General features: G+C 72.0%; 38 protein-coding genes, 1 tRNA gene and 1 pseudogene. 28 read left to right on the top strand and 12 right to left on the bottom strand.

The genetic code is table 11. The features are described 5' to 3' along the window. The first annotated feature begins 43 nt into the window (after positions 1 to 43). A complete protein-coding gene (gene metX, locus ACPOLA_RS16930; RefSeq protein WP_435771677.1) occupies positions 44 to 1078 on the top strand; it encodes a homoserine O-acetyltransferase MetX in 1035 nt (344 codons plus the stop codon). A 32-nt stretch (positions 1079 to 1110) separates the two neighbouring features. Here the strand turns inward: metX and ACPOLA_RS16925 are convergent, their stop codons facing one another. Further along, positions 1111 to 1974: a serine protein kinase RIO gene (locus tag ACPOLA_RS16925; protein ID WP_435771674.1), complete on the bottom strand. Its 864-nt coding sequence runs from the start codon at positions 1972 to 1974 to the stop codon at positions 1111 to 1113. Between the two features lie 166 nt (positions 1975 to 2140). On the opposite strand from ACPOLA_RS16925, the gene ACPOLA_RS16920 reads away from it, so the two are divergent. The 5 genes from ACPOLA_RS16920 (at position 2141) to ACPOLA_RS16900 (ending at position 6150) form a co-directional block, all read left to right on the top strand. Beyond that, positions 2141 to 3556 carry a M1 family metallopeptidase gene (locus ACPOLA_RS16920; protein WP_435771673.1) on the top strand — a complete coding sequence of 472 codons (1416 nt, stop codon included), beginning with the start codon at positions 2141 to 2143 and terminating at the stop codon, positions 3554 to 3556. Positions 3557 to 3671: 115 nt separating this feature from the next. Next, positions 3672 to 3842, top strand: a complete 171-nt coding sequence (locus tag ACPOLA_RS16915; protein WP_435771672.1) for a hypothetical protein — start codon at positions 3672 to 3674, stop codon at positions 3840 to 3842. A 22-nt stretch (positions 3843 to 3864) separates the two neighbouring features. Beyond that, a complete protein-coding gene (locus ACPOLA_RS16910) occupies positions 3865 to 4383 on the top strand; it encodes a PH domain-containing protein (protein ID WP_435771676.1) in 519 nt (172 codons plus the stop codon). Between the two features lie 46 nt (positions 4384 to 4429). Further along, positions 4430 to 5398, top strand: a complete 969-nt coding sequence (locus ACPOLA_RS16905) for a co-chaperone YbbN (RefSeq protein ID WP_435771671.1) — start codon at positions 4430 to 4432, stop codon at positions 5396 to 5398. 2 nt (positions 5399 to 5400) lie between these two features. Next, the gene (locus ACPOLA_RS16900) at positions 5401 to 6150 is read left to right on the top strand and encodes an EI24 domain-containing protein (RefSeq protein WP_435771670.1); all 750 of its coding nucleotides are present in this window, start codon (positions 5401 to 5403) and stop codon (positions 6148 to 6150) included. A 12-nt stretch (positions 6151 to 6162) separates the two neighbouring features. Here the strand turns inward: ACPOLA_RS16900 and ACPOLA_RS16895 are convergent, their stop codons facing one another. After that, positions 6163 to 7062 carry a LysR family transcriptional regulator gene (locus tag ACPOLA_RS16895; RefSeq protein WP_435771669.1) on the bottom strand — a complete coding sequence of 300 codons (900 nt, stop codon included), beginning with the start codon at positions 7060 to 7062 and terminating at the stop codon, positions 6163 to 6165. Between the two features lie 73 nt (positions 7063 to 7135). Between ACPOLA_RS16895 and ACPOLA_RS16890 the strand changes: the two genes are divergently transcribed. Then, the gene (locus ACPOLA_RS16890) at positions 7136 to 8071 is read left to right on the top strand and encodes an EamA family transporter (RefSeq protein ID WP_435771668.1); all 936 of its coding nucleotides are present in this window, start codon (positions 7136 to 7138) and stop codon (positions 8069 to 8071) included. On the opposite strand, the gene ACPOLA_RS16885 is transcribed toward ACPOLA_RS16890, so the two are convergent. Together ACPOLA_RS16885 and glgB are read right to left on the bottom strand one after the other, a co-directional pair. Further along, on the bottom strand, positions 7995 to 8771 hold the full coding sequence (locus ACPOLA_RS16885; RefSeq protein ID WP_435771667.1) for an NUDIX domain-containing protein: 777 nt from the start codon (positions 8769 to 8771) through the stop codon (positions 7995 to 7997). The two genes, ACPOLA_RS16890 and ACPOLA_RS16885, sit on opposite strands and share 77 nt — an antisense overlap. A 55-nt stretch (positions 8772 to 8826) precedes the next feature. After that, a complete protein-coding gene (gene glgB / locus ACPOLA_RS16880; protein WP_435771666.1) occupies positions 8827 to 10788 on the bottom strand; it encodes a 1,4-alpha-glucan branching protein GlgB in 1962 nt (653 codons plus the stop codon). Positions 10789 to 10917: 129 nt separating this feature from the next. On the opposite strand from glgB, the gene ACPOLA_RS16875 reads away from it, so the two are divergent. Beyond that, positions 10918 to 12285 (top strand): GntP family permease, encoded by a 1368-nt coding sequence (locus ACPOLA_RS16875; RefSeq protein WP_435771665.1) that lies wholly within the window; start codon positions 10918 to 10920, stop codon positions 12283 to 12285. Between the two features lie 22 nt (positions 12286 to 12307). On the opposite strand, the gene ACPOLA_RS16870 is transcribed toward ACPOLA_RS16875, so the two are convergent. The 5 genes from ACPOLA_RS16870 to ACPOLA_RS16850 all read right to left on the bottom strand — a co-directional run bounded on the left by ACPOLA_RS16870 (position 12308) and on the right by ACPOLA_RS16850 (position 19161). Beyond that, positions 12308 to 12676, bottom strand: a complete 369-nt coding sequence (locus ACPOLA_RS16870) for a hypothetical protein (protein ID WP_435771664.1) — start codon at positions 12674 to 12676, stop codon at positions 12308 to 12310. A 63-nt stretch (positions 12677 to 12739) separates the two neighbouring features. Beyond that, positions 12740 to 14125, bottom strand: a complete 1386-nt coding sequence (locus tag ACPOLA_RS16865; protein ID WP_435771663.1) for a maltokinase N-terminal cap-like domain-containing protein — start codon at positions 14123 to 14125, stop codon at positions 12740 to 12742. After that, positions 14125 to 15855 (bottom strand): maltose alpha-D-glucosyltransferase, encoded by a 1731-nt coding sequence (gene treS / locus ACPOLA_RS16860; RefSeq protein WP_435771662.1) that lies wholly within the window; start codon positions 15853 to 15855, stop codon positions 14125 to 14127. Before treS ends, ACPOLA_RS16865 begins: the two co-directional genes overlap by 1 nt. Beyond that, positions 15852 to 17873 (bottom strand): alpha-1,4-glucan--maltose-1-phosphate maltosyltransferase, encoded by a 2022-nt coding sequence (locus ACPOLA_RS16855; RefSeq protein WP_435771661.1) that lies wholly within the window; start codon positions 17871 to 17873, stop codon positions 15852 to 15854. The genes treS and ACPOLA_RS16855 overlap by 4 nt, the downstream gene beginning before the upstream one ends. Positions 17874 to 17934: 61 nt before the next feature. Further along, positions 17935 to 19161 (bottom strand): molybdopterin molybdotransferase MoeA, encoded by a 1227-nt coding sequence (locus ACPOLA_RS16850; protein WP_435771660.1) that lies wholly within the window; start codon positions 19159 to 19161, stop codon positions 17935 to 17937. Between the two features lie 154 nt (positions 19162 to 19315). On the opposite strand from ACPOLA_RS16850, the gene glgP reads away from it, so the two are divergent. Then, a complete protein-coding gene (glgP, locus tag ACPOLA_RS16845; protein ID WP_435771659.1) occupies positions 19316 to 21907 on the top strand; it encodes an alpha-glucan family phosphorylase in 2592 nt (863 codons plus the stop codon). 29 nt (positions 21908 to 21936) lie between these two features. Here glgP and glgX read toward each other — a convergent pair whose 3' ends face one another. Beyond that, complete coding sequence (gene glgX / locus ACPOLA_RS16840; RefSeq protein ID WP_435771658.1) at positions 21937 to 24117, bottom strand: glycogen debranching protein GlgX; 2181 nt, start codon at positions 24115 to 24117, stop codon at positions 21937 to 21939. 102 nt (positions 24118 to 24219) lie between these two features. On the opposite strand from glgX, the gene ACPOLA_RS16835 reads away from it, so the two are divergent. From ACPOLA_RS16835 to ACPOLA_RS16765, 15 genes and pseudogenes are all read left to right on the top strand, one after another. Continuing rightward, a complete protein-coding gene (locus ACPOLA_RS16835; RefSeq protein WP_435771657.1) occupies positions 24220 to 25002 on the top strand; it encodes an enoyl-CoA hydratase/isomerase family protein in 783 nt (260 codons plus the stop codon). Between the two features lie 5 nt (positions 25003 to 25007). Then, positions 25008 to 25355, top strand: a complete 348-nt coding sequence (locus ACPOLA_RS16830; RefSeq protein WP_435771656.1) for a hypothetical protein — start codon at positions 25008 to 25010, stop codon at positions 25353 to 25355. A 202-nt stretch (positions 25356 to 25557) separates the two neighbouring features. After that, positions 25558 to 26331, top strand: coding sequence for an electron transfer flavoprotein subunit beta/FixA family protein (locus tag ACPOLA_RS16825; protein ID WP_435771655.1), 774 nt, complete (start codon positions 25558 to 25560; stop codon positions 26329 to 26331). A 28-nt stretch (positions 26332 to 26359) separates the two neighbouring features. Beyond that, on the top strand, positions 26360 to 27322 hold the full coding sequence (locus ACPOLA_RS16820) for an electron transfer flavoprotein subunit alpha/FixB family protein (RefSeq protein ID WP_435771654.1): 963 nt from the start codon (positions 26360 to 26362) through the stop codon (positions 27320 to 27322). A gap of 79 nt (positions 27323 to 27401) precedes the next feature. Next, the gene (locus tag ACPOLA_RS16815; RefSeq protein WP_435771653.1) at positions 27402 to 28652 is read left to right on the top strand and encodes a glutamate-5-semialdehyde dehydrogenase; all 1251 of its coding nucleotides are present in this window, start codon (positions 27402 to 27404) and stop codon (positions 28650 to 28652) included. 45 nt (positions 28653 to 28697) lie between these two features. Beyond that, the gene (locus tag ACPOLA_RS16810) at positions 28698 to 29372 is read left to right on the top strand and encodes a CDP-alcohol phosphatidyltransferase family protein (protein WP_435771652.1); all 675 of its coding nucleotides are present in this window, start codon (positions 28698 to 28700) and stop codon (positions 29370 to 29372) included. Then, complete coding sequence (locus ACPOLA_RS16805; RefSeq protein WP_435771651.1) at positions 29369 to 29830, top strand: hypothetical protein; 462 nt, start codon at positions 29369 to 29371, stop codon at positions 29828 to 29830. Before ACPOLA_RS16810 ends, ACPOLA_RS16805 begins: the two co-directional genes overlap by 4 nt. A gap of 85 nt (positions 29831 to 29915) precedes the next feature. Beyond that, the gene (locus ACPOLA_RS16800) at positions 29916 to 30080 is read left to right on the top strand and encodes a hypothetical protein (protein WP_435771650.1); all 165 of its coding nucleotides are present in this window, start codon (positions 29916 to 29918) and stop codon (positions 30078 to 30080) included. A gap of 7 nt (positions 30081 to 30087) precedes the next feature. Continuing rightward, positions 30088 to 30717 (top strand): nicotinate-nucleotide adenylyltransferase, encoded by a 630-nt coding sequence (gene nadD / locus ACPOLA_RS16795; protein WP_435771649.1) that lies wholly within the window; start codon positions 30088 to 30090, stop codon positions 30715 to 30717. Positions 30718 to 30728: 11 nt separating this feature from the next. Next, positions 30729 to 31115 carry a ribosome silencing factor gene (gene rsfS, locus ACPOLA_RS16790; RefSeq protein ID WP_435771648.1) on the top strand — a complete coding sequence of 129 codons (387 nt, stop codon included), beginning with the start codon at positions 30729 to 30731 and terminating at the stop codon, positions 31113 to 31115. After that, the gene (locus tag ACPOLA_RS16785) at positions 31108 to 31734 is read left to right on the top strand and encodes a histidine phosphatase family protein (RefSeq protein ID WP_435771647.1); all 627 of its coding nucleotides are present in this window, start codon (positions 31108 to 31110) and stop codon (positions 31732 to 31734) included. Before rsfS ends, ACPOLA_RS16785 begins: the two co-directional genes overlap by 8 nt. An 82-nt stretch (positions 31735 to 31816) precedes the next feature. Next, positions 31817 to 31889 (top strand) — tRNA-Ala (locus tag ACPOLA_RS16780). A 129-nt stretch (positions 31890 to 32018) separates the two neighbouring features. After that, on the top strand, positions 32019 to 32420 hold the full coding sequence (locus ACPOLA_RS16775; RefSeq protein ID WP_435771675.1) for a Fur family transcriptional regulator: 402 nt from the start codon (positions 32019 to 32021) through the stop codon (positions 32418 to 32420). 27 nt (positions 32421 to 32447) lie between these two features. Beyond that, positions 32448 to 34748, top strand: coding sequence for a catalase/peroxidase HPI (gene katG / locus ACPOLA_RS16770; RefSeq protein WP_435771646.1), 2301 nt, complete (start codon positions 32448 to 32450; stop codon positions 34746 to 34748). 85 nt (positions 34749 to 34833) lie between these two features. Then, positions 34834 to 35145, top strand: a pseudogene (locus ACPOLA_RS16765) (GNAT family N-acetyltransferase); the annotation flags it as partial. Between the two features lie 6 nt (positions 35146 to 35151). On the opposite strand, the gene chrA reads toward ACPOLA_RS16765, so the two are convergent. Further along, positions 35152 to 36303, bottom strand: coding sequence for a chromate efflux transporter (chrA, locus tag ACPOLA_RS16760; RefSeq protein ID WP_435771645.1), 1152 nt, complete (start codon positions 36301 to 36303; stop codon positions 35152 to 35154). A gap of 135 nt (positions 36304 to 36438) precedes the next feature. Between chrA and ACPOLA_RS16755 the strand changes: the two genes are divergently transcribed. After that, a complete protein-coding gene (locus ACPOLA_RS16755; RefSeq protein ID WP_435771644.1) occupies positions 36439 to 38520 on the top strand; it encodes a PhoX family protein in 2082 nt (693 codons plus the stop codon). A 6-nt stretch (positions 38521 to 38526) separates the two neighbouring features. Here ACPOLA_RS16755 and ACPOLA_RS16750 read toward each other — a convergent pair whose 3' ends face one another. After that, entirely contained in the window at positions 38527 to 39297 is a 771-nt protein-coding gene (locus tag ACPOLA_RS16750) for an SDR family NAD(P)-dependent oxidoreductase (protein ID WP_435771643.1), read from the bottom strand. A gap of 177 nt (positions 39298 to 39474) precedes the next feature. Between ACPOLA_RS16750 and leuS the strand changes: the two genes are divergently transcribed. The 3 genes from leuS to ACPOLA_RS16735 form a co-directional block, all read left to right on the top strand. Next, the gene (gene leuS, locus ACPOLA_RS16745) at positions 39475 to 41961 is read left to right on the top strand and encodes a leucine--tRNA ligase (RefSeq protein WP_435771642.1); all 2487 of its coding nucleotides are present in this window, start codon (positions 39475 to 39477) and stop codon (positions 41959 to 41961) included. A 7-nt stretch (positions 41962 to 41968) separates the two neighbouring features. Then, the gene (locus ACPOLA_RS16740; protein ID WP_435771641.1) at positions 41969 to 42826 is read left to right on the top strand and encodes a DegV family protein; all 858 of its coding nucleotides are present in this window, start codon (positions 41969 to 41971) and stop codon (positions 42824 to 42826) included. Positions 42827 to 42955: 129 nt separating this feature from the next. Continuing rightward, positions 42956 to 43290 (top strand): hypothetical protein (locus ACPOLA_RS16735; protein ID WP_435771640.1); only part of this gene is annotated, 335 nt, incomplete at its 3' end.

Raw genomic sequence — 43290 nt, 5'->3', positions numbered from 1 at the left:
CCCCCCCCGCGGGGCCGCGCCCGCCCCCCCCCCCCCCCCGCTGGTGCTGCGGAGCGGTGCGACCCTGCCCGGCGTGGAGATCGCCTACGAGACCTACGGCGAGCTCAACGACCGTCGCAACAACGCGGTGCTCGTCTGCCACGCGCTGACCGGCGACGCCCACGCCGCCGGGATGCACCTCGGCGCGAAGAGGCGCGGCTGGTGGGACAACCTGATCGGCCCCGGCAAGCCGCTCGACACCGACCGCTTCCACGTCGTCTGCGCCAACCTCCTCGGCGGGTGCTCCGGCACGACCGGTCCGCTCTCGGTCGACCCCCGGACCGGGCGCCGCTACGGCCTCGACTTCCCGGTGCTGACGATCGCCGACCTGGTGGCGACCCATCGGCTGCTCCTCGACCACCTGGGCATCGACCGGCTGCACGCCGCCGTGGGCGGGTCGCTCGGGGGCATGCAGGTGCTGCAGTGGGCCCTCGAGGAGCCGGAGCGGATCGAGCGCGCGGTGCTGGTCGCGGCGAGCTCCCGGTTGACCACGGAGAACATCGCCTTCTCGGCCGTCGCCCGGGCGGCGATCCTCGAGGACCCCGACTTCCGCGGCGGCCGCTACTTCGACCACGGGGTGGCGCCCCGGCACGGGCTGAAGGTGGCGCGGATGATGGCGCACATCACCTACGTCTCCGAGACGTCGCTCGTGGGCAAGTTCGGCCACCGCCGGCGGGAGCCGGACGGGGCACCGCGGCTGGACGCAGACTTCGAGGTCGAGCACTACCTGCAGCACCAGGGGCGGAGCTTCCTGGAGCGCTTCGACGCGCTGTCCTACCTCTACCTCACCCGGTCGATGGACTACTTCGACCCGTTCGGCGACCATCCGGACGCGGCGCCCGCGACCCGCTTCCGCCTGGTCTCCTTCGACACCGACTGGCGCTTCCCCACGGCCCACTCGGTGCGGATCCGCGACCGGCTCGCCGAGCGCGGTGTGCCGGTCGACCACACCGAGGTCGCCTCACCGTGGGGGCACGACTCCTTCCTGCTCGAGCCCCCCGGCTACCACGAGCTGGTCGCGGAGTTCCTGGCCGACTGACCGGCGGTCACCGGGCCTGGTCACCGGGCCGGTCACAGGGCCTGCGCCACCAGCTCCGCGAACAGGTCCTGGGGGTCCACGTCCAGGCCGCGCCGCTGGAACCAGCTGCAGACGTTGGTGCAGTCGCGGAGGAGGAAGTCGAAGCCCTGCGCGTTGCCGACCAGGTCGACCAGCTGGGGCAGGTCGATGACCACGAGCCGCGGGCCCGCGGCGAGGATGTTGTAGGGCGACAGGTCCCCGTGGACCAGCCCCGCCTGCGCGAGGCCCAGCATCGCCTCCCGCAGCTGGTCGAAGTACGACGCCAGCACCTGCGCGTCCGGACGGGTCTGCGCCAGGCGGGGCGCGGTCTCCCCGTCGACGGTGATCCACTCCATCAGGAGCTCGGTGCCGTCGATCTGCACGGGATAGGGGACCGGCAGCCCGAGCCGCCAGCACCGGTTGAGCGCCGTCCACTCCGACACCGCCCACTCCGCCGCGGCGACCTCGCGGCCGAAGATGCTCTTGCGCTTCAGCGCCCGCTCGTCGCGGGACCTGCGGGTGCTCCGGCCCTCGGTGTAGGTCGCCGAGCGGTGGAACGTGCGGTGCTCCGTGGAGCGGTAGCGCTTCGCGGCCATCACGACGGACTGCGCCGGATCGTGCGGGTCGGTGCGGTCGAGCAGGAAGACGTCGGCCTCCTTGCCGGTCTTCAGGATGCCCAGGTCGGTGTCGACCGCGCCCTGGGAGGTGACCACCCAGTCCGGGCGCGGCTCGGGACCGCGGGAGAGCGGCTCGACGTCGAGCCAGGTGGACCAGCGCTGACCCTCGGCGAGGTCGTCGTAGGCCGTGAAGTCGAAGACGAACCGGGGATCGAGGTCGTCAGCGGATGGTGCGGGGGCGGAGAGGTCCTCCGGGAACAATGCGGGTGCTCCTGTGGGTCGAGAGGGATCGGTCTGCGGGCAGGCCGGTGACAGCGATCGACATGTCACGCTCCTCTCGACGGCCCCGCGCCGGCGCGGGGGTTGGCGGTGCCAGCGTCGTCGCGTTCTCCGCACCGCGCAACCGATTTGCGGGTTAGGGTGGCTCGTGCGTCGATGGACCCTGCTCGTGGTGCTGTTGCTGCTGCTCGCGCCTGGGCTCGCCGGCGCGACGGCGGCAGATCCGGCCGCCGGCTCGACCAGGGGGCCCGACGGCTACTGGCCGCTCGACGGCAACGGGGGCACCGAGGCGCGCCACTACGACGTCCGGGTCGCCTACGACTTCGAGGACAAGGTGCTGAGCGGTCGCACGAAGGTCCGGCTGAAGGCGACGGCCGAGCTGCGCAGCTTCTCCCTCGACCTGCTGCTCCCGGTGCGCGCGGTCAGCGTCGACGGTCGCCGCGCCCGGTTCAGCAAGCCCAACCGCCACGAGCTGCGCGTCGTCCCGGGCCGGGCCATCCCCGAGGGCGAGCTGTTCACCGTCGTGGTGCGCTACCGCGGGCGGCCCGCGCCGATCAGCTATGCCGGCGAGCGCAGCTGGCTGGCGGACCGCCACGAGGTGGTCACCATGAACCAGCCGCACATGGCGCCGTGGTGGTTCCCCTCCAACGACCACCCGAGCGACAAGGCCCGCTTCGACATCCGGGTCAACGTGCCGCGCGGCAAGCAGGTCGTCAGCAACGGCCGCCTGGTCTCGCGCAAGGTCGGGCCGCGCCGCCAGACGACCCACTGGCGGATGTCGGACCCGATGACGACGTACCTGGCGTTCTTCGCCGCGGGCGACTTCGTCGTGGAGACCGGTCGCAGCGCCGCCGGACACCGCTACTACAACGCGGTGTCGAAGCGGCTCCCCGCCGGCGAGCGCTCCCGAGCGGTGCGCATGCTGCGCCGTACGGCCGGGATCACCGACTGGCTGCAGCGCCAGTTCGGGGAGTACCCGTTCGACTCCACCGGCGGCGTGGTGACCTCGTTGCCGGTGGGCTTCGCCCTGGAGAACCAGACGCGGCCCACCTACGGCTCCTGGATCTATCCGGGCGTGATCGTGCACGAGGTCGCGCACCAGTGGTTCGGCGACAGCGTCTCGGTCGAGCGGTGGCGCGACATCTGGATCAACGAGGGCTTCGCGACCTACGCCGAGGCGCTCTACGCCGCCAGCCACGGCGGCCCGTCCGTGGAGCGCTGGCTGCGCGGGATGTACGGCGCGTGGTGCACCGCGCCCGACGCTGGGTTCTGGCGGGTCGACCTCACCGACCCCGGCGCGTCCCGGATCTTCCACACCGCGGTCTACGACCGTGGCGCGATGGTGCTGGCGGCGCTCCGCAACCGGATCGGAGCGGTGCCGATGAGACAGCTGCTGCGGACCTGGGCCCGCGACAACCACGACGGCAACGCGGGCGTCGCGGACTTCCGGGCGCTCGCCGAGGACGTCTCCGGCCAGGACCTGGACTCGTTCTTCGCCGCCTGGCTCGACGGGGGGCGGCCGCCGGAGGCGACCGACGCGAACGGGCTCGACCGCGACTGCTGACCTGTTCCGGTCGGCCGGACCCGCGCGCCTCCACCGGGACCGGTGGGACGTTTGGTACCAAAGTGCTGACCTGTGCCCTCGGGGGCACGCCCGGACCAGGATGGAGACCACCCGCATGGACGCCCAGAAGCTCATCGGTGTCGTGGCGATCGTTTTCCTCGGCTTCTGGATGTTCACCGACCCCAACGGACTCGCGTCGACGACGAAGACCGTCGCCACCGAGGGCTGGGACCTCACGACGCAGGCCTTCGGCGGGATCATCGACTTCGTCGGCGCCCTGGACTGACGGCGCGGAGCGAGTCGTGGGGATGCTGAGCCGGCTCGGCGACCCCGGCGTGGCCAAGCACCTGCTCCGTGAGGAGGGGGAGGTGATCGTCGACGAGGTGAAGCACCACTGGTTCGTCTACCTCCGCCCCGCCGTCACGACGGTGCTCGGCGTCGCGAAGCTGGTGCTCAGCACCATGGTCAGCGTGCAGATCGCCTGGCTGTTCCTCGTCGCCGGCTTCGCCCTGCTGCTCCACGCCGCCTGGTGCACCCTGCGCGAGCAGCGCGACCGCTTCGTGATCACCAACATGCGGGTCTTCCGCGTCCACGGCGTGCTGTCGCAGCACCTGGCCACCATGCCGCTGAGCCGGATCCTCGACATCTCGGTCAGGAAGCCGCTGCACGGCCGGCTGCTGGGTTTCGGGCACTTCTGCTTCGAGTCCGCCGCCCAGGAGCAGGGCCTGCGCGACATCCGCTACGTCGGCCGGGCCGACGAGCGCGACCTGGCGATCCAGCGCGTGGTCCAGCGCTCCGGGCTGCGCGGCCCGCGCGTGCCGAACTGAGCGGGCAGCCGCCGGTCAGCGGTCTGGCGTTCGTAGGATTGGCCGCATGACGCAGCAGCCGTTCTCCCGTCCCGGTGCGATCGACCTCTCCGCGCTCAAGCGCCCGGCACCGCAGCAGCCGGCGGGGCGCCCCGGGGGTGCCGCTCCGTCGGGGGGCGCGCCGTTCGGAGGTGGCGGGTCGGCGTACTCCGTCGCGGTCGACGAGGCGAACTTCCAGACGGTGCTCGAGGCGTCGATGACCGCACCGGTCGTCCTCGTCTTCCACTCGCCGTCGCGCTCGCCCGAGAGCGACCAGCTCGCCCGCGACGTGGCCCAGGTCGCCGACGAGTACGACGGCCGGTTCCTCGCCGCGACCGTCGACGTCGACGCCGTGCCGCAGATCGCCCAGGCGATGCAGATCCCGCAGGTGCCGCTGATGCTCGTCATCCTCGACGGCCGGCCCGCGACGCAGCCCATCCCCGGCGCGGCCCCGATCGACGACCTCCGCGCCCTGTTCAACCAGCTGGCCCAGCAGCTCACCGCCCAGGGGATCGCCGGGCGGCACCAGCCGAACGCGTTCGGTGGGGCCGCTGCCGCCGAGGGCGAGGGCGCCGAGGACGAGGTCGACCCGCGCTACGCGCCGGCGCAGGACGCGCTGGCCGCAGGCGACATCGATGGCGCCGTCGGGGAGTACCAGAAGCTCGTCGACGCCAACCCCGCCGACCACGAGGCCGCCGCCGGACTGGCCATGGCGAAGGTCCTCCAGCGCACCCAGGGGGTCGACCTCAACGCCGCCCGTGCCGAAGCGGCCGCCAACCCCGACGACGTCGACGCCCAGACGCTCGTCGCCGACCTCGACATGCTCGGCGGCCACGTCGAGGACGCGTTCGCCCGGCTGGTGGAGCTGGTCCGTCGCTCGTCGGGGAAGGACCGCGACCGGGCACGCGAGCACCTCGTCGGGCTGTTCGCCGCCGTCGGCAACGAGGACCCGCGCGTGCTCAAGGGCCGGCAGGCCCTCGCCTCGGCCCTCTTCTAGCGGTGGACGCCGTCGGGCGGATGGGCTTCGGGCGCGGCGCGGGCTTCCTCCTCCGCGGGCTCCGGCTGTGGCGCGAGCGGCCACGCCTCATGCTGCTCGGCATCGTGCCTGCGGCGATCGTCGCCCTGCTCGTGGTGGCGCTGCTGGTCGTCCTGCTCGTCTTCGCCGACGACGTGATCGCCTGGGCCACGCCGTTCGCCGACGACTGGAGCGACACGGTCCGGTCGGTGTTCCGGATCGCGCTGCTGCTGGTCGTGCTGGCCGGCGCCGTGATGCTGGCGATCGTCACCTTCACCGGCCTCACCCTCGCCGTCGGCGACCCGTTCTACGAGCGGATCTGGAAAGAGGTCGAGCTCTCACTCGGAGGCGAGGTGCCCGACAAGGGCGTCGGCTGGCTCCGCGGCGCGCTCGACGGACTGGCGCTGGTGGGGCTCGGCATCGCCATGGCGGTGGTGGTGTTCGTGCTGGGCCTGCTGCCCCTGGTCGGCACGATCCTGGGCGCCACGCTGGGCCTGGTCGTCTCGGGCCGGCTCCTCGCCGGCGAGCTCGTCTCCCGACCGCTCGAGGCCCGGGGCATGGACCGCGCCGCCCGCGCCGCCCTGATGCGCCGGCACCGCGGCGCGCTGCTGGGCTTCGGCGTCTGCGTCCAGGCCTGCTTCCTGGTGCCCCTCGGCGGGATCCTGGTGATGCCCGCCGCAGTGGCCGGGGCGACCTACCTGGCGCGCGAGGCGCTCGAGGGCGCGGCGGCCTAGCCGCCCAGCGGCCTACCCCATCTCGACCCGGCGGAAGGCGTCGAGCACCACCCGCACGGCGGGGGAGTCGGTCATCGTCCGGCGGTGCAGCGCGTCGACCAGCCGCACCGGCTCCGGCTCCCGCACCGGTACGGCGACCAGGTCGTCGCCGAGCGGCGCGCGTCCCATGCGCGGGATGAGCGCGACGCCCAGCCCGGCGGCGACGAGGGCGAGGTGCGACTCGAACTCACCGGACACGTGCGCCACCCGGGGCGGCCGGCCCGTGCCGTCGTACATCCGCGACAGCCACTGGCGGCAGATCGTGTCCTCGGGGGTGGCGATCCACTCGACGTCGAGGAGGTCGTGCGGGGTCACCGTGCTGCGCGCGGCGAGCGGGTCCGTCCGGTGCACGATCAGGTCGGCCACGTCGCCGCCGAGCGGCGTGCTGACCACGTGGTCCGGCACGGCCAGTGGCACGCCGCCCCAGCGGTGCACGATGCCGATCTCGACCTGCCCGGTGGACACCAGGTCGACGACGTCCCACGGCTCGCGCTCCTGCAGCACCAGGGTGAGGTCGGGATGGGCGTCACGCAGCGCGCGGGCGACGGGCGCCACGACACCGCGCAGGGCGGTGGAGAAGACGGCGAGCCGGAGCCGCCCGCCGACCACGCCCGCGCGGGCCTGGAGCCCGGTCTCGAGCTCCTCGAGACGGGCGAGCACCTGCTCGCCGGCGTCCACCAGGTGTCGGCCGTGGCTGGTGAGCATCACGCCGCGGCCCACCCGCTCCAGCAGCGGCACGCCGGTCTGGCGCTCCAGGCGCTTGACCTGCTGGGAGACGGCGCTCGGCGTGAACCCGGTCGCCGCCGCGGCGGCGACCACCGACCCGTGGGTGGGGACCGCCCCGACGCCGGCGAGCGCGTCAAGATCGATCATGAAGCGACACTACATCGAGACGTGCACGTCTATTCGCTGGTGCTTCACGGTGGCCGAGCCCGATGCTGGTCCGGTGAGTCGTCGTGACCAGGCCCTGGCCGCCCTCGTCGCCGCCGTCTGGGGCTTCAACTTCGTCGTCATCGACTGGGGCATGGGTGACGTGCCGCCCCTGCTCTTCCTCGCCGCCCGGTTCCTCGCGGTGCTGGTGCCCGCGGTGTTCCTGCTGCCGCGGCCGCCCATCGCGTGGCGGACCATCCTGCTGGTCGGTGCCTTCATGTCGCTGGGGCAGTTCGCCTTCCTGTACGTCGCCATGGACGCCGGGATGCCGCCCGGGCTGGCGGGGCTCGTGCTCCAGGCCCAGGTCGTGCTGACCATCGTGATCGCGTCCGTCGCGCTGCGCGAGCGCCCCACCCGTGCCCAGGCGGTGGGCGTCGTGCTCGGCGTCGCCGGGCTGGCGGTGGTGGCGGTGGGGCGCGGCGGCCACGTCCCGTTGGTCGCGCTGCTGCTCTGCCTGACCGCGGCGCTGATGTGGGCGGTCGGCAACGTGCTCTCGCGGTCCTCCGGCGCGACCGGCGGGCTCTCCCTCACGGTGTGGTCGGCCCTCGTCGTGCCGGTGCCGCTGGTCGTCCTCTCGGTCGTGCTGGACGGCCCGGGGGTGCTGGCCGCCGGGATCGAGGCGTTCGGGTGGAAGGCGGCGGTCTCCACGCTCTACACCGCGGTGCTGGCCTCCCTCGTGGGCTACGGCACCTTCAACGCGCTGCTGTCGCGCAACCCCTCCGCCGCGGTGGTGCCGTGGATCCTGCTGGTGCCGCCGGTCGCGATCGGCTCCGCGTGGGCGCTGCTGGGCGAGACGCCGACGGCCGGCGAGCTGGTCGGCGGGTCGGTGCTGGTGCTCGGTGTCCTGGTCGCCCAGCGCCCGGGCCGAGCCGCGGTCAGCGTCCCGACTCCGTATACGCCGGGCCGTCGCCGGCCAGGCTCGCCAGCGCAGCCCGAACCCGCCGCGCGGTGAAGTCGGCGGCGCGCTCGGCCACCTGCGCCAGGGTGAGGAACTCCGCGGTCCGGATCTCCCGTGCCTGCGGCACCACCTGGTCGGCGATCGAGGGGGGGTGCACCCCGCCGTCGAAGACGAGGCAGAGCGCGTCGTCCCAGCCGCCCCACGGGGGCAGCCAGTCGGTGAGCACCAGCCGGCCGGCGTCGATCTGCAGGCCCAGCTCCTCCTCCACCTCTCGGGAGACGGCGACCCGCGGCGACTCGCCGACCTCCACCACCCCGCCGGGGAGGTCCCAGTCGGTCTTGTAGGTCAGCTGGCACATCAGCACCCGGGCGTCGGCGCCGTCGGCGTCGCGGACCAGCATCTGGCTGATCCCGCGCTTGCGGGGCAGGAAGGAGTTGAGCAGCGCGCGGAACCCGCCCGGCTCGTGCACCGGCACGTCGTCGACGAGCCGGGCGTAGACCACCACGTCGCCGGCCCGGCCGCGCTGCACCCCCTCGCGGCGCAGGCCCGACCAGGTCGCGATCCGCTGGGCGTCGGGGTCGTCCGCAGGGACCTTGACCTCCACCCGCTCGTGGTCGGTCAGCGCCTCGGCGACCTCGCGTCGTACGACGTCGACGGCGGCCTGCCATCCGCGGGCGGTGAGCTCGGGGCCCCACGCGACCCGCACGGTCCCGTCGTCGACCGTGGTGCGGCTGATCTGCGGCTGCTCGGGCACGTGGCAACCCTAGCGAGCGGTGCTGCCGCTCCTCGGTGTCGTCGCGGCCGGCACGTCAGTCGGTGCCTGGAGCGGTGACCGGCGCACGCAGCCAGATCGTCGCCAGCGGCGGCACGACCACCTCGGCGTAGGCGGGGCTGCCGCCGGGGGCGTTGGCCTCGAGCGGTCCGGCGGCGGCGGCCCGGACCGTGCCGAGGTTGCCGACGCCGCTGCCGCCGTAGCCGGTGGCGTCGGTGTTGAGCACCTCGCTCCAGTTGCCTGCGGCCGGAAGGCCGAGGCGGTAGCCGTCGTGGGGGACCGCGGCGAAGTTCGTCACGCAGACCAGGTCGGGCTCGCCGGGGGCGCGGCGCACGAACGAGAAGACGTTGTGCCCGGCGTCCTGGGCGTCGATCCACTGGAACCCGACCGGGTCGTTGTCGAGCCGCCACAGGGCCGGGATCTCGACGTAGCGGTGGTTGAGGTCGCGCACGAAGTCCTGCATGCCGCGGTGGTCGGGCTTCTGAAGCAGCCACCAGTCGAGCTCGCGGGCCTCGGCCCACTCCGACTCCTGGGCGAACTCGCAGCCCATCATCAGCAGCTGCTTGCCGGGATGGGCCCACATGTAGGCGAGATAGGCGCGCAGGGTCGCCAGCTGCTGCCACCGGTCGCCGGGCATCTTCCGCACGAGGGAGCCCTTGCCGTGCACGACCTCGTCGTGGCTGAGCGGCAGGACGTAGTTCTCGGAGAACGCGTAGACCAGCGAGAACGACATCTCGCCGTGGTGGTAGGAGCGGTGGATCGGGTCGTGCTCCAGGTAGCGCAGGGTGTCGTGCATCCAGCCCATGTTCCACTTGAAGCCGAAGCCGAGCCCGCCTCCGGACGTCACGCCGGTGACGCCGGGCCACGCCGTGGACTCCTCGGCGATGGTGACGATGCCCGGGTAGCGCTTGTAGGCGGTGGCGTTGAGCTCCTGGAGGAACTGCACGGCCTCGAGGTGCTCGTGGCCGCCGTGCTGGTTGGGCGTCCACTCGCCGTCGTTGCGGCCGTAGTCGAGGTAGAGCATCGACGCGACGCCGTCGACGCGGAGGCCGTCGACGTGGAACTCCTCGAGCCAGTAGAGCGCGTTGGCGACGAGGAAGTTCTTCACCTCGTAGCGGCCGAAGTTGAAGATGTGGGAGCCCCACTCCGGGTGCCAGCCCCGCTGCGGGTCGGGGTGCTCGTAGAGCGCGGTGCCGTCGAAGCGGACCAGCGCCCACTCGTCGGTGGCGAAGTGTCCGGGCACCCAGTCCAGGATCACGGCGATGCCGGCCTGGTGCAGCGCGTCGACGAGCCGGCGGAAGCCGTCGGGGTCGCCGAAGCGCGCGTCGGGCGCGAAGTACGACGTGACGTGGTAGCCCCAGGAGCCGCCGAAGGGGTGCTGCATCACCGGCATCAGCTCGACGTGGGTGAAGCCGAGGTCGGCGAGGTACTGCGGGAGGTCGGCGGCGAGCTCGTCGTAGGACCAGAATGAGCCGTCGGGATGACGCTTCCACGAGCCGAGGTGCAGCTCGTAGGTGGCCATCGGCTCGTTGACCGGCTGCCGCTTCGCGCGCTGCTCGAGCCAGTCGGCGTCGCCCCAGGTGTGCTCGGAGGCGAAGACCCGGGACGCGGTGGCCGGCGGGGCCTCAGCCCAGGCCGCCATCGGGTCCGCCTTCTCGCGCCAGACGCCGTCGGCCCCCTCGACCAGGAACTTGTAGTGAGCGCCCGAGCCCACGCCGGGCACGAACGTCTCCCACAGGCCCGCGTCGCCAAGGAGGCGCAGGGCGTGGGCGTTGCCGTCCCAGGCGTTGAAGTCTCCGATCACGCTGACCCGCCGGGCGTTGGGCGCCCAGACGACGAACGACGTGCCGGAGACGGGCTTGCCGGTCGACGGGTCGGGAAGGGTGCGCACCTGGGCGCCGAGCACCTGCCACAGCTGCTCGTGGCGGCCCTCGCTGACGAGGTGGAGGTCCATCTCGCCGAGGGTGGACGGAAACGTGCTGCTCTTCACGGGCGGCATCTTTCGGAGTGTAACGAGAGATCCGCGGCAGCCCACGGGCCGCGACCCGCGCGGCCCGGGTCGGCATACCGTCGCGCGGCGGTTTCCCCTAGCGTGGGGCGACGGCCGGCGGCGAGAACGGAGCACGTCATGGAGATCCTGCACTCGGCGATCGCGATCCTGGGCGCGATCCTGCTCATCATCAGGTTCAAGGTCGACCCGGTGATCTCCCTGCTGCTCGCCTGCGTCTACCTCGGCCTCGCGACCGGCCTCGGAGCCGAGGACACCGTCGCCCAGATCACCGGCGGGTTCGGCGAGATCATGGCCGAGGTGGGCCTGCTCATCGGGTTCGGCGTGCTGATCGGGGCGTTGCTGCACGCGATGGGCACGTTCCGGGCGCTGGTCGACGTCCTGGCGCGACGGGTCGGTCGCCACCTGCCGTACGCCATGGCCGGCACGCTCTCGACGATCTTCCCCTCCATCTACGTCGACGTGCAGGTCGTGCTCGCCGCACCCATGGCGAAGGAGTCGGCACCGGTGGTGCACCGCCGCCACGGGCTCCCGTGGCTCGCCGGAGCGATGGCGATCGGGATCTTCGCCGGCTACGTCTTCGTGGTCCCGGGGCTCGCCGCGGTCGCGATCGCGGGTCTGATGGACGTGCCGCTGGGCACCTACCTGCTCTACGGGCTGCCGATCGGTCTCGCGACCGCGCTGATCACCACCGCCCTGTTCCGGCTGCTGCTCGGCCGCGGCTACTGGAAGGAGGAGTCCGACCTCGACCCCGACGCGGTCGTCGACGCGGGGGACGTCGAGGAGGCGGCCGAGGAGCTGCCCGTGGCCGAAGGCGCGGCGCGGTGGCCGCTGTGGGTGCGCCTGCTGCCCATCCTGGTGCCCCTGGTGCTGATCGCGACCGGTGCGATCGCCGGCGTCGCGGAGCTCTCCAACCCGGTGGTGGCCTTCCTCGGCGACGCCAACATCGCCCTCTTCGTGGGCCTGCTGGTCGCGTTCCTCATGGTCCGCCCGTCGCTCGGCGCCGACGGTGTGGGCGCGGTGCTCACCACCGGCTTCCGCACCACGGGCGAGATCCTCCTCGTCACCGGCGTCGGCGGGTCGCTCGGGGCCGTCATCGCCGAGAGCGGCATGGACAAGACGCTGGAGGACCTGTTCTCGGTGGACGAGAGCGCGCCGGTGATCATCAGCATCCTGCTGGCCTGGCTGATCGCCGCGGTGCTGCACTTCGCGATCGGCTCGGTCTCGGTGGGCGCGATCACGGCGGCCGGCATCATCTCGCCGATCGTCGGGTCGCTGGGCGTGGACCCGGTCGTGATCGCGCTCGCCATCGCGTCCGGCGCGATGTTCGCGCTCCACGTCAACAGCAACTTCTTCTGGATGTTCAGCACGCTCCTCGACCTCTCCACCAAGGGCAGCCTGAAGACCCTGACCATGGCGACCTCGCTCGGCGCCGTGGTCTCGCTGCCGCTGGTCCTGGTGGCGAGCCTGGTCGCAGCGGTGGTCTGAGCCCGGGGGAGCGGCCCGCGGGTCAGCCAGGCCGGACGGCCTCGGCCCGCGAGAAGAGCCACGCGGAGAGGCCGAACATCGCGGCGAACCCGCCGCTCAGCCAGAACACGTCGGTGGCCGGCGCGTCGTCGTGCAGCCCGGCCCCGACGGCCACCACCGCGGCGAGGATGGTGCACCCAGCGGCGGCAGCGAGGGCGAGCGTCATCCCGCCTGCGCGGAACCGGGCGATGCCGGCGCCGACCAGCCCGACGACCAGTGCGCCGACGTAGAGCAGGTCGGGCGGACCGCCGTCCCCCACGATGCCGAGCGCGGCGATCCCGAAGAGGATCACGAACACGGTGCCCAGCGCCACCAGCACGCCGAGGCCGTAGTAGGTCTTCGCAGTGCTCATGCAGCAACGCTAGGCGCCCGAGTGCGCAGGACGGGCGCACGAACCGTGCAGGTCCGGTGCAGATCAGCTCTCGGTCAGCCGGCCGAAGGCAGCCAGCGGGATGGGCAGCCAGGTGGGCCGGTTGCGCGCCTCGTAGACGCACTCGTAGACCGCCTTGTCCAGGACGTACGCCGTCAGCAGCGTCCGGTCCTCGTCGGTCAGCCCGCCCTCGCCGCAGTACGACGCCAGGAACGCCTTGCGGTTGCGCCGTGCCCACTCGTCGGCGCGGTGGGCCCGCTGGTGGATGACGTCCTCGTCGTCCTCGGGCATCGACTCCGCCACGGCGTGGGGCGCGTAGTCGAAGGAGCGGGTCATCCCGGCGACGTCGCGCCACGGGCTGTCGGGCAGCAGCCGCTCGGCGAGGGGCTTCGCCGGCTCGCCCTCGAAGTCCACGAGCTTCCAGCCCGCCACCGTGCGCAGGGTCTGACCGAGGTGGAGGTCGCCGTGCACGCGCTGCACCGGGATCTCGCCCAGACCGCGCATGGCGTCGAACACGGCGCGGGCGCCGTCGGCGTATTGCTCGAGGTCGGGAACGATCTCGATCGCCTCGTGCAGCCGCCGGGTCATCGTGTCGGCGACGTCGCCGGCCCCGATGGTGGCGGTCGGGAAGGACGCGCGAAGCTGCTCGTGCACCTCGCGCAGCGCCTCGCCGAGTCGGGCCGACTCGCCGGCGAAGTCGCCGCCGACCTCCTCGGCGTGCAGGTCGGCCTCCGCGAAGAGGTCGCGAACGCTGGCGAGCGCCAGGTCCCAGCCGTCGCTCGCGGTGCGCAGGAACTGCTGGAGCATCGCCAGGTGCAGGTCGCCGCTCTCGATCCAGCCGTAGAGATGCGCGACGTGCGTGGATCCGGCCTCGGTGAGCACCTGGTGGGTGGTGATGTCGGGGTTCTCGCCCGGCGTCAGCTTCCGGAAGATCTTCATCACCGCGTCCTCCCCGAACAGGATCGAGGAGTTGGACTGCTCGCCGCTGAAGAGGGTGCCCGGGGCGGTGAGGTCGAGCTCGCTGCCCTCGACCAGGCGGAAGGCGAGAGCCCCGTCGTGGTCGGCGCCGCCGAACGACGCGAGGTAGCGCGCCATCGCCTCGCGGTCGCTGGGCGCGTCGTAGGCGATCACGTCACCGAGCTCGGGGTCCTCCCAGCGGCCGACCGAGGCATGGTCGAGGCGCTCCTGCGGGTCGCGATAGAGCGCGAGGGGCACCTGGTAGAGCTCGGTCTCCGGACCGCCGGGCTCGTCGTAGGTCACCTCCACCAGCTGGACGACGACCCGTGGCTCCGTCGCGTCGGCGGGACCGACGACACCGAGCCGCTGGACGCGGGTGACGTCGAAGGAGCGGCCCTTGCCGCCGAACCAGCGGGCCCGGCCGAGGTACTCCCGCAGGGCGGGGAAGGTGTGCGCATCGTCGGTGTCAGCCATCACAGGACAGGCCTCCCCGTCGTCTCGGGATCGGTCAGGCGGAACCAGTAGAAGCCGTGCCCGCTCAGGGTCAGCAGGTAGGGGAGCTCGCCGATGCGCGGGAACGGCACGCCGCCGAGCAGCTCCACCGGCACCCGGCCCTCCCAGCGCCGCAGGTCGAGCTCGACGGGCTGGGGGAACCGGGAGAGGTTGTTGACGCAGAGGATCACGTCGTCGTCCTCACCGGGCCGGTCGGGCCCGCCGCAGGCCCGGACGTAGCTGAGCACGGTCGGGTTGGAGCCACCGAGGTCGGCGAAGGTGCCCAGGCCGAACGCCTGGTGCTTGCGCCGGATGTGGATCATCCGGCGGGTCCAGTGCAGCAGCGACGACGGGTTCTCCAGCTCCGCCTCGACGTTCACGCTCTGGTAGCCGTAGACCGGGTCCTGGATGGTCGGCAGGTGCAGCTTGCCGGGGGTCGCCGAGGAGAAGCCGGCGTTGCGGTCGGGCGTCCACTGCATGGGGGTCCGCACGCCGTCGCGGTCACCGAGCCAGATGTTGTCGCCCATCCCGATCTCGTCGCCGTAGTACAGGACGGGTGAGCCGGGCAGCGACAGCAGCAGGGCGGTGAACAGCTCGATCTGGTTCGTGTCGTTGTCCAGCAGGGGAGCCAGCCGCCTCCGGATGCCGATGTTGGCCTTCATCCGGGGGTCCTTGGCGTACTCGCCCCACATGTAGTCGCGGTCCTCGTCGGTGACCATCTCCAGGGTCAGCTCGTCGTGGTTGCGCAGGAAGATGCCCCACTGGCACCCGTCGGGGATCTCCGGGGTCTGATCGAGGATCTCCGAGATCGGGAACCGCGACTCTCGCCGCACCGCCATGAAGATGCGCGGCATCACCGGGAAGTGGAAGCACATGTGGCACTCGTCGCCCTTGCCGAAGTAGTCGACCACGTCGGCCGGCCACTGGTTGGCCTCGGCGAGCAGCACGCGCCCGGGGAAGTTGTCGTCGACGTACTTGCGGACCTTGCGAAGGAAGTCGTGGGTCTCGGGCAGGTTCTCGCCGTTCGTGCCCGGCCGCTCGTAGAGGTAGGGCACCGCGTCGAGGCGGAAGCCGTCGAGACCCATGTCGAGCCAGAACTTGAGCGCGTCCAGGATCGCCTCGTGGACCTTGGGGTTGTCGAAGTTGAGGTCCGGCTGGTGGTGGAAGAACCGGTGCCAGTAGTACTGCCCGCGCACCGGGTCCCAGGTCCAGTTGGAGGGCTCGGTGTCGACGAAGATGATCCGCGCGTCCTGGTAGAGCTCGTCGGTGTCGGACCAGACGTAGAAGTCGCCGTAGGGCCCGTCGGGGTCGGTGCGCGACGCCTGGAACCACGGGTGCTGGTCGCTGGTGTGGTTCATGACGAAGTCGACGATGACGCGGATGCCGCGCTTGTGGGCCTCGTCGAGGAACTCCTGGAAGTCGTCGACGGTGCCGCACTCGGGGAGGATGCCGGTGTAGTCGCTGACGTCGTAGCCGCCGTCGCGCAGCGGCGAGGTGAAGAACGGCGGCACCCACAGGCAGTCCACGCCCAGCCACTCGAGGTAGTCGAGCTTCTCCGTCAGCCCCTTGAAGTCGCCGGTGCCGTCGGCGTTGGAGTCGCGGAACGACCGGACCAGCACCTCGTAGAACACCGCGGTGCGGTACCACTCCGGCTCGCTGTTGAGGACGATCGAGTCGCGGCGGGCCGACGACGCTGACGACAGCTCGGTCATCGGACCCCCTTCACGACCAGCACGTGGGCAGGTTCCTCCTGCGGGTCGAGTCTCACGTAGTTGTGCTCGCCCCAGGTCCACTCCGCGCCGCTGAGCTCGTCGTGCACGGTGAAGGAGCTGCCCGGCGGGAGGCCGAGCGCGGCGAGGTCGATGTGCACCATCGTCTCCCGGACCTGGTGGGGGTCGAGGTTGAGCACGACGATCACGCGGTCGGTCGGGCCGGCCGGCGCGCCGCTGCCGGTGGCCACCTTGCTGAAGCAGACGACGTGGTCCTCGTCGGTCTCGTGGACGGTGAGGTTGCGGAGCAGCTGCAGGGCCGGGTGCCCGCGACGCAGCGTGTTGAGCCGGGTGACGTACGGCGCCAGCGAGTTCTGCGTCGACCAGTCGCGGATCCGGATCTGGTACTTCTCCGAGTCGAGGTACTCCTCGCTGCCGGGCCGCACCGCGACGTGCTCGTAGAGCTCGTAGCCGGCGTACATGCCCCAGCTCGGCGACGACATCGCGGCGAGCACCGCGCGGATCTTGAAGGCCGCCGGGCCGCCGTACTGCAGGAACTCGTGCAGGATGTCGGGGGTGTTCACGAAGAAGTTCGGCCGCACCCGGTGGGCGGACTCGGTGGACACCTCGCGCAGGTAGGCCTCGACGTCGGGCTTCTCGGTGCGCCACGTGAAGTAGGTGTAGGACTGGTGGAACCCGACGGCGCCCAGGGTCTGCAGCATGGGCGGCTTGGTGAACGCCTCGGAGAGGAACAGCACGTCGGGGTCGGTACGACGCACCTCCGCGAGCAGCCACTGCCAGAAGGCCACCGGCTTGGTGTGGGGGTTGTCGACGCGGAAGATCCGGACCCCGTGGTCCATCCAGTGGCGCACCACCCGCAGCACCTCGTTGGCGAGCCCCTCGGGGTCGTTGTCGAAGTTCAGCGGGTAGATGTCCTGGTACTTCTTCGGGGGGTTCTCGGCGAAGGCGATCGAGCCGTCCGCGCGGGTGGTGAACCACTCCGGGTGCTCGCTGACCCAGGGGTGGTCGGGCGCGCACTGCAGGGCGAGGTCGAGTGCCACCTCCAGCCCGTGCTCCTGGGCCGTGGCCACGAAGTGGTCGAAGTCGTCGATCGTGCCGAGGTCGGGGTGGACGGCGTCGTGGCCGCCGAGCCTGCTGCCGATCGCCCACGGGGAGCCGGTCCACTCCGGCGGTGCCGTCTCGCCCTCGGGGAGCACCGCGTTGTTGGGTCCCTTGCGGTTGACCTCGCCGATCGGGTGGATCGGCGGGAGGTAGACCACGTCGAAGCCCATCCGGGCCACGGCCGGGAGCCGCTCGGCCGCGGTGCGGAAGGTCCCGCTGACCACCTCGCCGGTCTTGGGGTCGACGTGGGCGCCCTCCGACCGCGGGAAGAGCTCGTACCAGCTGCCGAAGAGCGCCCGGGGCCGGTCGACGAAGACGGGGAAGGGCCCCTCGACGCTGAGCAGGTCGCGCAGTGGGTGCGCGAGGAGCACGGCCTGGAGGTCCGGCGACTCGAGCTGGGCGAGCCGGGCGGCGACCGGCCGGTCGGTGTCGTCGACGGCGGCCACCGCCGCGCGCACGACGCCGAGCTCGTCGGGTGTCAGGTCGCCCGCCGCGACGATCCGCTCGAGGAGCAGGCGGCCCTCGGCGAACATCAGCTCCACGTCCACGCCGGCGCGGATCTTGATGCCGGCGGCGTGCTGCCACGTCGCGACCGGGTCGGACCAGGCGTGCACCTCGAACGCCCAGTCGCCGACCTTGTCCGCGGTTACCCACGCCTGGTAGCGGTCGACGGTGTGCCGGTCGGCGGCCGGCAGCATCGTCATCCGCACCGGCGGGCGACGGCTTCCGTCGGGCGCGACCAGCACGGCCTCGGCGCCGAGCTTGTCGTGCCCCTCCCGGAACACGGTCGCGCTGATGGGGAACGGCTCGCCGACGCTCGCCTTCGCAGGCAGGCGTCCGTGCGACGGACCGGCTTCGACGAGGGGCATCACGTCGATCACGGGGATGCGTCCGACCATGCCCCCACCCAACAGGGGCGGTTCAAGGGCACGCAAGGACCAGCCGCTCGACCGGGGTGCCTCAGCCGCTGGTGAGGTCCCAGACGTCGACCCGGGCGCCGGCGGCGAGCGGCTCGCCGTCCGCCGGGAGGTCGATCAGCGCGTCGGCGCCGGCGAACCAGCCGAGGAAGCTCGAGCCGGGCGGGCCCCAGGGCTGCACGGTCCCGGCCCGGCGGTCCAGGCGGGCGCGCCGGAGCTGCCGCTTGCCCCCCAGCGGCGTCAGGGGCTCGGTCAGCGCGGCCCGCACCACCGGCCGATCGGGACGGGGGTGGCCGAGGGCCCGGCGCAGGGCGGGACGCACGAAGACCTCGAACGACGTCAGCGCGCTCACCGGGTTGCCCGGCAGGCAGACCACGGGAACCCCCGCGAAGCGCCCCGACCCCTGGGGCATGCCGGGCTGCATCCCGACCTTCACGAACTCCACGCCGCGCGGTCCGAGACCGTCCTTGACGACCTCGTAGGCACCGGCGCTGACCCCGCCGGAGGTGAGCACCAGGTCGACGTCGCCACCGGCCAGCTCGCGCTCCAGCAGCTCGAGGAAGGCCGGCACGTCGTCGGCCACCCACAGCCGGCGTACGGCGGCACCGCCGGCCTCCTCCACCGCCGCCGCGAGCAGCGCGCCGTTGGCGTCGCGGATCTTGCCGGACCCGGGCTCGGGATGCTCCGCCAGCTCCGAGCCGGTGGAGCAGACGAGCACCCGGGGGCGCCGGTGCACCACGACCTCCGCGACCCCGAGCGCGGCCAGCACCCCGACCTGGGCCGGGCCCAGCACGGTGCCCGAGGTCACCACCTCCTGGCCGACGGCGACGTCGCTGCCGGCGGCTCGCACGAAGCGGCCCGCCTCGCGCGCCGCGCGGATCTCCACCGTCCCGGTGCCGCCGTCGGTGGCCTCGACCTCGACGACCGCGTCGGCGCCGTCGGGCAGCGGCGCGCCCGTCATGATCCGCAGCGCGGTCCGCGGCTCGAGCCGGGCGACGGGCGCCCCGGCAGGGACGTCGCCGGCGACGGGCAGCCGGACCGGGGCGTGCTCGGCGGCGCCGGCGACGTCGGCGGCCCGGACGGCGTAGCCGTCCATCGCGGAGTTGGCGAAGGAGGGGAGCGGCTCCTCGGCCGTCACGGCGACCGCCAGCACGCGGCCGCGCGCGTCCGCCGACCGGATGCGCTCGGTGCCGAGCGGGCCGCTCGGCGCGACGAGTGCGGCGACGTGGCGCTGGTGCTCGGCGACCGAGCGGAGGGCAGAGGTGCTCATCGGCTCTCACCCTAGGACGTGGGGCGGACGAGGCGGCCCCCATGACTCCGCCTCGTCCGCCTGCACCGCTCAACGCCACCCACCGCGGGTCGTTACGGCAGCGTCATCGCGACGACCTTGGAACGTTCAAGCGGGGTTGGCTACCGTCGACGCCATGCGTGCGATCCGGCGATTCACGGTCCGTCCTGTCCTCCCGGCGCCCCTCGCCGCTCTCGGTGAGCTCGCCGCCAACCTCCGATGGTCGTGGGACCGCGCCACCCAGGACCTGTTCCACGCCGCCGACCCCGATCTGTGGCAGAGCACCGGCCGCGACCCGGTGCGGCTCCTCGGCGAGGTGCCCGCGGACCGGTGGGAGCAGCTGGCCACCGACGAGTCCTTCGTCCAGCGGGTCGCCGCGGTGCGGGCCGACCTCGCGTCGTACCTCTCGGAGGACCGGTGGTACCAGCGGGCGCAGGCCGAGCGGCCGGACGCGACCTGGCCGCGGTCGATCGCCTACTTCTCACCGGAGTTCGGCATCACCGCCGTGCTGCCGCAGTACTCCGGCGGCCTCGGCATCCTGGCCGGCGACCACCTGAAGGCGGCGAGCGACCTCGGCGTCCCGATCGTCGGCGTCGGCCTGCTCTACCGCCACGGCTACTTCAAGCAGGCCCTCTCCCACGAGGGCTGGCAGGTGGAGACCTACCCCGTGCTCGACCCCGACGGACTGCCCCTCTCGCCCCTCCTCGAGCGGGACGGCGCGCGGGCCACCATCGCGATCCGGATGCCCGACGGGCCCGACCTGCTCGCCCGGATCTGGGTGGCCTCGGTGGGCCGGGTGCCGCTGCTCCTGCTCGACACCGACGTCGAGGGCAACCCCGACCACTACGCCCAGATCACCGACCGGCTCTACGGCGGCAACACCGAGCACCGGCTGCGCCAGGAGCTGCTGCTCGGTGTGGGCGGGGTGCGGGCCCTGCGTGCCTACTCCCGCATCACCGGCGCGCCGGAGCCGGAGGTCTTCCACACCAACGAGGGTCACGCCGGGTTCCTCGGCGTGGAGCGGATCCGGGAGCTGACCGCCGACCCGTCGGGGCCGCAGCTCGACTTCGCCACCGCGGTGGAGGTCGGCCGCGCCTCGACGGTGTTCACCACCCACACGCCGGTGCCGGCCGGCATCGACCGGTTCCCGCGCACGCTCGTCGAGCAGTACTTCGGCGACCGGGGCGCCACTCCCGGCGTGCCGTGCGACCGGGTGCTCGACCTCGGAGCCGAGGACTACGACGGCGGTGACCCCTCGGTGTTCAACATGGCGGTGATGGGCTTCCGGCTCGCCCAGCGCGCCAACGGGGTGTCGCAGCTGCACGGTCACGTGAGCCGGGGCATGTTCAACGGCCTGTGGCCGGCGTTCGACGAGGCCGAGGTGCCGATCACGTCGATCACCAACGGCGTGCACGCCCCGACCTGGGTGGCCGACGAGGTGATCGGCCTGGCCGCCGCCCAGGGGGCCGACCCGGAGGGCGACGACGCCGAGGCGTTCTGGGCGGCCTTCGACAAGGTGCCCGCGACGGAGGTCTGGTCGACGAAGCGGGTGCTGCGGCAGCGGCTGGTCGACGACGCCCGGCGGCGCCTGCGGCGCTCGTGCGAGAAGCGCGGCGCCACGGCCACCGAGATGGCGTGGGTCGACGGTGCGCTCGACCCGGACGTGCTGACCATCGGCTTCGCGCGTCGGGTGCCGTCGTACAAGCGGCTGACGCTGATGCTGCGCGACCCCGACCGGCTCCGGGCGCTGCTGCTGCACCCGGACCGGCCGGTCCAGCTGGTCGTCGCGGGGAAGGCGCATCCGGCCGACGACGGCGGCAAGCGCCTGATCCAGGAGCTCGTCCGGTTCGCCGACGCCCACGACGTCCGCCACCGGATCGTGTTCCTGCCCAACTACGACATCGCCCTCGCCCAGCCGCTGTATCCCGGCTGCGACGTGTGGCTGAACAACCCGCTGCGCCCCTATGAGGCCTGCGGCACCTCGGGCATGAAGGCCGCTCTCAACGGTGGCCTCAACCTCTCCATCCTCGACGGCTGGTGGGACGAGTGGTACGAGCCGGAGTTCGGCTGGCCGATCCCGTCCGCCGACGGCGTGGACGACCCGGACAAGCGTGACGACCTCGAGGCCGCCGCGCTCTACGACCTGATCGAGACCGAGGTCGCGCCCCGCTTCTACGACCGCGACGACGAGGGCGTGCCCGTCCGCTGGGTGGAGATGCTGCGCCACACCTGGTCCTCGCTCGGCCCGAAGGTGCTCGCGAGCCGGATGGTGCGCGACTACGTCGACCAGCTCTATGCGCCGGCCGCGCGCAACGCCCGCGCCCTGGCCGCCGACGAGGCGGCGCCGCGCGACCTGGCGGCGTGGAAGAGCCGGGTGCGCTCCCGCTGGACCGACGTGCGCGTGGAGCACGTCGAGACGGAGGGCTTCGGCGACGCGGTCGAGGTCGGCACGGTGATGACGGTGCGGTGCCACGTCGCCCTGGGGGAGCTGGCTCCAAGCGACGTGCAGGTGCAGCTGGTGCACGGCCGGGTCGACGCCGAGGACGTCATCGTCGACAGCACGGTGACCCCGCTGACGTTCGCCGAGTCGTACGACGGCGGGCGGCACCGTTTCGACGGCGAGGTGGCGCTCGGGCGGTCCGGTCCGTTCGGCTACACCGTGCGGGTGGTGCCGACCCACCCGCTGCTGGTCGCGCCCGCCGAGCTCGGGGTCGTCACGTCGGCCTGAGCGCCGCGGCGCCCGGGCGGGCCGCCGGCTCAGGCGGGCGGCTCGACCTCCTGCAGGACCACGACGCAGCGAGGGCCGAGTTTGAGCTCACCGCCGATGTCGACCGGTGAGTCGGTCTCGAGGTCCGGGTCCGTGGACAGCACCACCCGGCCACGGCGCACCCAGTCGTTCTCCGGCAGGTGGACGTCGACCGGCTGGTCGCCGGCGTGGAACCACAGCAGGAACGAGGAGTCGACCAGCTGCTCGCCGCGCGGCCCCGGCTCGCGCAGCGGCTTGCCGGACAGGAACATGCCGACCGTCCGCAGGGACCCGTCGTGCCAGTCGTCCTCGGTCATCTCCCGGCCGCTGGGATGCAGCCACGCGAGGTCCTTCGGTCCACCGACCATCGTCGGCCGGCCCTCGAACCAGTTCCGCTGCGTCAGGGTCGCGTGCGACTGCCGCAGCCGGAGCGCCTTGCGGACCAGGTCGTAGACGTCGAGCCACGCGTCGTCGCCGCTCCAGTCGAACCAGGAGATCTCGTTGTCCTGGCAGTAGGCGTTGTTGTTGCCTCCCTGCGTCCGGCCGCGCTCGTCGCCGGCCGTCAGCATCGGCACGCCGTTGGACAGGCAGAGCGTGAGCATCAGGTTGGCCGCCTGCCGCCGCCGCAGCGCGCGGATCTCCGGGTCGTCGGTCTCGCCCTCGGTGCCGTGGTTCCAGGACCGGTTGTCGTCGGTCCCGTCGCGGTTGTCCTCGCCGTTCGCCTGGTTGTGCTTGCGGTCGTAGGAGACCAGGTCGCGCACGGTGAAGCCGTCGTGGGCGGTGACGAAGTTGACCGAGTTGTAGGCGGAGCGGCCGTCGTCGGCGTACAGGTCCGAGGACCCCGCCAGCCGGGTCGCGACCGTGCGCACGCCGTGGGAATGGCCCCGCCAGAAGTCGCGCATCGTGTCGCGGAACTGGTCGTTCCACTCCACCCACGGCGGCGGCATCCGGCCCACGAGGTAGCCGTCCATCGACACGTCCCACGGCTCGGCGATCAGCTTCGCGTGCCGCAGCACCGGGTCCTGGCCGATCGCGGTGAGCAGCTTGCAGGCCATGTCGACCTCCGTGCCGGTGCGGCTCAGCGCCGACATCAGGTCGAACCGGAACCCGTCGACGTGCATCTCGGTGACCCAGTAGCGCAGGGAGTCGAGGATCAGCCGCAGCGCGGGCGGGGACTCCGAGTTCACGGTGTTGCCGCAGCCGGTGACGTCCCAGTAGGTGTCGTCGTACCGCGAGCGCGGCCCGTCGGGCTTGCCCTTCGCCGGCGGCACCCGGCGGTAGAACCCGCGGTCGTCCAGCCCGCGGAACGACAGGGTGGGGCCCATCGGCCCCGCCTCCGCGGTGTGGTTGTAGACCACGTCGAGGATCACCTCGATGCCGGCGCGGTGCAGCGCCTTGACCATCGACTTGAACTCGGTGACCTGCTGGCCACGGTCGCCGGACGCGCTGTAGGCGCCGTGTGGTGCGAAGTAGCACTGCGAGTTGTAGCCCCAGTAGTTCGTGAGCCCGCGCTCGAGCAGCATCGGCTCCGAGAAGTACTGGTGCACCGGCAGCAGCTCGACCGCCGTGATCCCGAGGTCGCGCAGGTAGTCGATGGCGCGCGGATGCGCGAGCCCGGCGTAGGTCCCGCGCAGGTCCTCGGGGATCCGCTCGTTGAGCTGGGTGAACCCCTTCACGTGCAGCTCGTAGATGACCGTGTCGCGCCAGCGCCGGCGCATCGGTGTGTCGCCCTCCCAGTCGAAGAGCGGTGCCACCACGACGCTGCGGGCGGTGGCGTCGGCGGAGTCGCGGTCGCTCGGCTTCGTCGGGTCGTCGACCCGGTAGCCGAGCAGGTCGCCGCCCGGCGTGGTCGTTCCGGAGACGGCGAGGGCGTAGGGGTCGAGCAGCAGCTTCTTCGGGTTGAAGCGCATGCCGTGCTCGGGGTCCCACGGGCCGTCGACGCGGTAGCCGTAGCGGGTGCCGGGCGCGATCCCCGGCAGTGCGCCGTGCCAGATGCCGAGCGACTGCTCGGTGAACTGGTGGCGCTTCTCGCCGCCCTCCTCGTCGAAGATGCACAGCCAGACGGCCGTCGCGTTGGGGGCGTGGACGGCGAAGTTCGTCGACTCCGGCGTCCACGTCGCACCGAGCGGCCAGTTCCGTCCCGGCCAGACGGGAGCGCGGTCACCGAGCGAGCGCCAGAGCACAGGGGTCACTCTGGTCATTGTGCCCAACTGCTGGTTCCGCGGCTGGCGAACGGGTACCGCGCGGCACAATGCGTCCGTACGCGCGTCCGTCGATCACACGAGAGGGATCAGATGACCAGCGAGTTCGTCCGCCTGGACGTTGCCGACGGGGTGGGGACGATCCGGCTCGACCGGCCGAAGATGAACGCGATCAGCCTCCAGGTCCAGGACGAGCTGACCCTCGCGGCGGCCGAGGCGACCGAGCGCAAGGACGTGCGCGCCGTCGTGGTGTGGGGCGGTGAGAAGGTCTTCGCCGCCGGCAACGACGTCAAGGAGATGGCGACCATGTCCTACACCGACATGGTCGACCGGGTCGAGGCGCTGCAGGGCGCGGTCACCTCGGTTGCGCGGATCCCCAAGCCGGTCGTCGCGGCGGTCAACGGCTATGCCCTCGGAGGCGGCTGCGAGCTCGCCCTGGCGGCCGACGTGCGGTTCGCGGCCGACAACGCCGTGCTCGGGCAGCCCGAGGTGCTGCTCGGGATCATTCCGGGAGCCGGCGGCACGCAGCGGCTGCCGCGGCTGGTCGGCCCGAGCCGGGCCAAGGACCTGCTGTTCACCGGGCGGTTCGTGAAGGCCGAGGAGGCGCTCCGGATCGGTCTGGTCGACCGGGTGCTGCCGGCGGGGGAGGTCTACGCCGAGGCCGTGCGGTGGGCGGCGCAGTTCGCCACGGCGGCGCCGTACGCCCTGCGCGCGGTCAAGGAGTCGGTCGACCGAGGACTCGAGGCGGACCTCGAGACCGGGCTCCAGATCGAGCGCCAGCACTTCGCTTCTGCCTTCGCTACGGACGACCGGGCGGTCGGCATGCAATCCTTCATCGAGAACGGGCCGGGCAAGGCCACCTTCGAAGGACGGTGATCGCAGTGGCCGACAAGGACACGCAGACCACGACGCCGAGTCGCGCGCTCACCGGAGCGCGGATCCGAGACCTCGTGGCCCGCGCCGTGTGGATCCTCTGCATGACCCTCGCGCTGATCCTCGCGGTCGCCGCGTTCACCTTCGCCCTCGAGGCCAACGAGGACAACACGCTGGTCGAGCTGGTCCGTCGGCTCGCCGACGCGGTCGACCTCGGGTTCTTCGACCTGGACAACCCGGTGAAGCGGTTCACCGGCGACAACGCCCAGGTCAAGGACGCGCTGTTCAACTACGGCATCGCCGCCGTGGTCTACCTGGTCATCGGGCGGATCCTCGAGCGGCTCGTCCGTCCGTGACGTTCGCCTCGACGCTGCATGGGTGTGAGGTAGTCCACGCAGGTGCGGTTTCCGCGGCGTGAAACCGGGCGGTAACCTGCCCAACGCTGTCCTCTAGCGGACCACAGTTGTTCCCTGTGCCGGATCTCCGCGCAGGGCTCACGAAGCACAGGAAGGGGCCGGTCCGGCCACAACCATGACACTCTCCAACATTGTCGTCCTTGTGAAGTACGTTCCCGACGCGACCGCAGACCGGAAGTTCGAGGCGGACAACACCGTCGACCGGGTCGGTGTCGACGGCCTCCTCTCCGAGCTCGACGAGTACGCCGTCGAGCAGGCGCTCCAGATCAAGGAGAAGCGGGCCGACGAGGAGGTGACCGTCACCGCCCTCACCGTGGGTCCCGCCGAGGCCGAGGCCGCCGTGCGCAAGGCCCTCCAGATGGGCGCCGACAAGGCCGTCCACGTGCAGGACGACGCGATCGCCGGCTCCGACGCGATCGCCACCTCGCTGGTGCTCGCCAAGGCCATCGAGAAGGTCGGCACGCCCGAGATCGTGATGTGCGGCATGGCCTCGACGGACGGCTCCATGGGCATCGTCCCGGCGATGCTCGCCGAGCGGCTGAACCTGCCGCAGGTGACGCTGGCGTCGGTCGTCGAGACGCAGGGCGACCAGGTCCGGATCAAGCGCGACAGCGACTCGGCGACCGAGGTCATCGGCGCCACCCTGCCGCTGGTCCTGTCGGTGACCGACCAGTCCGGCGAGGCCCGCTACCCGTCCTTCAAGGGCATCATGGCGGCGAAGAAGAAGCCGCTGGAGACCCTCGCGCTGTCCGACCTCGGCGTGGAGCCGGGCGACGTCGGCCTCGACGCCGCCTGGACCGCCGTGGAGTCCGTGACCGAGCGTCCCCCGCGGACGGCCGGCGAGATCGTCAAGGACGAGGACGGATCGGGCGCCACCGCGCTGGTCGAGTTCCTCGCGTCCAAGAAGTTCATCTGAGAAGCCAGGAAACGAGGAACTGAAGACCATGTCCGAAGTCTTGGTGCTCGTCGACCACGTCGACGGTGCAGTCCGCAAGCCCACCTACGAGCTCCTGGCCATCGCCAAGCGCATCGGCGAGCCCTCCGCCGTGTTCATCGGCGGTGCCGACAAGTCCTCCGACGTCGCCGAGGCGGTGAAGAAGTACGGCGCCGAGAAGGTCTACGTCGTCGACGACGCGGAGATCAAGGGCTACCTCGTCGCCCCGAAGGCGGAGGTGCTCCAGCAGCTGGCCGAGAAGGCGTCGCCCGCGGCGATCCTGGTGCCCTCGACCTCCGACGGCAAGGAGATCGCGGCCCGGCTCGCGATCAAGCTCTCCTCCGGCGTGATCACCGACGCCGTCGACGTCAAGGCCGACGGCGGCGAGATCGTCACGACGCAGTCGGTGTTCGCCGGCAACTACACCGTCGACGCCAAGGTCACCAAGGGCACGCCGATCATCACCGTGAAGCCCAACGCGGCGGCTCCCGAGGAGGGCGCCGGCAGCGGCGCTGTCGAGGAGTTCGCGCCGACGATCTCCGACGCCGCGAAGACCGCGCAGATCGTCGCCTCGCAGCCCCGCCAGTCGACCGGCCGGCCCGAGCTCACCGAGGCCGCGATCGTGGTCTCCGGCGGCCGCGGCACCGGCGGCGACTTCACCGCGGTGGAGGGACTCGCCGACGCGCTCGGCGCCGCCGTGGGTGCCTCCCGCGCCGCGGTCGACTCCGGCTGGAAGCCGCACACCTTCCAGGTCGGCCAGACCGGCAAGACGGTGTCGCCGCAGCTCTACGTCGCCAACGGCATCTCCGGCGCCATCCAGCACCGCGCCGGCATGCAGACCTCGAAGACCATCGTGGCCGTCAACAAGGACGAGGAGGCGCCGATCTTCGAGCTGGTCGACTTCGGCGTCGTCGGGGACCTCCACTCGGTCCTCCCGGCCGTGACCTCGGAGATCGAGAAGCGCAAGGGCTGAGCCCGCACGTCGGGCACCAGTCCGTCCGAGCGCCCCGTCCGGTCATCCGGGCGGGGCGCTCGCGCACTAATCTGGACCGGTGAGCATCACTGACGACGTCCTCGCCGTCGCCGCCCGCGCCCGCGCGGCCGGCCGCAGCCTCGCCCTCGCCACCCGGGCCGAGAAGGACGCCGCGCTGCACGCGATGGCCGACGCGCTGGTGGCTCGTGCCGAGGAGGTGCTCTCCGGCAACGCCGACGACGTCGCGCGCGCGGAGAGCGGCGGCACGCCCGCCAACATCGTCGACCGGCTCCGGCTGACCGACGACCGGCTCGCGGGCATGGCCCAGGGCCTGCGCGACGTGGCGGGCCTCGCCGACCCGGTCGGCGAGGTGGTGCGGGGCAGCGTGCTGGCCAACGGCCTGGAGCTGCGCCAGGTCCGCGTGCCGTTCGGCGTGGTCGGCATGATCTACGAGGCCCGCCCCAACGTCACCGCCGACGCCGCGGGCATCTGCCTCAAGTCCGGCAACGCCGTGCTGCTGCGCGGCTCGTCGTCGGCCCGGTCCAGCAACGCCGCGATCGTCTCGGTGCTCCGCGACGCGATCTCGGCGTCCGGCCTCGACCCCGACGTCGTGCAGCTGGTCCCGGGTGAGACCCACGACAGCGTCAAGGCGCTGATGCGGGCACGCGGTCACGTCGACGTGCTGATCCCGCGCGGGGGAGCGGGGCTCATCCAGTCGGTGGTCGAGGAGTCCACGGTGCCCGTCATCGAGACCGGCGTCGGCAACTGCCACGTGTACGTCGACCGCGCGGCCGACCTCGACAAGGCGCTCGCCATCGCCCTCAACGCCAAGACCCAGCGCACGAGCGTGTGCAACTCCGCGGAGTCGCTGCTCGTGCACGCCGACGTCGCGGACACCTTCCTGCCGCGGGTGGTCCGGGCGCTGCAGGAGCGCGACGTCACCATCCACGGCGACGCCGCGTTCGGCTCCTTCGCCGGGGTGGTGCCCGCGACCGACGACGACTGGTCCGCGGAGTACCTCTCGCTCGACATCGCCGCTCGCGTCGTACCCGACCTCGACACGGCGCTGGACCACATCCGTCGCTGGTCGAGCGGGCACTCCGACGCGATCGTGACCGAGGACCAGGGCGCCGCCCGCCGGTTCGTCGCCGAGGTCGACTCCGCCGCCGTCCTGGTCAACGCCTCGACCCGGTTCACCGACGGCGGCGAGTTCGGCTTCGGCGCCGAGATCGGCATCAGCACCCAGAAGCTGCACGCCCGCGGCCCGATGGGTCTGCCCGAGATGACGTCGACGAAGTACGTCGTGATCGGCGACGGACACATCCGTTAGCCACCGGTGCACGCAACGGCCACCGCGCCGCGATAGGTTGCGCCCATGGCAGGCCCCCCGGAGCGGATCTACGCCGATCCCTCCGCCGAACGGCTCTTCACCGGGGCCACCGTCCTCACTCTCCTGCGCACGGTGGCCACCCTCGTGCTCTCGATGTGGGGCGCCTACGACGGCAGCCTGACCCTGCTGGTCGCCGGGCTGGTGACCTACTGGGTGGGCGACACCCTCGACGGCGAGTGGGCCCGCCGGTTCGACTGCGAGACCCGGATGGGCGGGCTGATCGACATGATCTGCGACCGCCTCAGCTGCGGCGCGTTCTACATCGGCCTCGCCTGGCTCCAGCCCGAGCCCTTCTTCGGCGACGAGCCGATGGAGCTGATCGCGATCCCGGTGGCGGTCTACCTCTTCGAGTTCATGGTCGTCGACATGTTCCTGTCGCTGGCCTACCTGGCGTGGCCGATCCGCAGCCCCAACTACTTCTACGTCATCGACCGCCGGATCTACCTCTGGAACTGGTCGCGGCTCGGGAAGGCAGCCAACTCCGGGCTGTTCGCCGTGCTGCTCCTGGTCACCGGCTGGTGGTGGCTGGGCCTGATCATCGCGGTCGCGCTGCTGGTGCTCAAGTGCGTCTCCCTGCGGTGGCTGCTCCAGCTCGGGCTCCCCGTCCCCCAGCGGCCGGCGGCGGAGGGCGCGACCCCGGATCGGACGACTCCGGCATGATCCTGTGGCTGACGACGTTTGCGATCAGCATCGCGTCCGCCCTGATCCCGTTCCTGCCCATCGAGGTCTACATCCTCGGCGCCGGCGCCGCGGAGGGCGGGACCGCAGCCGCGCTCTCCCTCGGCATCGCCGCGGGCGCGGGCGCCACGGTCGGCAAGATCGTCTGGTACGAGGCCGCCCGCCGGGGGATCGACTCCGCGTGGGCGCAGAAGAAGCTCGCCAAGCCGAAGGTGCGGGCCGGCTACGAGAAGTGGGTCAGCCGGATGCGCGGGCGACCGTGGTACGCCGCCGCGGTGATGTTCCTGGCGGCCTCCGCGGGGGTGCCGCCGCTGCTGGTGATGGCGGCCGTCGGCGGGCTGCTCAAGATGCCGCTGTGGGCCTTCGTGCCGACGGTCTTCCTGGGTCGCACCGTCCGGTTCACGCTGCTCTTCCTCGGCGTCGACCTGGCGCTCCACTGACCGGGCCCCTCACCCGGCCATCGACCCGGTGACTGACCCGGCCACCGAGTCGGTCGGCGACGGATCGGTTCGGTAGCATACGGCCATGCCCAGCCAGATCAGCCTGACCGCCCTCGCCGTCGTCCGTGCCGCCGAGGAGCACGGTGAGCCCGCCGTGAGCCCGTGGCTCATCGGTGGCGGCGTGCTGGCGATCCTGCTGCTGATGCTGCTCGGCCTGATCTGGTTCGGTGGCGGCCGCGAGCACAGCTGAGCCGTCCGTGCCCGGGTCGGAGGCCCCCACCCGGCTCGGGGTGATGGGCGGCACCTTCGACCCGATCCACCACGGCCACCTGGTCGCCGCCTCGGAGGTCCAGGGCTGGTTCGACCTCGACGAGGTCGTGTTCGTCCCCACCGGGGAGCCGTGGCAGAAGACCGGCCGCCGGGTCTCGCCCGCCGAGCACCGCTACCTGATGACGGTGATCGCGACGGCGGCCAACCCGCGGTTCACGGTCAGCCGCGTCGACATCGACCGCGGCGGGCCGACGTACACCACCGACACGCTGCGCGACCTGCACGCCGAGCGTCCCGACGCCGAGCTGTACTTCATCACCGGCGCGGACGCGCTGACCGACATCTTCAGCTGGCGGGACGCCGCGGAGCTCTTCGAGCTCGCGCACTTCGTCGGCTGCACCCGGCCCGGCTCCGACATGGACCCGGCGACGCTGTCGAAGATCCCGCACGACCGCGTCACCATGGTCGAGGTCCCGGCGCTGGCCATCTCCTCCACGGAGTGCCGCCAGCGGCAGGAGATGGGGCAGCCCATCTGGTACCTCGTGCCCGACGGCGTGGTGCAGTACATCAACAAGCACGGGCTCTACCGCCCGGTGCCACCCGACCCTCGTTCCTGACCTGGAGACCCATGACAGCCACCGACCACGCCGTGGAGCTGATCCGGACCGCCGCGCTCGCCGCCTCCGACAAGCTCGCCACCGACCTGCTCGCCTTCGACGTCAGCGAGCAGCTCGCCATCACCGACGCCTTCCTCCTCGCCTCCGGCGCCAACGACCGCCAGGTGCGGGCGATCGTCGAGGAGGTGGAGGACAAGCTGCGCGAGGCCGGCGCCAAGCCGATCCGGCGCGAGGGCCACCGCGACGGTCGCTGGGTGCTGCTCGACTACGGCGACGTGGTCATCCACGTCCAGCACACCGAGGAGCGCGAGTTCTACGCCCTCGAGCGGCTCTGGCGCGACTGCCCCAGCATCGACCTGCCCGCCGAGGTCCACGGCCCCGACAGCTCCGGTGGCTGACGCCCGGCAGTGCCGGCGGATCGTGCTGCTCCGCCACGGCCGCACCGAGTGGAACGCCAGCAGCCGGATCCAGGGCCAGAGCGACGTCGGGCTCGACGACACCGGCATCGAGCAGGCCCGCGCCGCCGCGCCGGTGATCGCGGCCCTGCGGCCCTCGCTGCTGGTCTCGAGCGACCTCGTCCGCGCCCGGCAGACCGCCGACGAGCTCGTCAAGGAGACCGGCCTGACGGCGTCGTACGACGCCCGGCTGCGGGAGTTCCACCTCGGCGACTACCAGGGACTGACCCACGAGGAGCTCGCTGCCAAGTCCCCCGAGGGGTACGACGCCTTCCGCCGCGGCGCGTGGGACGCCGTTCCCGGGGCGGAGCCGGTCGCCGCGGTCGCCACCCGCTACGTCGCCGCCCTCCGCGACCTGGACCGTGCGCTCGGGCCCGGTGAGACCGCGGTCGCGGTCTCCCACGGCGCGTCCATCCGGCTCGGCGTGGTGGCCTTCCTCGGCTGGCCCGTGGGCACCGCCCACGACCTGCGGCCTCTCGCCAACTGCGGGCGGGTCGAGCTCGAGGAGCGTGCGGACACGGGGGAGTGGGCGCTGGGCGGCTACAACCTGGTCGCCTGCTGAGCCGCACCCCGATTTCACCTCGCCGGGGGCGGTTGGCTAGTATTCCGCAGGTTGCTCCGCCCGCCGGGCGGGACAGTGATCTGGGGCTGTGGCGCAGCTGGTAGCGCATCTGCATGGCATGCAGAGGGTCAGGGGTTCGAGTCCCCTCAGCTCCACCGGATCGAAGGCCGGCCCGCGGGCCGGCCTTCCGCCATTTCCCAGCAGGAACCGCTAACCCCAGTCTTGACTCGTTCCAGATAAGTGGCAGACTGGCGGCCGTGACCACCACCCCGGACTTCGAGCAGATGCTGCGCGGGGCCGCCCTCCGGGTCACCCGTCCGCGGCTGGCCGTGCTGGCCGCCGTGCACCGGCATCCGCACGCCGACACCGAGTCGATCATCACCGCCGTGCGGGAGGACCTCCCGGAGGTCTCCCACCAGGCCGTCTACGACTCGCTGCACACCCTCACCGGTGCCGGCCTGGTGCGCAGCATCAAGCCGGCCGGGTCCGTCGCGCGCTACGAGACGCGCATCGGCGACAACCACCACCACGTCGTGTGCCGCTCGTGCGGGCGGATCGCCGACGTGGACTGCGCCGTCGGGCACGCGCCGTGCCTGACGGCCTCCGACAACCACGGCTTCGCGATCGACGAGGCCGAGGTCCTCTACTGGGGCACCTGCCCCGACTGCTCGACCAGCAAGTCCTGACCGCAACAGCCCACCGAAAGGTTGACGATGACCGAGAACCAGGACCACCCGCCCGTCCCCGCCGACGGGAGCCCGCAGGGGGTGGACCGCAAGGCCGAGAGTGGCTGCCCGGTCGCCCACGACGGCGTGACCTCCCACGGCAGCGAGAGCGAGAACCCTGCGATCGACTCTCCGCAGCCCAAGGCCCACCGACCGCGGTCCAACCGGGACTGGTGGCCCAACATGCTGGACCTCTCGGTCCTGCACGCGCACAGCGACGCCGGCAACCCGCTCGGGGCCGGCTTCAGCTACCGCGAGGAGTTCAAGAAGCTCGACGTCGAGGCGCTCAAGCAGGACATCGTCGAGGTGCTGACCACCTCCCAGGACTGGTGGCCCGCCGACTTCGGGCACTACGGCGGCCTGATGATCCGGATGAGCTGGCACCAGGCCGGCACCTACCGCGTCTTCGACGGCCGCGGCGGCGCCGGTGACGGCGGCCAGCGGTTCGCACCGCTCAACAGCTGGCCCGACAACGCCAACCTCGACAAGGCGCGCCGCCTGCTGTGGCCGGTGAAGCAGAAGTACGGCCAGAAGATCTCCTGGGCCGACCTGCTCGTGCTGGCCGGCAACGTCGCCCTCGAGTCGATGGGCTTCAAGACGTTCGGCTTCGCCTTCGGCCGCGAGGACATCTGGGAGCCGGAGGAGATCTTCTGGGGCCCCGAGGACACCTGGCTGGGCGACGAGCGCTACAGCGGCGAGGACCGGCAGCTGGCCGAGCCGTTCGGCGCGGTGCAGATGGGTCTGATCTACGTCAACCCGGAGGGCCCCAACGGCAACCCGGACCCGCTCGCCTCGGCGCGTGACATCCGCGAGACGTTCGCACGGATGGCGATGAACGACGAGGAGACCGTCGCGCTCATCGCCGGTGGTCACACCTTCGGCAAGACCCACGGGGCCGGCAACGCCGACCTCGTCGGTCCCGAGCCGGAGGCCGCCCCGCTGGAGGAGCAGGGCCTGGGCTGGAAGAGCAGCCACGGCACCGGCAAGGGCGGCGACACGATCACCTCCGGGCTGGAGGTGACCTGGACCTACCACCCCACCCGCTGGGACAACGAGTTCTTCCACATCCTGTTCGCCTACGACTGGGAGCTGATGGAGTCCCCGGCCGGGGCGCACCAGTGGCGCCCGAAGAACGGCGCGGGCAGCGACATGGTGCCCGGGGCCCACGAGGGCGACCCGCGCCGCGAGCCGCGGATGCTGACCTCCGACCTCGCGCTGCGCTTCGACCCGGAGTACGAGAAGATCTCCCGCCGGTTCCTGGAGCACCCCGAGCAGTTCGCGGAGGCCTTCGCCAAGGCCTGGTACAAGCTGCTGCACCGCGACATGGGTCCGGTGGGTCCGCACATGCTCGGCCCCTGGGTGCCCGAGCCGCAGATCTGGCAGGACCCGGTGCCGGCGGTCGACCACGAGCTGGTCGACGAGCAGGACGTCGCGGCGCTGAAGGGCAAGCTCCTCGACTGCGGGCTCTCGGTCTCCCAGCTGGTCAGCACCGCCTGGGCGTCGGCCGCCAGCTTCCGCAAGACCGACAAGCGCGGTGGCGCGAACGGTGCCCGCATCCGGCTCGAGCCGCAGCGCAGCTGGGAGGTCAACCAGCCCGAGCAGCTCGCCGCCGCGCTGGAGGCCATCGAGCGTGTGCAGGAGGAGTTCAACGCCGCGCAGACCGGTGGCAAGAAGGTGTCGCTGGCGGACCTGATCGTGCTCGGCGGCTGCGCCGCCGTCGAGAAGGCGGCGCGCGACGCCGGCGTCGAGGTCACCGTGCCGTTTCGCCCCGGCCGCACCGACGCGACCCAGGAGCAGACCGAGGTCAGCTCGGTGAAGTACCTCGAGCCCCGCGCCGACGGCTTCCGCAACTACCTGCGCCCCGGCGACAAGGTGCAGCCGGAGACGCTCCTGGTCGACCGCGCCTACATGCTCGACCTGTCGGCCCCGGAGATGACGGTGCTCGTCGGCGGCATGCGCGCCCTCGGTGGCAACTACGCGCAGAGCAGGCACGGCGTGCTGACCGACCGGACCGAGGTCCTCACCAACGACTTCTTCGTCAACCTGCTGTCGCCGGGCACGACGTGGAAGGCGTCGGAGGGCGAGGAGAACGTCTACGAGATCCGCGATGCCGCGTCGGGCGAGGTGAGGTGGACGGCCACTGCGGTCGACCTCATCTTCGGGTCCAACTCGCAGCTGCGGGCGCTCTCGGAGGTCTACGCCAGCGACGACGCCAAGGAGAAGTTCGTGCACGACTTCGTCGCGGCCTGGACCAAGGTCATGGAGCTGGACCGGTTCGACCTGCGCTGACCTCTCCAGCACCACCTGCGGAGGCCGTCCCCTCGGGGGCGGCCTCCGTGCCGTTCCGGCCCAGCCACCGGGCTGGCAGGATGGCGCCATGACGGATGCTCCCGACGACAGCGGCATCGAGTACGTCCACGCGCCCGACCTCAGCCGCTACGAGATCCGCGACGACGACGTGCTCGTGGGGTTCGCGGAGTACCGGCTGCCCGACGACGTCCACGTCGACTTCGTGCACACCGAGGTCGACGACGAGTACGGCGGCCGCGGCCTCGCGGGAGGCGTCGTCCGGTTCGCGCTCGAGGACGTGCGCGGTCAGGGCAAGCGCGTCATCCCGCACTGCCCCTACGTCGGCAAGTGGATCAGCCGGCATCCCGAGTTCGAGGACATCACCGACCGTCCGTAGCAGCGGCTACCCGAGCCAGGCGCTGGCCAGGCCGACCACGGCGCCACCCGCGACGTACCACGCGCTGTTGAGCCGGGTCCGCCACAGCAGCGCCAGCGTGACGAGCGCGATGGCGACGGTCAGCGGATCCACCAGCGCCTCGCGGGCCAGCTCCCAGGAGACCCCCGCCATCAGGGCGAGCGCGGTGGTGTTGACGCCGTCGAGCAGGGCGGAGGTCCACGCCCGAGAGCGGAGCCAGCCGGCGAGCCGGGTGATCAGCCCGACGAAGACGAAGGACGGCAGGAAGATGGCGACCGTCGCGAGCAGTGCTCCCGGCACGCCGGCCACCAGGTAGCCCACGAACGTCGCCGTGGTGAAGAGCGGCCCGGGGGTGACCTGGCCGATCGAGACCGCGTCGAGCAGCTGCTCGCGAGTGATCCACCCGAGACGCTCGACGAAGTCGCCCTCGAGGAAGGCGAGCAGCACGTAGCCGCTGCCGTAGAGCACCGCGCCGATCTTGAGCATGGTGAGGAACAGCTGGGCCAGCTGACCGCCTGTGGGATCACTGAACACCGGTGTGCCGGCCAGCAGGGGGACGCCGAGCAGCTGGTGCCGATGGCCGGCGAGGCGGCGGGCGGCGTGCGCGACCGCCGCCAGGGCCGCGCCCCCGAAGAGCACCGCCAACTCCGGCACCCCGACCAGGTACGACGCCAGCGCGGCCACCGCCAGCAGCACCAGCCACGGTGACTTGAGCACGGTTCGCCCGAGACCGACCAGCGCCCAGGCGATGATCGCGACGACCGCGGGCACGATGCCGTAGAGGGCCCCCTCGAAGGCCGGCGTCTCGCCGTGCTCCACGTAGGCCCACGCCAGCGCCGTCACCATCACTGCGGCAGGCAGGATGAAGCAGGCCCCGGCCACGACGAGACCGCGCCATCGGGCCCGGTCGTGCCCGAGGTGGATGGCCAGCTCGGTCGAGTTCGGCCCGGGGATGAGGTTGGTGGCACCCATCAGGTCGGCGAAGCGCTCGTCGGTGACCCACCGCCGCCTGCGGACGAGCTCCTCGCGCATCATCGCGATGTGCGCGGCCGGCCCCCCGAAGGCGATCGTCCCGAGCCGGAGGAAAACACCGGCGACCTCCCGCACCGAGCCGCGTGACACCGGGTCCCTGTCAGTCATGATGTCGGTCATGATGCCGGTCCGCCCGGCCGGAGACGTCGCCACCGTGCCGCCGTAGCGACGGGTCGACCGTGCTTCACCGGCAGGCCACCTCTGTGGGGGGCGGGGTTCATCGGCGGGTGGTCGGCTTCGCGCATGACTTCTGTGCGACCCGAGACCCGCCCCCTGCTGCCCCTCACGCCCCAGGGCAACCGGCACGGCTCCCGCTCCCACCTGACCTGCTTCTTCCGCTGCGGCAACGCCTGTGACAAGCCCGAGCCGAACCCGACGACGCACCCGCACATCCGCGACGAGATCACCAAGGCCGTCGCCCGCCGCAGCGTGCTGCGCGGCGGCGCGGTCGGTGCCGGGGCGCTCCTGGTCGGCGGCGTGGTCAGCCACCAGGGCCTGGCCGCCGCTGCGACCGCCGGCCCGGCGGCCGCGGCAGGGGCGGCGGGACGCGGCGGCCCGCTCGCCACTCTCGCCTTCAGGCCGGTCGCGCCCAACCGGCGCGACTCGTTCACGACGGCGAGGGGCTTCGCGCACAACGTGGTGATGCGCTGGGGTGACCCGGTCGTGAAGGGCGCGCCCGAGTTCGACCCCTACCGGCAGAGCGTCGAGGCGGCCGAGAAGCAGTTCGGCTACAACTGCGACTACGTCGGCGTCCTGCCCCGGTCCCGCAACACCGCGCTGATGGTCGTCAACCACGAGTACACCGACGAGAACCTGATGTTCCCCGAGGGCGTCTACACCGACGACGAGATCAAGCGGATCGCGATGACGAACCACGGCATGTCGGTGGTCACCGTGAAGCGCGGCGCCGTCCCCGGCTCGTGGTGGCGCACCTACCTCAAGCACAGCCCACAGAACCGCCGCATCCACATCCGCACCGCGTTCCGGCTGACCGGCCCCGCCGCCGGCGACGACCGCCTGAAGACCTCGGCGGACCCGACCGGCCGGACCGTGCTGGGCACCCTCAACAACTGCGCCGGCGGAACCACGCCGTGGGGCACGGTCCTCTCCGGCGAGGAGAACTTCAACCAGTACTTCGACGCCGGTGAGGGTCTCGACCCCCGCTACACCGCCGAGTACCGGCGCTACGGGATCTCGGGCAGCGGCCGCGGGTGGAGCAGCGTCGACCCGCGGTTCGACCTCTCGAAGGAGCCGCACGAGCCGCACCGCTTCGGCTGGGTCGTCGAGGTCGACCCCTACGACCCCACGTCGACCCCGGTGAAGCACACGATGTTGGGACGCTTCAAGCACGAGGGCGCCAACGTCACCATCGCCCGCAGCGGCCAGGCCGTCGCCTACATGGGTGACGACGAGCGGGGCGACTACCTCTACAAGTTCGTCTCGGAGGACAAGGTCGACCGGTCGAAGGGCGCCCGCGCCCGCCGGCGCAACATGAGGCTGCTGACGAAGGGCACCCTCTACGTCGCGAAGCTGACCGGCGACGGCACCGAGGACGGGCGGTTCGACGGCACCGGCACCTGGATCCCGCTGTGCTCGGACAAGGAGTCCTTCGTCGAGGGCATGTCGGTCGCGGACGTGCTGCTCTTCACGCGGCTGGCGGCCGACAAGGTGGCACCGACCAAGATGGACCGCCCCGAGGACGTCGAGGTGAACCCGGTCAACGGCAAGGTGTACGCCGCCCTGACCAACAACTCCAACCGCGGCCGCGAGACGATGCCGGTCGACGAGGCCAACCCGCTGTCGACGTCGAAGGTCAAGGCCAGCCCCGGCGCCCCGCTGACCGACGCGTCCGGCAACCGCAACGGCTACGTCCTCGAGATCACGCCGCGCAACGGCCGCCACGAGTGGCGCACCTTCACCTGGGACCTGTTCCTCGTGTGCGGCGACCCCGAGGCCCCGGAGACGTGGTTCGGCGGGTTCGACAAGTCGAAGGTCAGCCCGATCAGCTGCCCCGACAACGTGGCCTTCGACACCGCAGGCAACCTGTGGGTCTCGACCGACGGCAACGCGCTCGGCGGCAACGACGGCGTCTTCCGGGTGCCGGTCGCCGGCCCGAACCGCGGTCAGGTCCAGCAGTTCTGCACGGTCCCGAAGGGCGCGGAGGCCTGCGGGCCGCTGCTCGTCGACGGCGACCGCTCGCTGTTCGTCGCCGTCCAGCACCCCGGCGAGGTCGACGGTTCGACTTTCGCGTCGCCGGCCAGCACCTGGCCGCACTCCGACGACTTCCCGCGGCCCTCGGTGGTCGTGGCCTACCGGTCCCGGTGACGCGGGTCAGGTGATGGTCATGCCCCCGTCGACCGGCAGCGTCTGGCCGGTGATGTAGCCGGCCGCGTCGGAGGCGAGGAAGACCACGGTCGCCGCGAGCTCCCGCGGGTCGCCCTTGCGGCCCGCGGGAATTCGCATCTGCTGCTGCTCCAGGTAGCCGGGCGGGTACTGCTCGGTCATCTCGGACTCGAAGAAGCCCGGCGCGATGGCGTTCACCCGGATGCCCTTCCGGGCGGTCCACTGCTGGGCGAGGTCGCGGGTCATCCCGATCAGGCCGGCCTTCGAGGCGGCGTACGCGGCCTGCGGGAGCCCGGCGGTGGTGATGCCGAGCACCGAGGAGATGTTGATGATGCTCGAGCCCGGCTGCATCACCCGGCCGCACGCCTGGGCCATCCAGTAGCAGCCGTTGAGGTTGACGTCGATCACCTGGCGGAACTGCTCCGGCGTCTCCCGCGTCGCCGGTACCGCGGTGCCGACGCCGGCGTTGTTGACGAGGATGTCGACCCTGCCCAGCTCGGCGACGGCGGCGTCGACGAGGGCCTGGCACGACGCCGGGTCGGCCACGTCGGTCGCCACGGAGACGGCCCGGCGTCCGGCGTCCTCGACGAGACGAGCCGTGTCCGCGAGACGCTCCACGCGCCGGGCCCCGAGGGCGACGTCGGCGCCCGCCTCGGCGAGCGTGCGGGCGAACTCCACGCCGAGGCCCGAGCTGGCGCCGGTGACGACGGCGACCTTGCCGTCGAGACGGAACATCGAGGACAGATCGGTGACGGTCATGCGGGCACCCTAGTGCGGTCGCCGCGGCCCGGCGTCGCGCGGTACCATGGCCGGGTGCGGATGAGCCTGCTCCTTGCCTAGCCGCGTCGACCAGCGACGAAGAGTCGACGCGGCCGCCCCTCGATGCCCGAGGGGCTTTTCTGTGTCATGAGCAGGGAAGAGACGAGGGAGCCCCAGATGAGCGAGACCGGCGTCAACCAGGACGTCCACTACGACGTGCACGCCGTGGAGGAGAAGTGGCTGCCCGTGTGGGAGCGGCTGGACCCGTTCCGCGCCGACGACGCCGCCGTGGTCTCGGGTGAGCGCGAGAAGCGCTACGCGCTCACGATGTTCCCCTATCCGAGCGGCGACCTGCACATGGGCCACGCCGAGGTGTTCGCGATCCACGACGTGATCGCCCGCTACTGGCGGCTGCGCGGCTACGAGGTGCTCAACCCGATGGGCTGGGACTCCTTCGGGCTGCCGGCTGAAAACGCCGCCATCCGCAACGACGAGCACCCGGCGACGTACACCTACGCCAACATCGAGACGCAGTACTCCTCGATGCGCCGCTACGGGGTCAGCTTCGACTGGTCGCGCCGCCTGCACACCTCCGACCCGGAGTACTACCGGTGGACCCAGTGGCTGTTCCTGAAGCTGCGCGAGCAGGGGCTGGCCTACCGCAAGAACAGCCCGGTCAACTGGTGCCCCAACGACCAGACCGTGCTGGCCAACGAGCAGGTGCTGGCCGACGGCACCTGCGAGCGGTGCGGGGCGGAGGTCACCAAGAAGGAGCTCACGCAGTGGTACTTCCGGACCACTGCCTACGCCCAGGAGCTCCACGACTCCCTGGACGACCTGCAGGCCACCTGGATCGGCAAGGTCGTCAACGCTCAGCGCAACTGGATCGGCCGGTCCGAGGGCGCCCACGTCACGTTTCCGGTGGAGGGCCACGACCCGATCACCGTCTTCACCACGCGCCCCGACACCCTGTTCGGCGCGACCTTCATGGTGGTCGCCGCCGACGCGAAGCTCGCGGCCGAGCTCTGCGCGCCCGAGCAGCGCGAGGCGTACGACGCCTACCTGGCCGAGGTGCGCAAGGCGACCGACATCGACCGGCTGGCGACCGACCGCCCCAAGACCGGGGTGTTCCTGGGCGTCCATGCCCTCAACCCGGTGACCGGTCAGCCGATCCCGGTGTGGGCGTCGGACTACGTGCTGGCCGACTACGGCACCGGCGCCATCATGGCCGTGCCCGGGCAGGACCAGCGCGACTGGGACTTCGCCGAGGTCCACGGCCTGCCGATCGTGCGCACGGTGCAACCGCCGGAGGACTTCGACGGCTTGGCCTACACGGGCGCCGGCCCGGCGATCAACTCGGCCAACGACGAGGTCTCCGTCGAGGGTCTCGACGTCGAGGACGCGAAGCGGACGATCATCGACTGGCTGGAGGCCAAGGGACTGGGCACCCGGACGGTCAACTTCCGGCTCCGCGACTGGCTGCTCTCGCGCCAGCGGTACTGGGGCGCGCCGATCCCGATCATCCACTGCCCGGCCTGCGGCGAGGTCCCGGTGCCGGAGGACCAGCTGCCGGTCGAGCTGCCGGACCTGCGCGGCGCCGACCTGAAGCCCAAGGGCACCTCGCCGCTCGGCGCGGCGACCGAGTGGGTGACGGTGGCCTGCCCGACGTGTGGTGGCGAGGCGCGCCGCGACACCGACACGATGGACACCTTCGTCGACTCGTCGTGGTACTTCTTCCGCTACCTGTCGCCGCACGACGACCGCCGGGCGTTCGACCCCGGGCTGGCCGAGGCCTGGGGACCGGTCGACCTGTACATCGGCGGTGACGAGCACGCCGTGCTGCACCTGCTCTACGCGCGGTTCTTCACCAAGGCGCTGCGCGACATGGGTCTGCTGGGCTGGGACGAGCCGTTCTCGGCGTACCTCAGCCAGGGGAAGGTGATCAACAACGGCCGCAAGATGAGCAAGTCGCTGGGCAACGGCGTCAGCCTGGGGGACCAGCTCGCGGAGTACGGCGTCGACGCGGTCCGGCTGACGCTGGTCTTCGCGAGCCCGCCGGAGGACAACATCGACTGGGCCGACGTGTCGCCCAGCGGCTCGCTGCGGTTCCTGCAACGCGCCTGGCGGCTGTCCGGCGACGTCACCTCCGAGCCCGGGGCCGACGTCGCCGGCGGCGACCCTGCGCTGCGCCGGGTCACGGCGCGGACCATCGCCGACGCAGAGCAGCTGCTGGAGTCCTACCGCTTCAACGTCGTGGTCGCCCGGGTGATGGAGCTGGTCAACGCGACCCGGAAGGCGATCGACTCCGGCTGCGGTCCGGCCGACCCCGCGGTGCGTGAGGCGGTCGAGGCGGTGGCGATCCTGCTGTCCCTGGTCGCGCCCTACACGGCCGAGGAGATGTGGGAGCGGCTGGGCCACCAGCCGTCCGTCGCCCAGGTCGGCTGGCCCGCGGTGGACCCGGCTCTGCTGGTCGAGGACACGGTCACGGCCGTGGTCCAGGTGCAGGGCAAGGTGCGGGCACGGCTGGAGGTGTCTCCACAGGTGAGCGACGCCGACCTCGAGGCCGCGGCGCTGGCCGACCCCACCGTCGCGAAGGCCATCGACGGCCGTCCCGTCCGCAAGGTGATCGTGCGGGCTCCCAAGCTCGTCAACATCGTGGTCTGATCTGAGCGTGGGCAACGTCGCGCTCGTCACCGACTCCACCGCGCACCTCCTCCCCGACGCGGAGAAGGAGCACGGTGTGTGCGTGGTGCCCCTGCAGGTCGTCATCGACGACGTCGCCTACGACGAGGGGTCCGCGGAGGCCACGCCGCAGCGGGTCGCGGCGGCCCTGCGCGAGAAGCACGCGGTGAGCACGTCGCGACCTGCTCCCGCGGTCTTCTCAGAGCTCTACCAGCGGCTCGCCGACGAGGGCGCCAGCGCCGTCGTCTCGGTCCATCTCTCCGCGGAGGTGAGCGGCACCTTCGAGTCGGCGCTGGTCGCCTCGCGGACCGCTCCGATCCCGGTGACCTGCGTGGACACCCGGCAGGTGGGAGTGGCCACCGGCTACGCCGTGGAGTCCGCCGCCGCGGTGGTGGCGGCGGGGGGCGGCGCGGAGGAGGCGGCCGAGGCGGCGCGGGCCCGCGCTGCCGCGGCGACCTCGCTGTTCTACGTCGACTCCCTGGAGTACCTGCGCCGTGGTGGCCGGATCGGCGCCGCGGCCGCGCTCCTCGCCGGAGCGCTGGCGGTCAAGCCGCTGCTCGGCATCGTCGACGGCGTGGTGGCGCCCCGGGAGAAGGTCCGCACCTCAGCGAAGGCGATCGCGCGGCTGGAGGCGCTCGCCGCGGAGGCGGCGGGCGACCGGCAGGTGGAGGTGACCGTCGCCCACCTCGACGCCGCCGAGCGCGCCGAGGCACTGACGGAGCGGGTCACCGAGCAGCTGGCCGACCGGCTCTCCGGGCGCGAGGTGCGGCTGGTCGAGCTGGGCGCCGTGCTGGGGGCGCACGTCGGGCCGGGGATGCTCGCCATCTGCGTGGCGCCGCTGCCCTGAGGCGCCTGAGGCGTCCGAAGCAGCGCTGGGCGCCGCCTGCTCTCCACAGCGCGGCGTGCGGCGACCGCTGTCCACAGGGCGGTGGAGCGGGTGGGGCGAGAGGCGACGGCTCCTGCCTAGCGTGCCGCCATGCACGCCCGACGAGCAGGCCCGCGGTCCGAGCCGACGCGTGACGACGCCGCCGCACGACGGCTCGCGTTGATCGCGGCCGACCTCGGCGCGCCGAGCGTCGCCGAGGGGTCCGCTGCCACCGCCGCCCCGGACACGGAGCCGGCGTGGTGGGCCGACCACACCCGGGTCGTGGCCCAGCCGGACCAGCCGGTCCAGTCGGACCAGTCGACCCAGCCGGCCCGGCCGGTGGAGTCGGTCGGAGCCCAGGAGGGCGCCGAGCCGCCGGCGGTGCCGCGTCCGGGGCGCCACGCGGCGCGGCGGCGGACGGGGCTGCGTCCGCTCTGGCGCCGGGC

The organism is Nocardioides proteolyticus, assembly GCF_051280635.3.
Lineage (GTDB): Bacteria > Actinomycetota > Actinomycetes > Propionibacteriales > Nocardioidaceae > Nocardioides.
This window is presented reverse-complemented; position numbering and strand designations above follow the sequence as displayed.

Coding starts and splice junctions, on each gene's coding strand:
- chrA (WP_435771645.1), bottom strand. CDS start 36,303: ATGACTGACAGGGACCCGGTGTCACGCGGCTCGGTGCGGGAGGTCGCC.
- glgP (WP_435771659.1), top strand. CDS start 19,316: ATGCGTGCGATCCGGCGATTCACGGTCCGTCCTGTCCTCCCGGCGCCC.
- ACPOLA_RS16835 (WP_435771657.1), top strand. CDS start 24,220: ATGACCAGCGAGTTCGTCCGCCTGGACGTTGCCGACGGGGTGGGGACG.
- glgB (WP_435771666.1), bottom strand. CDS start 10,788: ATGCCGCCCGTGAAGAGCAGCACGTTTCCGTCCACCCTCGGCGAGATG.
- ACPOLA_RS16820 (WP_435771654.1), top strand. CDS start 26,360: ATGTCCGAAGTCTTGGTGCTCGTCGACCACGTCGACGGTGCAGTCCGC.
- leuS (WP_435771642.1), top strand. CDS start 39,475: ATGAGCGAGACCGGCGTCAACCAGGACGTCCACTACGACGTGCACGCC.
- ACPOLA_RS16850 (WP_435771660.1), bottom strand. CDS start 19,161: ATGAGCACCTCTGCCCTCCGCTCGGTCGCCGAGCACCAGCGCCACGTC.
- ACPOLA_RS16865 (WP_435771663.1), bottom strand. CDS start 14,125: ATGGCTGACACCGACGATGCGCACACCTTCCCCGCCCTGCGGGAGTAC.
- ACPOLA_RS16895 (WP_435771669.1), bottom strand. CDS start 7,062: ATGATCGATCTTGACGCGCTCGCCGGCGTCGGGGCGGTCCCCACCCAC.
- ACPOLA_RS16775 (WP_435771675.1), top strand. CDS start 32,019: ATGCTGCGCGGGGCCGCCCTCCGGGTCACCCGTCCGCGGCTGGCCGTG.
- ACPOLA_RS16755 (WP_435771644.1), top strand. CDS start 36,439: ATGACTTCTGTGCGACCCGAGACCCGCCCCCTGCTGCCCCTCACGCCC.
- ACPOLA_RS16800 (WP_435771650.1), top strand. CDS start 29,916: ATGCCCAGCCAGATCAGCCTGACCGCCCTCGCCGTCGTCCGTGCCGCC.
- ACPOLA_RS16910 (WP_435771676.1), top strand. CDS start 3,865: ATGCTGAGCCGGCTCGGCGACCCCGGCGTGGCCAAGCACCTGCTCCGT.
- katG (WP_435771646.1), top strand. CDS start 32,448: ATGACCGAGAACCAGGACCACCCGCCCGTCCCCGCCGACGGGAGCCCG.
- rsfS (WP_435771648.1), top strand. CDS start 30,729: ATGACAGCCACCGACCACGCCGTGGAGCTGATCCGGACCGCCGCGCTC.
- ACPOLA_RS16855 (WP_435771661.1), bottom strand. CDS start 17,873: ATGGTCGGACGCATCCCCGTGATCGACGTGATGCCCCTCGTCGAAGCC.
- ACPOLA_RS16870 (WP_435771664.1), bottom strand. CDS start 12,676: ATGAGCACTGCGAAGACCTACTACGGCCTCGGCGTGCTGGTGGCGCTG.
- ACPOLA_RS16750 (WP_435771643.1), bottom strand. CDS start 39,297: ATGACCGTCACCGATCTGTCCTCGATGTTCCGTCTCGACGGCAAGGTC.
- ACPOLA_RS16875 (WP_435771665.1), top strand. CDS start 10,918: ATGGAGATCCTGCACTCGGCGATCGCGATCCTGGGCGCGATCCTGCTC.
- treS (WP_435771662.1), bottom strand. CDS start 15,855: ATGACCGAGCTGTCGTCAGCGTCGTCGGCCCGCCGCGACTCGATCGTC.
- ACPOLA_RS16915 (WP_435771672.1), top strand. CDS start 3,672: ATGGACGCCCAGAAGCTCATCGGTGTCGTGGCGATCGTTTTCCTCGGC.
- ACPOLA_RS16810 (WP_435771652.1), top strand. CDS start 28,698: ATGGCAGGCCCCCCGGAGCGGATCTACGCCGATCCCTCCGCCGAACGG.
- ACPOLA_RS16905 (WP_435771671.1), top strand. CDS start 4,430: ATGACGCAGCAGCCGTTCTCCCGTCCCGGTGCGATCGACCTCTCCGCG.
- ACPOLA_RS16805 (WP_435771651.1), top strand. CDS start 29,369: ATGATCCTGTGGCTGACGACGTTTGCGATCAGCATCGCGTCCGCCCTG.